This window comes from Cupriavidus sp. C1SS-2L, from assembly GCF_057073735.1.
Map to the genome: position 1 here is coordinate 1,929,320 of NZ_CP172709.1, position 56,368 is coordinate 1,985,687.

The window sequence follows — 56,368 nt, forward strand, 5'->3', positions numbered from 1 at the left end:
GGCCCGCAGTCGTGAGGACCGCGAAACCCTGCAGGCGATGCTCGATTACGCGCGCAGCGGGCGTTGCCGCTGGATGCTGCTGCTCGAGTACTACGGCGAATCCGAGGACCTGGAACCATGCGGCATCTGCGACAGTTGCCGGCGCTTGGCGGAGGCTGCCACACATGAGGCTGACGGCGAGAAGACGGTGGCTGCCAGCGCGACAGCCGTGCCGTTCGCCGAAGGCGACACGGTAAAGGCGCGCCGGTTCGGCAAAGGCACGGTGGTGTCAGTTACCAGTGAATGGGTGGAAGTCCGCTTCCCCGATGAGAGCGTGCGCCGCTTTCTGCCGGATCGCCTGCTTCGCATGGGCAAGCGCCGTGGCGCCGCGTAGCGGCCCCCTCGCAGCCTTGGCTATCAGGCAGGCCACGCCACCTGCTTCCAATACGCATCTTTCATCTGCATCTTCCCATCTGCCACGCGAAACAAGTCCAACCCCATTGCGTCAACGGGCCGGCCATCCTCCATCGTCCCCTTGACGCGGTAGTGCAGAAGCACGGCGTCGCCGCAGATTTCCATGCGGCTGTCCGAGAAGACCACGTCGCCATGGCTCCCGGCCGCGCGCGCGAAGCGTTCGAGCAAGTAGCGGCGAACGTCTTCTTTGCCCTGCAGCACCTCGCCTTGCGGATTGCCGGTCCCTGTGGGAAGGCGCCACGTGAAGTCGTCTGCCAGGCAGGCGGCTACGCCATCGGCGTCGCCGGCACGAAAGGCACTGGCGAAGGCGGCAATCAAGGCGCGGATTTCCATGTCGGTCATGCTTGATCTCCTTGTCGGGTCGGGGATGAGGCGCGCGGCGCCCACAGTGGCCACCGGCACGTCGTTTCGAAAGCGCGCGCAGCGCGCAACACCATGGCGTCGGCGTGGCTGGGGCCGACGATTTGAAGGCCAATCGGCAGCCCGGCGCGTGTGACACCACATGGCACGCTGGCGGCGGGCTGGCCCGTCAGATTGAACGGCAGGCAATGCGGCGCGGACCAGGGCTGTCCCACTCGCGGTGGCGCCGACGCGAGCGTGGGCGTCACCAGCAGGTCATACCGCTCATGGAAGCGCCGCATCGCCACGCCCAGTTCGCGCCGGCGCTCGGTCGCGTCGAGATAGGCCAGGGCGTCCACATTGCGGCCCCGTGCGGCGGCTTCGTGCAGGAGCGGATCCATCAGCGCGAGGCGATCGGGCGTGATGTCGCGCAGAAAGCGCGCGACGCCCGCATCCCACAATACGCGGAACGTCGGGGCCGGGTTGTCGAAGCCAGGGTCCACGTCTTCGACCATGGCACCGAGCGCCATCAGGCGCCGGACGGCGGCATCGCACAATGCGCTTACCTCGGGATCGACGGGAAGGTAGCCAAGGGTGCGGCTGTAGGCGACGCGCAGGCCTGCGATGCCATCGTCGAGGCCGGTGCGCCAGTCGCGATCCTCATAAGGCAATGCGTGCCAGTCGCGGCTGTCGGGGCCGCTGATCGCGGTGAGCAGCAGTGCGGCGTCCGTGACGGTGCGCGCCATCGGCCCTACGTGGAACAGCGTGCCGGAATGCGCGGGCGGATAGCAGGGCACGCGTCCGCTGCCCGGCTTGAATCCAAACACGCCACAGGCTGCCGATGGCGCGCGGATGGAACCACCGCCGTCGGTCGCGACATGCAATGGCCCCAGCCCGAGCGCGGTGGCGGCGGCCGCGCCGCCGCTGCTGCCGCCCGGTGTGTGCGCCGTATTCCAGGGATTGCGCGTGATGCCGGCCAGCGCGCTTTCGGTGATGCCCTTCGTGCCGAACTCCGAAGTATTGGTCTTGCCCAGCAGCACGGCGCCGTGCTCGCGCAGGCGCGCTGCGGCCGGGCAATCGTCGGGCTGCGGCGTATCGGTAGTGGCAAGGCTGCCCAGACGCGTTGGCCAGCCGCGCACGTGGAGCAGGTCCTTGAACGACACCGGCACGCCGTCCAGCAAGCCGCACGGCTTACCGCGCCGCCAGCGTCGTTCCGACGCGCGCGCCTGTTCGCGCGCGTCGTCTGCATCGATGAATCGGAACGCATTGCAGGCAGGATCGCGTTCGGCCACGCGATGCAGGATGGCGTCGAGCGTCTCGACTGGCGACAGTTCGCGCCGGGCGTAAAGCGCCAGCAATGCGGTGGCGGACAGATCTGCGGGATTCGACATGATCAGGTCGTTCATCGGACGGCGTACCACGCGGCCACGGCGAGCAGGCAAAGCGATGCACTGCCGCGCAGGGCCCGTGCCGGCATCTTGCGGGCGAGGAAGCGTCCCGCCAGGGCACCGGCGGTCACCAGGGCGCCTGTCTTCAGGCCGAGGGCCAGCGGCAGATGGCCACCAAACCAGTGCGCGGCGCTTGCGGCAAGCGCAATCGGAAGCTGGATGGCCAATGCCGCCGCAAGTGCCGGCGCCGTCGCCGTGCGCCGAAGAAGCAATAGCGGCAGCAGCAGCACGGGGCCACCTGTGCCGGACAGCGCGGAACCGAGTCCGACAGCGAACCCGACTACGGCAAGCATCGCCGTAGCCGGCATCGGGCGCTCGCCCTGTGCCGCCATGAGCGATGCCAGCCCGTACAAACCAGAGACTGCCGCCAGCGCAGCCAGCCACAGGTCAGCACCGTTGGTCGGTACCACATGGACCAGCAGCGCACCGCACACGGCGCCGGACAGCGCCGTGGCATGGAGCGCCCACGGCGTGGCATGGAGCCCGGCCTGGACTCGCGCCGCACGCCAGCCAAGCAGCCCGGCCGGCACGAACGCGAGGCTAGAGGCGGCCACCGCTTCGGCCAGCGGCAAGCCCGCGATGCCGGTCAGCACCGGCACCACGAGCACGCCGCCGATCGATGTCGCGCCGATGGCCGCGCCGGCCAGAACGATCAGCCCGTCAGCCAGCCACGTCATTCGACTTTTGCGCCAGACTGGCGGATCAGCCGTTCCATGACTGGCAGCATCACATCGAAGTCCCGCCGGAATGCGGCCGAGGTCGTGCCCTGCGCATACATGCCGTAGAGCTGGAAGCGCGCCTTCATTTCCGGGGTCTGCACCGCTGCGCGCGCTTCCTGTTCAAGCCGGCTCAGGATGGCCGGCGGCAAGTTGGCAGGGCCGAGCAGCACGGCGCCGCCGACCGGCCGGTACTCCGGATCGGGGAAGCCCGCCTCTGTCATGGTCGGCACGTTGGGCAGTTCGGCTGGCCGCCGGTCCCCCATCACGGCCAGCGCGCGCAAGCGTCCGTTCTGCAGGTAGGGGGCCATCACCCCGACGGTGCCGATCGCCCAGTCGATCTGCCCGCCGATCAGGTCCTGCACCATCAGCGATTCGCCCTTGTACGGCGCGTGCGTCATGTCGAGCTTCTGGGTCTGGCTCAGATACGACCCCATCAGGTGCGCCGACGAGCCCACGCCATAGGAACCATACGTCACGGCGCCCTTGTGCTGCTGGGCCCACGCGATGAACTCCTTGACCGTTTTTGCCGGCACCTTCTGCGGATTGACCGCGAACACGAGTTGGCCCGTGCAGACCTGGGAGATGAAGCTGAGATCGCGCTTCGCGTCATACGGCAGCTTCGCGTACAGGAACGGCGCGGTCAGGATGGGCGCCGACGTCGCAAAGAGCACCGTGTAGCCGTCAGGCGCGGCGCGCGCGACGGCCTGCGTGCCGATTGTGCCACCCGCTCCCGGCCGGTTGTCGACGATGATGGGCTGGCCCATGCTCTTGCTCATCGCCTCGGCCATGGTCCGTGCCAGCGCATCCGTCGCACCGCCCGGCGGCACCGGCACGATGAACGTGATCGGCTTGCTGGGGTACGTATCGGCCCTGGCCACCAGGCTCAATGCCATGGCGGCGATACCAACGAGCAGCTTCCATTTCATATGAGTCTCCCGGTTGATGCGTTGGCTCAGAACGGACGATCGCCGATGATCGTGGCGCGCATCATTCGGCGTACGGCAGGAAAGTAGTCCTGGATAGCGTAGTGCTGGGTCGAGCGGTTGTCCCAGAATGCGATGGTGTTGGGCCGCCAGCGCAGGCGCATCTGGTACTCGAGGATGGCAGGCTGACGCAGCAGGTACTCCATCAGGTCATGCTTCTCGGACTGGCCTTCGAACGCCCCGCGCACCGCGTTGCGCGAACGGAAGTTCAAGAAGTGCGTGACGAAGGCGCCGTTCACGTAGAGGATCTTCTCGCCGCTTTCCGGATGCGTGCGCACGACGGGATGGATCGCGGGGGGAAACTGTTTGCGTTGTTCCGGCGTCATCTTGTCGCCGAATGCGGGCAGGATGTCGTGCGCGGCGAAGAGTCCCTCGATCTGCTGCTTGCGGTGCTCCGGCAACTTCTCGTAAGCAAGCGCCATGTTGACCCAGACCGTGTCGCCGCCGATCTCCGGGCATTGCACACAACGCAGCATCGACGCCATCGACGGGATCTCGCGCCACGACACGTCGCTGTGATAGCCGTTCTCCATCGCCGGCTTCTTGTCGTCGCCCCCGAGCAGCACCAGTTCCGGGAACTCCTCATGGTGCGGAAAGGCGGGATGCACTTCCAGTTCGCCGAAGCGCCGCGCCAGCGACACATGCTGTGACGGCGTGATGTCCTGATCGCGGAACACCAGGACCTTATGCTCGACCAGTGCGCGCCGCAGGGCCGCGATGGTGTCGTCGTCGAGCGGTACGTTGAGGTCGATATTGCCGACTTCGGCACCCAGTGCCGGTGAAATGCGCGTCAGCGTGAAGGCGGACTGCAGGGCGCTGCGGGACACCACGGCCGGGGCTGTGATCGTCCCGTCTGCTGCGTGAATCGTTTTCATGCCTTGTCTCCAATTTATATTAGCGAGTATATTTTTGGCTGACGATGCACCGAGGCGCAACCAATGCGTTGGGTGGCTAGGGAAAACCATGTCGAAACTTATGCCTCAGGACCCACTTGCCGCGCTGGAAGGCCAGCAAGGCTTCAAGCCGCCCCGGTACGGCCGTGCCGGCCGTACCACCGAAGCGCTTCTTCAGGCCGGCCGCGAATTGCTGCGCGAGCGCGCGCTCGACAGCATCACCAACCAGGAAATCTGCGCCGCCGCCCACGTCACAACGGGCGCCTTTTACGGCCGGTTCCAGAGCAAACAGGCCTTTTTCGAGGCCTTGCAGGCCGTGATGGCGGAAGATATCGACACCCGGATGGGGGCGTGCCTGGCCGTGGTAGAAGCGTCCGATGGCGATCTGCAGACCGGGGTTCGAGCGCTGCTGTCGGAAGTGCGGCGCGGCGCGCTCCGTCACCAGGGCGTCCTGCGCGCGACGATCATGGAGATCAACGGGAAAGCGTGGCAGGGCGTCAAGCAGCGGCGCGCGGGATTTGTCGAGCGCGCTGTGCCCGTGCTCGAAGCCCTGTATGCCGAGGGGCAGGGCGATCCCGACGCATTGCGGCGGCGGATCCGCATCGCGTTTCAGTTCGCCATCGGCAGCATCATCAATGCGATCCTGAACAACCCTGGACCGCTGCGCCTGTCGAGCGCGGAATTCGACGAGGAACTGACCCGGGCCTTTTGCGCGTACCTGAGGGCCTGATCCAGTTCGATCAGACCCGCAGTCATACGCGATGAAGCTACGGCTGAAACCAGACCAGCATGCCGTAGAACAGCACGGCGAGGAACACCGTCTCCAGCACCATCAGCACGATGGGCTTCCAGCCCACCGTGAGGACTTCCCTCAGGTGCGTCTTCATGCCGATCGCGGCCATGGCCATGACCAGGCACCACTGAGACGCCGTCTGACCGGCCTTCACGACCACCGGCGGCAGCCAGCCGGTGCTGTTGATCGCCACCAGCACGGCGAACGCCACGGCGAACCAGGGCAGCAGCGGGGGGCGCGGACCGGTGCTGGTTTCGCCTTGCGCGCGCTGGTGGCGCTGCGAAAGCCACGCGGCGAGCGCAATGACGGGCAACAGCATGGCGACGCGCATCAGCTTGATCAGCGTGGCCGCGTCGCCGGCTTCATGCGAGATGCTGTAGCCGGCGCCCACCACCTGCGCCACGTCGTGAATCGTTCCGCCGAGAAAGGCGCCGGCCTGCACGGAGTTCAGCGCCAGAAAATTGGCGAGCATCGGGTAGAGCACCATCGCCAGCGTGGAAAGCGTGCTCACACCGATCACCGTGAACAGGGTCGCCCGCTCCTTCATCGGGTGCTGCGGCATGGCAGCCGACAAGGCCAGCGCCGCGGAAGCGCCGCAGATGGCCACGGCGCCGCCGGTCAGCAAGCCGAAGAACATCTGGAAGCCCATCAGCCGTGCCAGCAGGATGCCGCAGACGATCGTCAGCGCGACCGCCAGCACGATCATGGCTACGGATTGCCACCCGAGCGCCACGACCTGCGCGCCGGTGATGCGCAGCCCGAGCAGGGCCACGCCGAGGCGCAGCACCTGCTTGGCACTGAATTCGATGCCGATCGCGCTCGAGGCTTCCTGCGACAGGAAGTTGAGGGCCATGCCAAGCAGCAGCGCGAACAGCATCACGGGGGCATGGTAGTGATCGGCGAGAGACATCGCCGCCACAGTCACCACCGCGCTGATAAGCACGCCCGGCAGATACGGACGCACTGCGGGCCAACTCATGGGCTTGCGGATAAGCACGGCCATGGCGATCTCCGGTGGATCAATGCTGCGCTGCGATGGGTATCTGGCTGATGCGGGCAGTCCGAGTCCAAGTATCGGCGAGACGCCCCGGATTGCAAGAAGCGTTGGAACGCGGCAACTTGTCCAGCTAACCTGCCGCGGAATCCCTGCGCCGCTGCAGCAGTCCCAGCAGGGCATCGAGGTCGACGGGCTTGACCAGGTGGGCGTCGAAGCCCGCTTCGTCGGACCTGCGGCGGTCTTCTTCCTGCCCCCATCCGCTCACGGCAATCAGTACGATGTCCACGCCCCACGATTCGGCGCGGATCCGGCGCGCGGCTTCGTGGCCGGTGATGGTGGGCAGGCCGATATCCATGAGGATCACATCGGGACGGTATTGTTCGGCCGTTGCAATCGCCTCGAAGCCATCGTGGGCGGTTTGGACCCGATGGCCGCACGTGTCGAGCAGCGCCGCCAGCGACCAGGCTGAGTCCTGGTCATCGTCGACGACCAGTATCTGCAATGCCGCGGTGGCGGCCGCGTTCGCGGCAGGCGGATGGATCACCGTTGCGCCGCCGACGGCGCCGACCGGCATTGGCAGCCGCACCACGAACTCGCTGCCGCGCGACGGGCCGTCACTGAAGCCTTCGACCTGCCCGCCGTGCATGTCGACCAGGCGCTTGACGAGCGCGAGGCCGATGCCCAGTCCGCCGCGTGCCCGGTTCAGCGATGAGCGAACCTGCATGAAAAGGTCGAAGATCGACGGCAGGGCGGCGGCAGGGATGCCGACGCCATCGTCCTTCACGCGCAACAGCACTTCGTCGCCGCGCGGTTCGACGCTGAGCCACACGTGTCCGCCATGCTCCGTGTACTTGTACGCGTTGCTGAGCAGATTGCCGATTACCTGCGCAAGGCGCACCGGATCCGCATCGAGCCAGATGGATTCCGCGGGGACGTCGAGCGTCACCTCGCGCTCGAGTTCTTCGGCCAGCGGCCTGCACGTCTCGATCGCGTCGCGAATGGCGGCCTGCAGTTCCACGCGTTCGATGTGCAGTTGCAGCTTGCCCTGCGTAATGCGGTTGGTGTCGAGCAGATCGTCGACCAGGCGCACGAGATGCCGCAGTTGCCGCTCGATCCTCTTCTGCGCATCGCGCGCCAGTTCGGTGTCCGTGCGGGACTGCCCGAGGATATGCGCGGTATTGCTGATGGTCGCCAGCGGCCCGCGCAACTCGTGCGCGAGGATGTTCAGGAACTCATCCTTGCGCCGGTCTGCCTCGCGCAATGCCTTGCCGCGATGGCGCAGCGCCTCCAGCGCTTCGCGGCGGAAGCGCGCCATCTTCACGTGCGTGCCGACTCTAGCGAGCAGCTCGCGCGCACTGAACGGCTTGGTCAGGTAATCATCGGCACCGGCTTCGACGCCCTCCGCCAGGCTTTCTTCTCCAGCTCGCGCCGACAGCATGATGATGGGCAGGTCGGCGGTTTTGGGATCCGTGCGCAGGGCGTGCAAGAGGCCAAGGCCATCCAGGCCCGGCATCATCACGTCGGTGAGAAGCAGTTCGACACTGCGAGCGTGGATGCGCGCCAGGGCGTCCTGCCCGTCGTTGGCCAGTTCGACCTCGTAGTCCTTGGAGAGCAGGCGAGCCAGATATTGCCGCATGTCGGCGTTGTCGTCGGCCACCAGGATACGCGGGCGGCCCGCGCCGGGCGCGTGCGGCAGGGCCTCCGGGGCCCTGTCGGCAGCCGGCGCATGGGCCGGGGCTGTGGCAGGCGCACCGTGCGGCAACCAGCGCAGGGCTTCCTCGACGAACGGCCGCGGGTCGGTCGACGTCCCGATGGCGTCGTCATGGGCGCCGATGCGGTCGGCCGGCAGGTGCGCCTTGCCCATCGGAATCTCGACAATGAATGTGGTGCCGGCACCAGGGGTGCTGTCGGCGCGTATCGTGCCGCCGTGGAGTTTGATAAGCTCCAGCGTCAGCGCCAGCCCGATCCCGGCGCCTTCGTGCGTGCGGCCGTGGGTGCCTTGCACGCGATGGAACCGTTCGAAGATGCGTGGCAGTTCGTCCGCCGGGATGCCCGTGCCCGTATCGGCAACGCGCAGTTCCGCCTTGTCGCCAATGGTCCGCAGGCTGACCGCGATGCGGCCTGCCTGCGTGAACTTGAACGCGTTCGACAGCAGGTTCAGTACGATCTTTTCCCACATTGCGCGGTCGACGAAGGCCGGTTCGGGCAAGGTGTCGCAATCCACGGTCAGTGTCAGCCCGGCACGCTCGCATGCCGACCGGAACAGGCTGGCGAGTTCCTCCGTGAAGCGTGCGAGGTCAGTCGGTTCGTACGTGGCCTGCATGCGGCCTGCCTCGATGCGCGAGAAATCGAGCAATGAGTTGACCAGCCGCAGCAGCCGCAAACCGTTGCGGCCGACAACAGCAAGATCCTCCTTCGCCGCTGCGGAAAGCTCATCGCTCCTGCGCATCAGCAGGTCTTCGACCGGCCCGAGCATGAGCGTCAGCGGGGTGCGGAACTCATGGCTCACGTTGGAAAAGAACGTCGTCTTGGCCCGGTCGAGTTCGGCCAGCTTTTCGGCCCGCTGCTTTTCTTCCTCGTAGGCGCGCGCATTGTTGATGGCGGAAGCGATCTGGGCTTTCGCCAGTTCCAGGAAGTCCTGATAGTGCCGGTCCCATTTCAGTCGCGCACTGAGGCCCGCCACCATGAAACCCGCGGGCTCCCTGAGCCGGCTCGCGGGAATCGTGGTGACAAACGCGGAATCCGGCGGATCGTCCCACGGTCCCGCCGGCACGGCTGCGAAGCTGGTGCGCAGATCCGTGAAGACCACGGCACCGTCACGCATTGCCTCGCGAAGCGGCCAGCCTCCCGGTAGTGCGTTGCGCAGGTCAACAGTCAGCGGCGAAATATCCTTGCCTGGTTCGATTCCCGTCGCGCCCGCGAGCGTGGCGACGTGCGTGGCAGGATCGGTCAGGTACAGCAGCACGAAGGGCACGTCCTTGTCGTGCGCGGCGAAAACCTCGGCCGCGATCGCACAAGCGTCGTCGGCTGTCCTTGCGTCGGCCATGCGCGCGCCCAGATCGCGCAGCACGGTGAGCCGCCGTTCTCCAATGACCTTTTCGGTGATCTCGTGAACCGTCGCGAGCACGCCGCCGATGCCGCTGGCCACCGTGTCGTCGGGAACAGGGCTGTACGCGATCGTGAAGTGGCTCTCCTCGCGGAAGCCATGGCGATTGACTTCCAGGAAGATGTCGTCGTCCCAGGTCGCGGGGCCACCATGGAACGGACGGTCGATGAGCGGCTTGATGACGTGCCAGATCTCCGGCCAGCACTCGCTGGCGGCTATGCCCAGCGCGCGTTCCGGGTGCTTGGTACCGGGAATCGGACGATAGGCGTCGTTGTAGAACTGGATGTAGGAGGGGCCCCACCAAAGGATATGGGGAAAGCGGTTGGCCAGCATGATGCGAATCATGGACCGCAAGGTCGGCGACCATGACTCGATGGCGCCGAGCGGTGTCGCAGACCAGTCGAACGTGCGGATGCGCTCGGCCATTTCGCCTGACGCCCAGTCTGCACCCGAAGACGGGCCGCCGAGGTTCGTATCGATCATTCGTTCTCCGCGAATGGAAGCGGCCTGCGCGATGAGCGGCTGCAGCGGTCGCACGCTTGCGCTCGCTATCGGCGCAGGAGCGAGGTGTGCTGATTTTAGCGTACCTTGGCTGACTCGACCGTCAACGGAGTTCGGGCCACATCGGGCGTGGGACCCGTTCCGGATGACTGCGGCACCACATCCCTGTTTTCAGGGAAGAGAAGTGATGTGCACCTCGAGCCTTGCGCGCTCGGCAACGTGGCACATGGCGAGCGCAGCCGGCGTCGGCCGACGCCGGCGCGTATGTGCCAATGCCTTAGGGGTTTGTCGCCAGCGCGGCAGCTTCTGCGGCACAGTCCCGGTTCGGCGGCAGTCCTTGGGCGTGCACCTTGGCCAACTCATCGCGCGCGGCTGACAGGTCGGCCTCGAATACCGGGTCGGCATGCATACGCGCTACCGTGGCCGCCGCGATCATGCGGCCTTCGTTCACGTCGCTCTGCCAGTGCACGTTGCAGGCGATGCGGCTTTGCCCGAAGGCACGCCCGCGCATCAGGATGGCGTCGGCGCGATCGGGAGCGATTTCCGTCAGCACGAGGGCCCATGCCCATCCGGCGGCGCTATGTCCCGAAGGGTAGGAACCGTCCTTGGCCAGCTTGGCTTCATCAGCGGGCGTGCACGATGACGTGCTCGTCGCCACGAACGGGCGCGTGCGGTTGTAGCGGTCCTTCGCGCGGTAGGTCGCCAGGCCTGCGTCGACCAGCGTGCGCCGCAGCATCATGTACAAGCGCGGCGTCTGCGTCTCGCTGATGGGCGCGTTCACTGCGCAGGAAAAGGCGCCTGCTGCGGCCGGGAAGCTAAGATCCGCGTCGAGTTGCGCCTGCTTCCAGCGCGCCGAGCCGGACTTCGCCCACTGGGTCTGGGCCAGCTTTGCCGTGTCCTTGTCCAGCGCGAAGGCCGCCGACTCGGCCGCCGGCGGCTGCGGCACCAGCGCCAGGCTGTCGGGGCGGGCATCCGGCGCCAGGTAGCCTGCGGGAATGCCGGGGCGTAGTTCGGGCACCTTGGCCGACTGGCCGGGCAGATTGGCTGCGCAGGCGGAGAGCAGGCCGGCCGTGGCCGAAATCGTCAGAGCAAGCAAGGCAGGGCGTGATGAGCGCGGTGACTTCATGGGACGGGAACGGCCGGGCATTGGGATCTTCTCCTGTGTGGTGTGCCAAGAGGGCAGGCTACTGCTGGCGCGGATGTCCGGGAATCGGGTACCTCCCCAATGCACATTGAGATGGTTTTTCGTAGGATTGGGGAATCAGTTATCGCATCTCGGCAGATGCGGCTGTTTCGCCGGCGTAGTCGGTGGAAGCTTCTGGTCGGGGGCCAGGTTATCGCTCTTGGCGGGCGCTGCGGCCCAGCCGCTTTCACCAGGGCGGGGGATGACGCGGCGCTTCATGCAAGCGCCGCGCGCCATCACGCCATCTCCAACACCAGGTTGCGAAAGATCTCCCGCGCACCATCCAGCTGTTCAAGCGCGATTGATTCATCGATGGTGTGCGCATCCTCTTCACACCCCGGACCGAGTCCGATGGTCGGAATCCGGCGCCGCCCCGCAGACTCGGACCCGTTCGTGCAGAACGCCCAGGTGCCGACTTGCGGGGAGCGGCCGGCTTGCGTGACGGCTCGCGTGGCGGCCTGCACGAGCGGCGTGCTGTCCGGTTGCTGCCACGCGGGCAGCCAGCGCGTCGGCCGCGCCAATTCGCCGGTGAACGTCCGCACCTCGTCATCCGACACGGCCAGCGTGAAATCGTGCAGGCCCGCTGTGCGCAGGCAGGCGTCGATCTGCCCAAGCACGTCCTCGCGCGTCTCGCCATCGAGCGTGCGGCGATCGAAGCGGATCGTGGTCGAAGTCGGGATCATCGAGATCGAAGGATAGGGCGCCGAGACGATATCGGTCGGCACGAGCAGTGCGGCGCCGAGCACGCGGTCGGTCGGCAGATTCAGCCCTTCGAGCGCCGTCAATGCGCGCGCGGCAGCCTGAAGCGGATTCACGCCAAGGTGGGGCGTCGCCGCATGGGCGGGTTTGCCGTGGAACGTCAGCAGGATCTCAAGCCGGCCCTTCTGCCCGCGCTTGATCTGCAGCTTCGACGGCTCGCAGATCACCACGGCCGCCGGCTGGCAACGGTCGAGTACCGATGCCAGCGCGTGCCCCTCGATGATCTCCTCGAGCACACTGGCGGACACGGCGATGCGGCGGCGCAGCGGCCGTTCACGCGCGGCGGCCGCCACGCCGCAGATGGCCGCGGCGATGCCGCCTTTCATGTCGGTGGTGCCGCGCCCGTACAGCCGGCCGTCATGGATCGTGCCGCCGAACGGGTCGAAGCGCCACTGTCCTGTGACGGGGACGACGTCCATGTGGCCGTCGAAGAGCAGGGCCACCTCGGCGTCCTCCGGGCCGATCAGCCCGAGCACGCTGCCGTTGCCGTCTGTCGTGACCGATGTGAAGCCGGCTTCGGTCATGCGGCGCGCCAGAAGCGCGGCCACGTCGCCTTCGCGGCCGGAGAGGCTCGGAATGCGCACCATCTCGCGCGTCAGCGCAATGACGTCGCTGAGATTGTCTGTCTGGTTGTTCATCGTGGTACGTCCTGTGCAATCAGCGGTTGACCAGCGTTGCCGGCACGCGCAGCACCAGCAGCGCGCCGATCACGGTGAAGGAGGCGAGGAAGTACATGCCCCAGTCGGTGGAGCCGGTCAGGTCCTTGATCCAGCCGATCGCGTAGGGGCTGGCGAAGGCGGCCAGACCGGCGAACGAGTTGATCGCGGCGATGCCGGCAGCGGCGCTGCGGCCTTCGAGGAATGCGGTCGGCAGGCTCCAGAACAGCGGCGAGCAGACCATGCAGCCAGCGGCCGCGACGGACAGCATCGCCACCGCGAACGTGGGGTTGTGGCTGAACAGCGTGCTGAGCGTCAGGCCGGCGCCCCCGACCAGGAACGGGATGACCATGTGCCAGCGGCGCTCTCGAGTGCGGTCAGAGTGCCGGCATACCAGGATCATCGACACGACCGCACAGGCGTTCGGGATCGCCGTCAGCAGCCCCACGTCCAGCAACGACACCACGCCCGTCGAGCGGATCACCGACGGAATCCAGAAGGCCAGGCCCGACATGGCTCGATACCGTGCAGTAGCAGATCAGCGCCATGTGGATCACGCGGCGGTCACGGAACAGCGTCAGCAGCGATACGTGATCGACCTTGGTCGTCTTCTCCGCCGCAATGTTGTGTGCGAGCCGGTTCTTCTCGGCGGTGTCGAGCCAGCGCGCGTCGGTGATGCGGTCGTCGAGATACCAGAGCACGGCCAGGCCCAGCACGATCGACGGAATCGCTTCGATCAGGAACATCCACTGCCAGCCGGCGAAGCCATGGTGGTCGTGCAGGCTCTCCATGATCCAGCCCGACAGCGGGCCGCCGAGGATGCCGGCGAACGGCACGGCTGTCATGAAGACTGCGATGACCTGCCCGCGGCGGTGCGACGGGAACCAGTACGTCAGGTACAGGATGATGCCGGGATAGAAGCCGGCCTCGGCCGCGCCCAGCAGGAAGCGCAGGATGTAGAACTGAGTCGGCGTCTTGGTCAGCGCCATGCAGGCCGAGATGCAGGCCCAGAGGATCATGATGCGCGCGAGCGTCTTTTTCGCGCCGATGCGGTGCATCAGCACATTGCTCGGGACTTCGAACAGGAAGTAGCCGATGAAGAAGATGCCGGCGCCAAGGCCGTATATCGTGTCGCTGAACTTGAGCTGGTCCAGCATCTGGAGCTTGGCGAAGCCGACGTTGACGCGGTCCAGGAAGGCCGCGATGTAGCAGGCCATCAGGAATGGCAGCAGTCTCCATGCCACCTTTCGATAGAGCGCGTTGTCGTACGCCTGCATCGTGTCCGTCGTCGCAGTGTTCGTTGCGGGATTGCGCAGGGTCTGCGCGGAATGCATTGAATCGCTCACTATGTTCCTCCTTTGGATTTGGTGAGACAAAAACGCCCCCCTGCGGGCGCCCGGAGGCGCCTGCATCGTGTTCTTCTTTCTAGATTTGGAGAGGGGCGACTAGCGCGTGCGGCTATGCGGCCACGGGCTGCGGCGGCGTGGCGCCGCGCTGGCTCGTGATGCGGCCGTAGGCCTCGGGGCGGCGGTGCCGGTCGAAGTTGAAGGTCGTGCTCTTGTACGACTGGCACAGGTCCAGGTCGCAGCGGGCGATTGCCAGTTCATCGCCCTTGGTCGAGCAAGCCGCGACGATCTCGCCGGACGGCGCGATGATGCTGGTGCCGCCGATCATCTCGCAGCCTTCTTCCTTGCCGGCCTTTGCCACGCCGACCACCCATGTGCCGTTCTGGTACGCGCCGGCTTGCATGACCAGGTGGTTGTGGAACATCGACAGGTCGTCGTGCTCGGGCGCCGGCGGGTTGTGAACCGGTGTGTTGTAGCCGAGCAGGATCATTTCCGCGCCTTGCAGGCCCATCACGCGATAGGTCTCGGACCAGCGGCGGTCGTTGCACAGCGCCATGCCCATCACGCCGCCGAAGGCCTGCCAGACGCCGAAGTCGTCGCCGGGCTCGAAGTAGCGCTTTTCCAGGTGCTGGAAGGCGCGCCACGGTTCGTGCTGGTCATGGCCGGGCAGATGCACCTTGCGGTACTTGCCGACGATCTTGCCGTCGCGGCCGACCAGGATCGCGGTGTTGTAGCGGCGCTCGACGCCTTGCTCGACCGCGAGTTCCGCGTAGCCGAGATAGAAGCCGATGCCGAGCCGTGCTGCCGTGTCGAACAGGATGCGGGTTTCCGGGCCGGGCATTTCGCGCTCGTAGAACGCATTCAGTTCCTCGGGATCATCCATGTACCAGCGCGGAAAGAAGGTGGTCAGCGCCAGTTCGGGAAAGACCACCAGATGGCAGCCCATCTCATGGGCGTGGTGCAGGTGGGCCAGCAGGCGGGCGACGACATCGCGGCGCGAATCGCTGCGCTGGATGGGGCCGAGCTGCGCTGCGGCGACGTGGACAAAGCGGGACATGGTGGGTTGTCTCCTGTTATGCGGTGAATGTCAGGTGGCCAGTTCGAGCATCAGGTCGAGCAGCACGTCGGCGCCCGCCTGGATGTCGTGGTCGTGGGTCAGTTCGGCGACGTTGTGCGAGAGGCCAGCCGCGCTCGGCACGAAGACCATGCCGGCGGGGCACATGCGGGCAAGGATCTGGGCGTCATGCCCGGCGCCGCTCGGCATGCGCCGCACGCTGTGGCCGTGGCGGCGCGCGATGGATTCGACGCTGGCGACCACGCCTTGGTCGAACGCCACCGGGGCAAAGTCGGCCAGCGTTCGGTGGGACACCTGCACGCCTTCGGCCTTTGCCACGTCCAGCGCGTAAGCGAGCGTGCGCTGTACTGCGTCGGCCAGTACGGTGCCATCGGTATTGCGCAAGTCCACCGTGAACACGGCGCGATTGGGTATCACGTTCACGAGATTCGGGAAGAACTTCACCTGGCCCACGGTCGCGAGCTGCGCGCCACCGAGTTCGCGCGTCAGGTCGCGCACGAAGCATGCGATGCGCGCGGCGACGATGCCCGCGTCGTGGCGCAGCCGCATTGGCGTCGTGCCCGCGTGGTTCGATGTGCCTTCGACGGTGAACTCGGTCCAGTGGATGCCCTGCACGCCGGTGACCGCGCCAATGGTGACGTCTTCGTGCTCCAGCACCGGGCCCTGTTCCACGTGCAGTTCGACAAATGCATGCACACGGTTTTGACCCACCGGCGCGGGTCCGGCATAGCCGATGCGGGCAAGGTTCTCGCCGACCGTGGTGCCGTCGATGCCGCGCGTGTCCAGCGCCTGTTGCAGCGGGAGATCGCCCTGGAAGACGAGGCTGCCCATCATGTCGGGTGCGAAGCGTGCGCCTTCTTCGTTGGTGAAGAAGGCCACCGCTAGCGGGCGGCGCGTGACGATGCCGGCGTCGTCGAGCGCGGCCATCACCTCCAGGCCGGCAAGCACGCCGAGGTTGCCGTCATAGCGCCCGCCGGTACGCACGGTGTCGATGTGCGAGCCAGTCATGACGGGCGGCAGGTCTTCCTGCCCGGCGCGCACGCCGACCACGTTGCCGATGCCGTCAATGCTGACCGACAGGCCGATTTCGCGCATCCACGACACCACGAGATCGCGCCCCATGCGGTCTTCGTCGGTCAGCGCGAGCCGGCAGACACCACCGCCGTCGATGGCGCCGACTTCGGCGAGCGCGGCGATCCGGCGCAGCAGGCGCGGCAGGTCGATCCGTGCGGGTCGCTGGAGAGTGTGATCTGGCTTCACGCCGCTTTCCTCACGTCTTCAGGCAGGCGGCCGACGATGCGCTCGTAGAGGGCCACGTCGGTGGCGCCTTCGCTGCCGAACACCAGGATGCGGCTGTCGGCATTCAGGCCGAGCGCGTCGCGCACTGCAGGGGCGGCCAGCGCGCCGAGACTGCCAGCCAGTCCTGCCACAGCGGATTCGCCTGCGACGACGGGCGCATCACCATAGGGACTGTCGGCGAGCAGACGCACGCAGTCGAGTGCCGATTCGTCGTCGATGGTCAGGAACGCGTGGGCGCCGGGATGCAGGATCTCCCACGCGAGCAGCGAGACCTCGCCGCAGGCGAGGCCAGCCATCACCGTGTCGAGGTCGCCATGGACTGCCACCGGCTTGCCAGCACGTGCGCTCTCGTACAGGCAGGCCGCCTTGTCCGGCTCCACCACGATGAAGCGCGGACGCGCGTTGCCGAGCACTTCCCAGAAGTGCGCCGACACCGCTGCGGCAAGGCCGCCTACGCCGCCCTGAAGGAACACGTGGGTCGGAAGCTCGCCCTGAGGCATCTGCTGAAGCGCTTCATCGGCCATCACCGCGTAGCCTTGCATGACGTCCTTTGGCACTTCCATATAGCCTTCGTAGGAAGTGTCGGACACCACGAAGCGGCCGAGCCGTGCCGCGTCTTCCGCCGCCTGGCGCACGGAATCGTCGTAGTTTCCGGCGGTGCGGATCACCTGCGCGCCGTATTGTTCGATGGCCGTCTTGCGGCCCTCGCTGACCGTGGCGTGGATATAGATCACGCACTGGCAGCCAAAGCGCTGCGCGCCCCAGGCGACCGAGCGGCCGTGGTTGCCGTCGGTCGCGCACGTCACGGTGATGTCGCGCACCACGTCGGCGTAGCGGCCCGCGAGCATGTCATCGACCGATACGTTGCTGACGCCGAGCCGGCTTTCGATCTCGCGCAACAGCAGGCGGCTGACCGCGTAGGCGCCCCCGAGTGCCTTGAAGCTGCCCAGCCCGAAGCGGCCGCCTTCGTCCTTGTAGAGGATGCTGGCAACGCCGGCGGCGCGTGCCAGGCCGTCGAGCGCAACCAGCGGCGTCGGCGTATAGCCGGGCCAGCGGCGGATCTGCGTGGCTGCGCGGGCAAAGGCTTCGCCGCCGAGTACGGCTCGCTGGCGGGTGCCGTATGGCGCGCCGGGCGTGGCCGCCGGGTTCAGCGCGCACTGCAGCTTCAGGTTGGGGAGCGGGTGGTTCAAGACAGTCTCCTTGATCAGGTTTCGTTCACTAGCGATGAAGGTCGCCGTAGTGGTCGTGTAACGACTCGATTTCTTCGAGCCGCTCGCGCGCCGTGTCGCCAAGGACCAGCGCTAGGTTCGTACAAAGGTGGTTGATCAGGCTGACGGCGGCGACATAGGAGTCGAACACCGCCGCGCCGTGGTTGACGCAGCGAAGTACCACGTCGGAGCGCGCCGGCAGGTCCGTCGCGCTCGGATCGGTCAGGATCACGACCTTGGCGCCGACGCGGTTGGCATGGGCGACCATCGGCCACAGCAGCGTCACGCGGCGGCGGAAGTCCATGACCAGCAGCACGTCGCCGGCGCCGAGGTCGGCCAGGTCTTCGGCCAGGTTCAGGCCGGCGCCCGGCACCAATGTCACGCCCGGCCGCAGTTGCGTCAGCAGCGCCCACGCGTATTGCGCGAGCACGCGGCCGTTGCGGAAGCCCGCGATGAACACGCGCTTCGTGTCGGCAAACAGAGCAACAGCACGTTCCACGTCGGCCGGGTTCAGCCTGTCGAAGGTCTGCGCCAGGTTCTGCAAATCGTTGGCGAGGTGGCGCGCCAGCGGCGTCTGGTTCTCGGTGGGTGCCTGGACGCCAGCCAGTTCATACAGCGGCGAGCCGCGGTCTGCTTCGTCGCGCACCAGCGCCCGGACCTCATTGAAGTTCTCATAGCCGAGCCGGCGGAAGAAGCGGCCGGCCGTCGCTTTGGAAACGCCAGCTTTCTGCGCGAGCTCGGTCGCCGAGTAAGCGGCCAGGTTGCCGATGCACTCCAGGGTGACGGCAGCCAGGCGGCGCTCGCTTTCGGTGAGCTGGTCGTTCAGGGCGAGGATCTTGTCTTGCAACGATGCGGTCATGATTGGATCCGAATGAAACTTCGGTTTCAGAAATATAGGTGAATGAAACTTTGGTGTCAAACATTGAGGAGAATGAAACCAAAGTTTCATCATATGCGCTTTTGTCCACGCGACGCAGGAGCGCGGCTTTTGGAGACACTTCCTCGGCCGTATCGAGCATCCGGGTTGCGCTCTCAATCTCCTTCGATTACATTAACCAAAACGTTTTGGCTAATAAAAAACGTGCGGATTGACGCCAACAGCGCACAGACGCAGGGCCCCTCCGCGAGGTCACCGGTGCAACGACTGACCCACCAATCGAGGAGCAACGACATGTCCCAACCCGCCCCCGCCCCGGTGGATGAACGCCTGCCATGGCGGCAGCTGTTCGTCTTCGGCCTCCAGCACGTGCTGGTCATGGCGGCATCGCCCATTGCGGCGGTGTTCCTGATGAGCAAGGCCCTGAATCTTCCGTCCGCGCTGTCGGTGCAGTTGTTGAGCGCGACTTTCGTGGTCTGCGGGCTTGGCACGTTGCTGCAGTCGCTTGGCCGTCGCGGCATTGGTGCGCGGCTGCCATTCGTGATGCTTCCTGGCGGCGCACCCATCGTGCTGTTCATCCTGATCGCCCAGCAGACCAGCGTGCAGACCGCGGCCGGGGCGGTAATCATCACTGGCCTGTTCTACTTCTGTGCGCTGCCGGTGTTCCGGCGCTGCCTGCGCTATTTCCCGCCGGTGGTGGTCGGAACCATGCTGCTGCTGGTGGCGATCAACCTTGCGCAGGTTTCGGGGCGGCTGATTGCCGGACATCCTGCGGCAGGGGCATCGGTCGATCCGATGAACCTGTTGCTGGCCTTCGTGACCATCGCCTGCACCGTGGCGGCGTCTCGGTGGTTCGGCGGCACGCTGGCACGGCTGGCGATCCTGATCGGACTCGTTGGCGGTGCGTTGTCGGCCATGGCGCTCGGCGTATTTCATGCCGGGCAGGTGTCGGCATCGCCGTTGCTGGCCTTGCCAACGCCTTTCCCATTTGGCTGGCCGCAGTTCGATGTCGTGGCCGCCATTCCGCTGGTGGTGTTTGCCGTGATCTCGATGGTCGAGGCCACCGGCCAGACCCTCGCCATCAGCGATGCCGTGGGACGGCCGGTCGACGGCGAGCGCGATGTGCCGCGCACCATCCGCGCCGATGCGCTGGCGTCGCTGCTTGGCGGCGTGTTCGGGACATCGCTGATTATCACCAGCGGGGAGAACATCGGCATCGTGCGCGCCACCGGCGTGCGTTCCCGCTATGTCACCGCGGTATCGGGTCTCATCCTTGTGGCGTTCGGCCTGCTGGTACCGGTGTCGTCACTAATCAGCGCGATCCCGGAAGCGGTGGTCGGCGGCACGGGTCTCGTGGTGTTCTGCATCGTGGGCACCATGGGCATTGACGTGCTGCGCCGTGTCGACCTGCGCGACCACGCCAATATGTATGTGGTGGCCGTGGCGCTCGCGGCCGGACTGCTGCCGATCCTCGTTCCCGGCATCTACGGCGCACTGCCGCCCAACCTGCGCATCCTGCTGGGCAATGGCGTGGCGATGGGCGCCTTCACTGCCGCCTTGCTCAACTTCCTGTTCTTCCACACGGGCGCCAGGCGCGTCGCCGACGTGGCGCCTGTTACGCACTGAAACCGTATCCGGAAATCCGAATGACACATCGATCCGCATTCCAGCCAGCGTGGCCTGGCGATCTGGCGCCGCCCCTGGACCCGGCACGCCTTGCCGAACCCCATATCCTCCAGCCCGAATGGACGCTGTTGCGCCACGGTGCCGTGCGCGATCACGCGGTGGTGGTCGAGGGCGGCCGCTTCACGGCGGTAGGCCCGGTCGACGACGTTGCCGCGCAGTTTCCGTCGCTGAAGCGGCTTTCCCTGCCAGGCATGCTGCTGATGCCCGGCATGATCGACACCCATCACCACCTGACCCAGTCGTTCGGCAAGTCGCTGGTGTTCGGCGAGCCCTCAGAGATTTTCCGTCGCGTATGGGTCCCGCTGGAAGGCAGTCTCAACGCCGAGCATCTCTACCTGTCGTCAAAACTCGCGGCGCTGGAGGCGCTGCGCGGCGGCTTCACGACCGTCGTGGATGCGGGCACGCGCAGCGACGCGGGGCTCGACGCCATTGCGCGGGCCGTGTCCGATGCCGGCGTGCGGTGCGTGCTGGGGCTGATCTGCAACGACCGCCCGGGCGCCGAGACGCTCGATGCCGCTCCCATCCAGCGCCGCGCATCCGAGCATCTTGGCCGCTACGATCACCACGCACTGGTCACGCCATCGCTGGCGATCTCGATTCCCGAAGTCGCCAGCGATGCGATGCTGCATTACGTACATCGCATGTGTGCCGAAGCGGGTCGAATTTTCCAGACGCATGCCAACGAGCACCTGGTCGCGGTGGAGCGTTCGCTCAACGCCTGCGGCCGCCGGCCGATCGAACATCTGGCAGCCGTAGGAGCGCTTGGCCCCGCGGCGCTGCTGGCGCATGCCACGCTGGTCACGCCGCATGAGATCCGCCTGCTGGCCGACACTGGCGCGGCCGTTGCCTACAACCCGGTGGCCAGTGCATGGAAGGGCAATGCCGTGGCACCGGCTGAAACCATGGCCACCTTCGGCGTTCGGCTCGGATTGGGCACCGACGGTACGCGCAGCGACGGCTTCCGTCTGCTCGACTATGCCGAAGCGGCGCAGCGTTTTGCGTTCGGCATCGGCGTGGGCGACTCATCGTGCGGGGCCGGCTGGCGCTGGCTCGACATGGCGACGCATGATGCTGCCGACGTGGCCGGTCTTGGTGCGGTGACCGGCGAGATTGCCGCGGGCAAGCGTGCGGATTTCCTGCTGGTCGATCTCGACGTGCCGGAGCTGACGCCTTCGTGGGACGTGACGTGGGAGCTCGTGCGTCTTGCCAATCGCGACCAGATCCGCGCTGTGTTTGTCGATGGCAAGTTACGGCTGTGGGAAGGATGGCCGCCGGACTGGGATGCACGTGCGCTGATGCGTGATATCCGCGCGATGGCCGCCGACACGATTGCCGGCGCGCCGATCCGCAAACTGCACGACTACGCCGATGCACATCGCGCGCGGCACGCGCAAACGGTGCCGCACGCCGGCACGCCTGGAGCATGACGATGGATCTGACGGTTTTCAGTGTCTGCGCCGCGGTGTTCACCGGTGCGCTGATCCAGGGCGCGACCGGCATGGGTTTTGCGCTGATCGTCGTGCCGGTGCTGGCGCTTGCGGCGCCGGCAATGTTGCCCGGCGCGCTGCTGCTGGCCATGCTGCCGCTCAATGCCTATGTAGCGTGGCGCGAGCGGCATGCGATCGACATGCACGGTGCCGGCTGGATCAGCGCGGGACGCGTCGCTGGCACGTTCGGCGGCCTCTGGGTGCTGGTGGCGATGCCGATGGCGTGGCTCAACATGATCGTAGGCGGAAGCACCATCGCGGCGGCGCTTGTGTCGCTGCTGGCGCCGGCTTTTACACCGGGGCGGCTGACGTTCGCGTCGACCGGGCTGATCACCGGCGTGACGGAAACGGCCACCGGGGTCGGCGGGCCGCCGCTGGCGCTCGCCTACCAGCATGCGCCCGTGGCCACGCTGCGAGCCACGGTGGCGCTGTGCTTCCTGGTGGGCGAAGTCATCTCGCTCGTGGTGCTGGCAGCGAGCGACCGGCTCGGCATGACGCAGATCGTCTATGCGATGGGTCTGGTGCCGGTGCTGGTGGCCGGCATGGTGGCGAGCCACCTCGTCCATCGGCGCATCAACCAGCGCATGCTGCGCGTGGGCGTGCTGGCGTTCGCGCTGGTTTCGGGCGCGGTCGTCCTGCTGCGCGGTTAGGCTGACGATGCGCGCACAATGAGCTCCGGCGCCGGGCCCACCACGGTTTGCCGGCTGCGATCGCCGGACAGGTGCGCAAACAGCAGATCCACGGCCAGCGCGGCGACGCGCTCGAGGTGCAGATTGACGGCGGTGAGCGGCGGGTGCGCGGTACGCGCGCGGATGCCGTCGTAGCGTGTCACGACCTGCACATCGTCCGGCACGCGCTTGCCGGACTTGTTCAGATGCTCCATCGCGCCCACGGCGAAGGCGTCCACGGGCGCGCACAGTGCATCGAGACTGGGCAGCTGTGCCAGCAACTGCGCGCAGGCCTCGGCACCGGCAGCTTCGCCTTGCGCCTCGGGCGCCTTGACCAGTGTGCAGGGCAGCCCGTTCGCTTGCGTGAATTCGCGGTAGACGCGCTCGGTTTCCACATATGATTGCCTCGCAGCGTCGCCGATCATCAGGCCAATCTGCTTACGGCCGTGCGTATGCAAGTGTTCCAGCAGCATGCGCGCGGTGTCTGCCGATTGCAGGTCCACGTAGGGCACCGGGCTGTCGGTAAGCGGTTCGCGGCCGATCGACACGATGCTCACACCGCGCTCGCGCAGGCGTGCGATATGCGGGTCGCCGGCCAGTGGCTCGATCACGATCGCACCATCGATGTCGAGCGTTTCCAGCAAGCCCCCGGCGCCTTCCAGCGGCGGCACCAGCACGACGCCGAGCCCGCGCGCCATGGCGGCTTCCGCGGCAATGGCTGCGACTTCCATCATGAATCCGAGCCGCGACGTGCCGCCTGCCACCGCGAACGGCATCGATGACAGCAGCGCAATGCAGTTCGCGCGGCCGGACTGCAGGCGCTGCGCACGCACGCTGGGCCGGTAGCCGAGTTCTGCCGCGATGCGCTTTACACGCGCCCGCGTGGCGGGATCTACGACGCCACGGTCATTCAGTGAATGCGATACGGTCGTCAGCGACACCCCGGCCGCGCGTGCCACGTCATGAATGGTGATGCGGCGCGGTTTGCCGGTGCGTTCGGATGGAGGGGGGCGGATGGAGTCGGACATGCCATTTCGGGAAGCAGTGCCGGGAGGATACAACAGGGGCAGAATCCCGGCACAGGGCCGCGTGATAACATTCGCGTGCGAATGAAATGACGGCCCTGACCAGATCCGACATGGAACATCGACTCGTCTATCTATTGAATGTCGGCCAGCGCCGCCTGCAACGGTGGTCGCAAGCGCGCACGGCCCTGGGCGGTGCGACGGCAGCCCAGTCGGGGTTGCTGTTTTTCCTGGGCGAGAACGACGGTGCACTGATGAGTGAGGCCGCCGCAGCGCTGGACCTCGGCGCCCCGGGAATGAGCGGCCTTGCCGATCGGTCGGAAAAGGCAGGCCTTGTCGAGCGCCGGCCGGATGAATCCGACCGCCGCATATGGCGCCTGTGGCTGACCGACGAGGGGCGCGCGGCGCGCCGGCGTTCGAAGGCCGGCTTGAAGGATCTGAATGCCCGGCTGACCGAAGGTTTCAGTGAAGCGGAGATCGACGTGGTGGCAAGGTGGCTCACCAGCCTGCAGACGAAGTTCCCCGCTACTGACGAGGGCGAGGTCTAGTCAGTTCACTGGGACTTATTGCTGGGCGATCTTGACGAAGTCCGGCTTGCGCTTCTCGGCGAACGCGGAGAATGCCTCGCGCGCTTCGGCGCTGGCCAGCCGTGCTTCGAATTGGGCGCTTTCGCTGGTCATCTGCGCGACCAGTTTTTCTGCGTCGCGCATGAGTGTCTTCATGGCGCTCAGTGAACCGGCGGGTTTGCTGGCAAGCTTCTCGGCCATTCGCCGCGCGTCTGCACGCAACTCGCCGCTGGCGCTGACCTTGTTGGCAATGCCCCATGCCACGGCGGTTTGCGCATCAAGCGGCTCGCCCAGCGCGAACATCTGGAACGCCCGTGCGTGGCCGATGCGCAGCGGCAGCAGGTAGCTCGAAGCCGCTTCGGGAACCAGCGCGAGGTTGACGAACGGCGTGACCAGTCTGGCATCTTCGCCAAGCACGACGTAGTCGCAATGCAGCAGCATGGTGGTGCCCACGCCCACGGCATTGCCGTGCACCGCGGCCACGACCGGCACGGTCGAATTGGCCAGGGCGCGCAGAAAGCGATGGACATGACGTTCGCTCGGGCCCTTGCCGGCAGCAATCGCCGCGAACTCGCCCAAATCGTTGCCCGCCGTGAAGCTGTCCCCATCAGCCTGCAGCAGCAATACCCGGATATTGCGGTCCTGCTGTGCGCGCTCGATCGTATCGGCGAGTGTGCCGTACATGTCGTTCGTGAGAGCGTTCATCTTGTCCGGGCGGGAAAGCGTAATCGTCTGGATGCCGTGGTCGAGTTCGGTGCGGATTTCGGAAGACATGGTTGTTCTCCAAGGGGATGTGCGATGCCAGGCGGCGTCAAGATTAATTTCGTGTGCGAAGTATATAGATAATTCGCGTGCGAAGTAAACCGGGGCTCGGACGAGAAATCGGGTACGGGCGGCATTGCGGCTTGATCACATTCCATCTCCCCCTTGCACAACCGCGAATACTGTATAAATATACAGTTATCGTAAAAACCTTATTCGCCCCTTCGGCGAGACTCAAACCTCACATGACCGCACCCGCAGCCTCCGCCGCGGAGGCCTTCGCTTTCTCTTCGCTTGCCCAGCAACTTCCACCAACCCGGGAGGAGGCTGTGGCTGCGCTCGAACATCGCTACCCGGGCCTGTGGCGCGCCGGACAGCTTGGCCGCGCGGGCACCCAGCCGGTGTGGCCCGCCGGCTATGCCGAACTGGCGGCCGAACTGCCCAGTGGCGGCTGGCCTGTTGGCGGGGTGACGGAGCTGCTGACCACGCAGGGCGGGGCGGGCGAGTTGCGCCTGCTGCTACCGGCGCTGCGCGCGCTGGCAGCGGCGGGGCGGCGCATCGGGCTGGTGGGGCCGCCTTACCTCCCCAATGCGATGGGGCTGGCCGCGGCGGGTTTGCCGGCGCGGCAGCTTTACTGGGTGCGCGCGGCCGCTGGTGCCGGCAAGAACGCGCAGCAGGCCGATGTGCTGTGGGCGGCCGAGCAGATGCTGCGCAGCCAGGCGTTCGGGGCGGTGCTGGTGTGGCTGCCGGCCGCGCGACCCGAGGCGGTACGCCGCCTGCAGGTGCTGGCGCAGGCCGGCGATGCCGCGGTGTGGGCCATGCGCCCCGCCGCGGCACTGCGCGAGTCGTCGCCGGCGGTGCTGCGGTTGCTGTTGTCGCCGCTGCCGGGCAATGAATTGTCGATCGTCTTTCACAAGCGGCGCGGGCCGGTGCGCGAGGCGCCGCTGCTGCTGCGGCTGGAGGGCATGGACGCCGCCAGGCGCAGCAGTGGCCATGCAGCGCCTGCGCCGGCTGTTTCACCTGTATCTGTTGTCGCGGGAGGTTCCGCCCATGTCGTACTGGATCGCGGTGCATCTGCCGCGCCTGTCGCTGGACGCGCTGCAGCCGAACTGGCCTGAACTGGTTCCGGCAATTTCCTCCCCGGCATCTTCTGCCATCGGCACGCTGCACCACGCGGTGCCAGTGGCGGTGATGGAGCGCGAACGTGTGATTCTCGCCAATACACCGGCCATGGCGCTGGGCGTGCGCTTCGGCATGCGGCGCGGCGGCGTGCAGGCGCTGTCGGCCGAGGTGGTGCAGCTTGAGCGTGACCCGGTCGCAGAGGCTGAATTGCTGCATGCGGCGGCGCTGGCGCTGCTCCGTTTCACGCCGCTGGTGACGCTGGATGAAGACCCGGAAGCAGCCACGCTGATGCTCGACGTCACCGCCAGCCTGCGCCTGTTCGGCGGCTATCGCGCACTGTGCCGCTCGGTACGCCTGTGCGTGCGGCAGCTCGGCACGTTTGCGCAGGTGGGCAGTGGCGTCACGGCCCATGGCGCGGCATGGCTTGCGCGCCAGCCCATGCGGCGCACCCGGCGCGGCATTGTGCGGCCGGCGCGGCGGGCGGTGCAGGGCGAGCGCATGGGCCGGCTGCTGGACCGCTTGCCGGTCGAGGTGCTGCACCTGCTTGCGGATCCGGCGTGGCTCGACGGCATCGGCTGCCGCACGCTGGGCGAGGTGCGGCGCCTGCCGCGCGCGGGCCTGGCGCGCCGGCTGGGCCCCGGATTACTGGCACGGCTGGATCAAGCCTATGGCGATGCGCCGGCCAGCTTCACCTGGTTTGCCGCACCGCCCGCGTTCGCGCAGCGCATGGACCTGCCGGGCCGCATCGAATCGGCCGAAGGCGTGCTGGCCGGCGCGCAGCGGCTGCTGCTGGCGCTGGCCGGCTGGCTGTCGGTGCAGCAGGCCGGCGTCACGCGCTGCGTGCTCGTGCTCGAACATGAGCGCTACCGGCTCGGCGTCGATACCGTGGGCACGCCCGTGACCGTGGGGCTGGCCCAGCCGAGCCGTGATCCCGCGCATTTGTCTCGACTGCTGCGCGAGAAGCTCGACAAGCTCAATTTCCACGCCCCAGTCACGGGTCTGGCGCTGCGCGTGGAGGCCATGGCCGAACACCTGCCGCACAGCGACGCGCTGTTCCCCGAGCCCGGCGGCACGCCGGCCGAGCTGGGGCGCGTGCTCGATACGCTGGTGGCCCGACTGGGCCGCGATAACGTGCTGCAGCCGCAGCCGCTGGCGGATCACCGGCCCGAATGTGCCAACCGCTGGTGTCCGCTCGACGAGGCCACGGGCAAGGCGTCCGGCGCGCCGCTGCCGCCAATGCCCGAGCGCCCGCTGTGGCTGTTGCCGCAGCCGCTGCCCCTGCCGGTACGCAACCATCGCCCGAACCACGGCGGAGCACTGAGCATGCTGACCCGGCCGGAACGCATCGAGGCCGGCTGGTGGGACGGCGCGCTGGCCACGCGCGACTATTTCATCGCCGAGCGCACCGATGGCCTGCGTTGCTGGGTCTACCGCGAACGCCCCGGCCATCCGGGGCGCGACGGGCACGAGGACGACGGCGAATACCGCTGGTTCCTGCATGGGTTGTTTGCATGAACCCGTCTGATTTGTCAGGGCTGTCCGCGTGGCTGCCCACGCTGCCCGACTACGCGGAGCTGCACTGCATCTCCAACTTCACGTTCCTGACCGGCGCGTCGCATCCGGTCGAGCTGATCGAGCGTGCTTTCCAGCTTGGCTATCGTGGCATCGCGCTGACCGACGAGTGCTCGGTGGCCGGCACCGCGCGCGCGCACGATGCCATCAAGACCTTGCGCCAGCGCCTGACGGATGCGGTGAAACGCTGCGAGGCGGATGCCACCGAGGCGCAGGACGAGGGCGAACTCAATGTGCTGAAGGCCCATGCCGCGGCTGCCGATGCCTTCAGGCTGCTCATCGGCAGCCGCTTCAGCCTGACTGTGCAGGGCGTGGAGGAGCGGCCGCCGCTGCGGCTGATCCTGATCGCGCAGCACCGTGAAGGCTTCGGCAACCTGTGCGAGCTGATCACGCTGGGCCGCATGCGTGCGCAGAAGGGCAGTTACCAGTTGCATCCCGAAGACCTGTCTGCGCCCGAGGAAGAGCAGAAGCACTTGCGCGGCATGCCGGGTTGCCTGGCGTTGCTGGTGCCCGATTACTGTCCCGATCCGGCGCAGTTGCTGGAACAGGCGCAGTGGTGCCGCGAGGCCTTCGGCGAACGCGCATGGATCGCGCTCGAGCAGTTGCAGGGCCACGCCGATGCGCTGCACCGCGCTCGGCTCGAAAGCGTATCGGCGCAGGCCGGCGTGCCGCTGGTGGCGGCGGGCGCGGTGACCATGCACGTGCGCTCGCGCAAGCCGTTGTCCGATGTGCTGACCGCGATCCGGCTCGGCAAGCCGCTGCCCGAATGCGGCATGGCGCTGGCGCCCAATGCCGAGCAGCACCTGCGCATGCGCCAGGTACTGTCGCGCCTGTATCCGCGCGAGGCGCTGGCGCAGACCTTGAAGATTGCCGGGCTGTGCGATTTCTCGCTCGATACGCTGCGCTACGAGTATCCCGAGGAGCTTGTGCCGAAAGGCGAGACGCCGATCAGCTACCTGCGCAAGGAAGTGGAGGCAGGCAAGCGCATGCGTTTTCCCCACGGGCTGAAGCCGGAATGGGAGAAGCAGCTCGAAGGCGAACTGGAACTGATCGAGGAAAAGCAGTACGAGCATTTTTTCCTGACCGTGCACGACATCGTGCGCTTTGCACGCCAGGAAGGCATCCTGTGCCAGGGCCGTGGCTCCGCGGCCAATTCGCTGGTCTGCTACTGCCTCTACGTCACCGAAGTCAGTCCCGAGCAGGCCAACCTGCTGTTCGGGCGCTTCCTCTCGCGCGAGCGTGACGAGCCCCCCGATATCGATGTCGACTTCGAACACCAGCGGCGCGAGGAAGTCATCCAGTACATCTACCGCAAGTACGGCCGCGACCGTACCGCGCTGGCCGCCTCGCTGATCACCTACCGCTCGCGCAGCGCGCTGCGTGACGTGGGCCGCGCGCTGGGCATCGACGCCAGCGTGGTGGAGCAGGTGGTGAAGGGGCAGGCGTGGTGGGAGAGCGGGCAGGGCTTCCTGGACCGTATCGGCCGCTACGGGCTCGACCGCGAATCGCCGGCGGTGCAGCAGTGGGCCAGCCTGACGACGCAGTTGCATGGCTTTCCGCGCCACCTCTCGCAGCACGTGGGCGGCTTCGTGATGGCGCGCGGCAAGCTGTCGCGGCTGGTGCCGATCGAAAACGCGGCCATGGCCGACCGCAGCGTGATCCAGTGGGACAAGGACGATCTGGAATCGCTGGGCCTGCTCAAAGTCGACGTGCTGGCGCTCGGGATGCTGTCGGCCATCCGCCGAGCGCTCGCGATGATCCCGAATCCGGACGAGAGTCTGGCCGAGGCCGGCGTGCCGGCGCGCATGGAAGACGTCCCGAAGGAGGACAAGGCAACCTACGCGATGATCTGCCGCGCAGACACTATCGGCGTGTTCCAGATCGAATCGCGCGCGCAGCAGTCGATGCTGCCGCGCCTGCAGCCGCGCGTCTATTACGACCTCGTGGTAGAGGTGGCCATCGTGCGGCCGGGGCCGATCCAGGGCGGCATGGTCCACCCGTACCTGAAGCGGCGCGAAGCGTTCCGGCGCACCGGCAAGCCGCCGGTCTATTTCAACGACGTGATCAAAAAGGTGTTGGGCCGCACGCTCGGCGTGCCCATTTTCCAGGAACAGGTCATGCAGCTTGCCATCGACGCGGCCGGCTTCACGGCGGGGCAGGCCGACAAGCTGCGCCGCTCGATGGCGGCCTGGCGGCGGCGCGGCGACTTGCGCCAGCATCAGGAAGCGCTGATCCGGGCGCTGACCGAGCGCAAGTATCCGGAATCGTTCGCGCTGGCCATCTGCAAGCAGATCGAGGGCTTCGGCGAATATGGCTTCCCCGAAAGCCACGCGGCCAGTTTTGCCAAGCTGGTCTATATCAGCGCCTGGCTCAAGTGCCACCATCCGTCGGCCTTCCTGTGCGCGCTGCTGAACAGCCAGCCGATGGGTTTCTATTCGCCGTCGCAACTCGTGCAGGATGCGCAGCGCCATGGCGTGGTGGTCTTGCCCGTCGATGTCACGGTCAGCAACTGGGACAGCACGCTGGAGCCTGCGCCCGGCCAGACTGGCGCCGGCAAGCCGCCGGTGCGCATGGGGCTGGGCCGCGTCAAGGGCATGCGTGAAGCGGCCGCGTTGCGCATCGAAGCCGCGCGTGCGCAGCGTCCGTTCGACAGCGTGGAAGACCTGGCCTTGCGCGCCAGCCTGGATCGGCACGATATCGACGTGCTGGCGGCCGCCGACGCGCTGGCGGCACTCGCCGGCAACCGGCGCCAGGCGCGCTGGCAGGCCAGCGCCGCCGCGCTGCAGGTCGCGCACCGGGACCTGCTCCACGAAGCGCCGCTCATCGAACGCCAGTTGACGTTGCCGGCACCGCGCCTCGGCGAAGAGGTGGCGGCCGACTACGCCAGCACGGGGCTGTCGCTCAAGTCCCATCCGCTCGCGCTGCTGCGCGCGAAGCTTGAGGCCATGGACTACGCCACCGCCGAACAGCTTTCCCGTTGCCGCAATGGCCGGCGCGTGCGCACCTGCGGCATCGTCACGGTACGCCAGCGGCCGGCCACCGCGAGCGGCACCATCTTCGCGACCATCGAAGATGAAACCGGCACTGTCAACCTGATCTTCTGGCCCGACCTGATCGAGCGGCAACGCAAGGAGGTTCTCGGTGCGACGCTGCTTGGCGTGGTTGGCACCTGGCAACGGCAGGGCGAGGTGCGCCATCTGGTGGCGCAGGAACTGATCGACCTGAGTCCGATGATGGGCCGGCTGATGGTGGGCAGCCGGGATTTTCACTGAAGCTACGGCCACGCGGCATACACGGCTACACTGAAAGACTTCCCCCCGCAAGCCCGTCCAACTTCACTTTGCCCGCCAAGCGCCGCTCCCCGCTCGACATCCTCCTCAACGACATCACCGCCTGCCGTGCCTGCGACCTCCCATACGGACCGCGGCCGGTCGTCCGGGCCGCGCCTACCGCCCGCCTGCTGATTGTGGGCCAGGCGCCCGGCCGGCGCGTGCATGACACCGGCATCCCGTGGAACGATCCGTCCGGAGACCAGCTTCGCGCCTGGCTGCAGATGACGCCCGACGAGTTCTACGACACCAGCCGGATCGCCATCGTGCCGATGGGGTTCTGCTACCCCGGCAAGGGTGCGAGCGGTGACCTGCCGCCGCGAACCGAGTGCGCGCCACTTTGGCATGCGCAGCTGCTTGCCACCATGCCGCATATCCGGCTTACGCTGCTGATCGGCCGCTACGCGCAAGGGTATTACCTCCAAGGGCGGCTCAAGCCGACGCTGACCGACACGGTGGCCGCGTATGCCGATTACCTCCCTCAGTTCCTGCCGCTGCCGCATCCGAGCCCGCGCAACCGCCTGTGGCTGCGCCGCAATCCCTGGTTCGAAGCAGATGTGGTGCCCTTGCTGCGCCAGCAGGTGGCCATGGCGCTAAGCGGTTAATGATTCGCCGGCACCCGTGACCGGTGTAAACCCGCAAACTGGCGCTTTCGGTCTTGTCTCGTAAATTCATAGTGATAAACTTAAATTCATGCACATGAATAGCGGCCGATTCGGCTGTTCGAAGAAATGCCCCAATCCCCTGTCTATTTCGTTTCCACCAAAGACACCCCGGGCTACCACCCCGCCAACCACACCGGCACCCTGAACCGCCGGCTGATCTCCCCCGAAACCGTCGGCGCCCGCCACCTTGAAGTGCTGCACGGCACGATCGAGAAGGGCAAGGGCGCGCTGCCGCATGCGCATCCGGGTATCGAGCAGGTTTGCTATGTGCTTGAAGGCCGCGCCATTGCTGAAGTAGGTGGCCAGAGCAAGGAACTGGGTCCCGGCGATTGCTGCTTCTTCCCGCCGGACACCATGCACGTGTTCACCGTCGTGAGCGACGAGCCGGCCAAGATCCTCGTCATCTATTCCCCGCCTTACGAAGAATCGCCGGAACGTGTCGTGCGGCCCGCATAGCGCGGCCGTACACGCTTCCGATCCCCCGTCAAGACAGCCGGCGCCGCAGACCGGCAATGACACGCTGAAACTGGAGACCAGCATCGTGAAGTTCGCAAAACAGGCTTTGCTCACCGTGGCGGTGGGCTGTGGTGCCATGATGGCCATGATTTCCCCGGCAGGCGCGGCGGATCCGTATCCGACCAAGCCGCTTCGCCTCGTGGTGCCGTTTGCCGCGGGCAGCGGTACCGACGCCGTGGCACGGCTGACGGCCAAGTACCTCGGTGAATCGCTCAAGCAGCCGGTCGTGGTCGACAACCGGCCCGGCGCCAACGGCACCATTGCCGCCGAGTTCGTCGCCAAGGCGCCGGCCGATGGCTATACGCTGTTCATGACGACCAACACCACGCATTCGGCCAATCCGTCGCTGATGAAGCAACTGCGCTATGACCCGGTGAAGGACTTCACGCCGGTCTCGCGCATGGGCAACCTGCCGTTCATGCTGGTGGTCAGCCCGACGCTGCCGGTCAAGACGCTGCCGGAGTTTGTCGCGTATGCCAAGGCGCATCCGGGCATGTCCTATGCGAGCGGCAACAGCACCGGCATCGTGGCCGGCGCGACGATGTCGAAGATGGCGGGGCTCAAGATGCTGCACGTGCCGTACAAGAGCACGCCCCCGGCCATGACCGATGTGATCGGCGGCCAGGTGCAGGTGATGTTCGTCGACTTCGCAGCGGGCATCGCCAACGTCAAGGCCGGCAAGCTGCGCGCGCTGGCCGTGACCACCGCGCAGCGCAGCGCGCTGCTGCCAGACCTGCCGCCACTGGCAAGTGAGCCCGAGTTCAAGGGCTTCGATATCACGTCCTGGAATGGCGTGTTCGCGCCGGCAGGCACGCCCGCGCCGGTGGTCGAGCACCTGAATCACGAGCTGGTCGCCATTGCCTCCAACAAGCAATACGCGCCGCAGTTTCATGCCTTCGGCTTCGAGCCGTTCGGCAGCACGCCGGCCGAGCTGGGCCAGTTTGTCACGGCGGAACTGCAGAAGTGGTCGCGTCTGGTGAAGGATGCGGGAATCCAGCCGGAATAAGAAAGCACAAGGAACACCGATATGAATTTCGATCTCTCCGCCGAACAGCAGTCGATCGTTGAAGCCGTGCAGCAGGTCTGCGGCCAGTTCGACATGGAATACTGGAACAAGCTGGACGTCTCCCACACCTATCCGCACGAGTTCTACAAGACGCTGTGCGAAGGCGGCTGGCTCGGCGTTGCCATGCCGGAACAGTATGGCGGTGCGGGTCTGGGCATCCTGGAAGCAGCCCTCGTTATGCAGACCATCTCGGAGTCCGGCGCGGGCATGAGCGGCGCTTCGGCGGTGCACATGAACGTGTTCGGCCTGAACCCGGTGGTGGTGTTCGGCACCGACGAGCAAAAGGCGCGCTTCCTGCCGCCGCTGATCGCCGGCAAGGAGAAGGCCTGCTTTGGCGTGACCGAGCCCGACGCGGGCCTCGACACCACCAAGCTCAAGACCTTCGCGCGCAAGGTGGAGGGCGGCTATTCGGTGACGGGACGCAAGATCTGGATCTCCACCGCTCAGGTCGCGGACCGCATGCTGCTGCTGGCGCGCACCACGCCGCTCGAATCGGTGAAGAAGCCGACCGAAGGCCTGTCGCTGTTCTATACGAAGGTCGACCGCAGCAAGATCGAAATCCGCGAGATCGACAAGATGGGCCGCTCGGCCGTCGATACCAATATGCTGTTCATCGACGACCTGTTCATCCCCGAGGAAGACCGTATCGGCGAGGAAGGGCGTGGCTTCGAGTACATCCTGCACGGCCTGAACCCCGAGCGCATCCTGATCGCCGCCGAGGCCATTGGCCTGGGCCGCGCGGCGCTGGCCATTGCTACGCAGTATGCAAAGGAGCGCGTGGTGTTCGGCCGGCCTATCGGCATGAACCAGGGCGTGCAGCACCCGCTCGCACAGGCGTGGATGCAGCTTGAAGCGGCCAACCTGATGATGTTGAAGGCTGCCGCGCGCTACGACGCGGGCGAGTCCTGCGGCGCCGAGGCCAACACTGCCAAATACCTCGCAGCCGAAGCTGGCCACAATGCTTGCCAGACTGCCATCCTGACGCTTGGCGGCATGGGCTATTCGCGCGAATACCGCGTGGAGCGGTTGCTGCGCGAGTCGTATATCCCGCGCATCGCGCCGGTGAGCCCGCAGCTCATCATGTGCTTTATCGCCGAGCGCGTGCTGGGCTTGCCGAAGTCGTACTGAGCGAGGGATAGCGATGACGATGCCGAACGCGGGCACAACGCCCAAGGCCACCGGACCGCTCGCGGGCGTGCGCGTGGTCGATATGACCTCGGTCGGTATGGGGCCGTACGCGACGCAGATCCTTGGCGATATGGGCGCCGAGGTGATCAAGGTGGAGGCGCCCGCAGGGGATGTCTTCCGCCACGCCGAACCTGCGCTGCATCCCGGCATGGGCGCCACGTTCCTGAACCTGAACCGCAACAAGCAGTTCATGGTGCTCGACGTGAAGCGCGCGGAAGACCTGGCCCGGCTCAAGGACCTGATCGCGGGCGCGGATGTGTTCATCTCGAACGTGCGGCCGCAATCGCTGCGCAAGCTCGGGCTCGATTATGAATCGCTGCGGACGTCGAATCCGCGGTTGATCTACTGCGGTGCCTACGGCTACTCGGAAACCGGTCCTTACGCCGGCATGCCCGCGTTCGACGACATCATCCAGGCGCGCAGTGGCCTGGCGCAGTTCCAGGGCGCGAACAGCAGCGATGGTCCGCAGTACGTCAACACCATCCTGGCCGACAAGGTCGCCGGCCTGACGGTGGCCTATGCGATTCCGATGGCGCTGTACGAGCGCGAGCGTTCGGGGCAGGGACAGGCCATCGAGGTGCCGATGTTCGAGACGCTGGTGTCGTTCCTCGCCCCGGAACAGCTTGCCGGACACACGTTCGTGCCGGAGCAGGGTGCATGCGGGTATCCGCGCGTGATGTCGCCACACCGCAAGCCCTACCGCACGCTGGACGGCCATATCGCGCTGCTGCCGTACACCACGCCGCAGTGGGCGCGCTTCTTCGCGCTGTCCGGCCACCCGGAGCTGGCGGAGGATCCACGCTATATCGACCCGGCCGCGCGCAGCGCCAATATCAACGAGCTGTACGCAACGCTGGCCGACATCGTCAGCCGCAAGACCACCGCGGAATGGCTCGCGCTGCTGGCCGACGCCGATATCCCGCACAGCGAGGTGCCGGCGCTCGAAGACGTGGTGCAGGACCCGCACCTGCGCGCGACCGGCATGGTGTTCGAGTACGAGCATCCGACCGAGGGACAGCTGCGCGGTATCGGCATCCCGACGCGTTTCTCGCGCACGCCAGGCAATATCCGATCGTGGGCGCAAGGGCTGCCGTCGTCGGACGAGGCTTGAAGACGCGTACAATCCGCGCACGGCAAGGCTGACAGGAACAGGAGATGGCGGAATCCGAGACGGGCGACAAGGCAGGGCAGGCCAGCGTGAAGACGGCGCTGCGCGTGATCGAGATCATGGAGATCTACGCGCGCGAAGGGCGCTCGCTCACACTGACGGAACTCGCGAAGCTGCTCGGCGCGCCGATGTCGAGCTGCCTCGGCCTGATCCGCACGCTCGCATCGCTCGGCTATCTCTACGAGACCGGACGGCGGCAGGGCTACTATCCGACCAGCCGGCTGCTCAATATCGCCCAGCGCATCTCGCGCAACGACCCGCTGCTCGAACGCGTGCAGCCCGTGCTCGAAACCCTGCGCGACGCGACCGGAGAAACCGTGATCTTCGGCAAGCTGCAGGACGACGGGCGCGTGCTGTACCTGGAAGTGCGTGAATCACAGAACCCGGTGCGCTATACCGCGACGCCGGGTGAATTGCGCGACGTGCATATCAATTCGATCGGCCGCGCAATCCTTGGTGCCATGACGGACGCCGCGCGCGATGCCGCGTTGGCGAAGGTCTCGTTCCAACCCCGCACCGGGCGCACCGTGGCCTCACGCGAGGCGCTGGAGCGCGAGATTGCAATGTGGCAGCAGCAGGGCTGGTATCCGAACTTCGGTGAATCATTCCCGGACCTGGGGGCGATTGCTGTGCCTGTTGAAATCGGGGGCGCTGTGTACGGGATGTCGGTGGCCGGGCCGATTCACCGGGTGGAGTCCAGTGTGGACCCCATTGTCGCCGCCTTGCTGCGCGGGCAAGACGCCTTGCGGACATAGCTCTCCGTATTCCTGAATATTCCAGTTGAGAGGCGGTCACCCGCCGCACTTGGTTTGCCGATAATTTCCCGTTGACACCGGAGAATGATCGTTCTACCATTGTTTCTATCGGAGAACGATCGTTCTCCTTGGAGTTGCCACTATGTCCGACGAATCCTCCATCGAAGCCCGACTGCTCGAAGCCACCGAGCAACTTATCTATTCCGGCGGTATCCACGCCACCGGCATGGACGCCATCGTCAAAGCGTCGGGTGTGGCCCGCAAAAGCATCTACCGGCTCTATCCCGCCAAGGAAGCGCTGGTCGCGGCAGCGTTGCTGCACCGCGATGCGCGCTGGATGGCATGGTTCATCCGTTCGACGCCGCCCACGGACGATCCATTTGAGCGCGTGATGTCGATCTTCCCGACGCTGCGGCAATGGTTCGAATCAGAGGGGTTCCACGGCTGCGCCTTCATCAATGCGGCAGGCGAGACGGAAGATCCGGACAGCGAGATCCGCGCCGTGTCGCGGTTCCACAAGCAGCGGTTACTGGACTACCTGAACGAACTCACACAGGCGTGCGGCCTGCCCGATTCGAAGGAAACCGCGCGGCAACTGCTTGTATTGATCGACGGCGCCACTGCCGTCGCGCTGGTCAGCGGCGATGTCAGTGCCGCCGACAGTGCCGGCAGGGCCGCGGCCCTGCTGCTCGAAGCTTCCCGGTCCGCCAACGGGCCATCTTCCTCCCACCACTGAGGTGCTCCCATGTCTTCCAACGCCGAAACCCGTCCGCCACTTCCGCCGTTCACACGCGAATCCGCCATCGAGAAGGTCCGTCTTGCCGAAGATGGCTGGAACACGCGCGATGCCGCGAAGGTGTCTCTTGCCTACAGTCTCGACACGCGCTGGCGCAACCGCGCCGAGTTCGCCAATGGCCGCGACGAGGCGCGCGCGTTCCTGGAGCGCAAGTGGAAGAAGGAACTCGACTACCGGCTCATCAAGGAACTGTGGGCCTTCGGCGGCAATCGCATCGCGGTGCGCTATGCCTATGAATGGCACGATGATTCGGGCAACTGGTTTCGCTCGTATGGCAACGAGAACTGGGAATTCAGTGACGATGGCCTGATGGTTAATCGCTACGCCTGCATCAACGACATGCCCATCAAGGAGTCGGAGCGCAAGTTCCGCTGGCCGCTCGGCCGCCGTCCGGATGATCATCCGGGGCTGTCGGATCTGGGGCTCTGAGGGGGGTTCCTGCTCAGTACCCGGCCGAGCGAGGCGGCGGACAGAAATCAGTTTCAGGCAACATAGGGAAACCCGGTATTGAGAATGGTTCCCGTTTCAGGTTACGATTAGTCCGTCGCCGCCCATACCGGGCGCCTATGCCGGAGATTTCCATGTTCAAGATCCTTGCTTTCGCCGTGGCCGCCGCGTTTTCCACCGGTGCGCTCGCCAGTGCCAAATGCGTAGCGCATCCCAAGGCCGAGTGGATGAAGGAAGCCGACGCGCGCGCCAAGATCGAGGCGCAGGGCTATGTCATCAAGAAGTTCAAGGTCGATGGCAACTGCTACGAGATTTACGGCACCACCAAGGAAGGCAAGAAGGCAGAGATCTACTTCGATACCAAGAGCCTGGAGATCGTGAAGTCGGAGATCGAGAAGTAACAGTAACGGTTCCGTCGTTTCCGGTACCGCCATGCAGGACCACGAGTCGGTCCGCGTCTGGGACGTGGCCGTGCGCATCACGCACTGGAGCGTGGCGGCCATCGTCTTCTGGAACCTGATCGACGATTCCGGCGGCCGTCTGCACCGCATGCTCGGCTATGTGGCTGCTGGTCTCGTGGTGTTACGCATCGTGTGGGGGTTTGTCGGCAGCGAACATGCGCGTTTCCGCGCATGGGTACCACGGCCGGCCGGCGTGCTCGCCTACGCGAAGGCGCTCGCGCAGCGCCGCGCGCCACGCTTCCTGAGCCACACGCCGCTCGGCGCCGTCATAATGCTGCTGATGTGGGCGCTGATCCTCGCGCTTGCCGTCACGGGCTGGATGTCGCGGCTCGATGCACTCTGGGGCGAAGACTGGCCAGTCGATATCCACGCCGTGCTTGCCGATATGCTGACGGCGCTGATCGTGCTGCACGTGCTGGCCGCCATCGTGTTCAGCGTGGCGGGCAAGGAGAACCTTGTGCTGGCCATGGTGACGGGGCGCAAGCGGCGGGGCCCTGACGCCTAGCCGCTGGCCGCCTCCGTGGCTTACCCCACTTTTTCCATCGATTCCTGCGCTGCCTCGTACTGTCCCTGACACGCCTGGCCGTTAAGAAGCGACCTTTGCAGCAGCGCCTGCTGCGCCTTCCCGACATTTGCGGCCTGCCCGCGCCATGCCGCCAGCGGCGGCTCCTGCAGCGCGCGCCCGTAGGAAAAGCTCAGCGGCCACGGCAGCGGACCCAGCCGGTTCATGGCATCCAGGTTTGCTGTCGCCTGTTCCGGTGTCTGTCCGCCGGACAGGAAGAAGATGCCGGGTACCGCGCCGGGGACCGTGCGCTTCAGCACGCGCACCGTTTCGGTCGCGACGTCTTGCACGGATGTTTGCTGCGCGCTTTTCTTGCCTGCGATGACCATGCTCGGCTTGAGCACCATGTGTTCGAGCACGACCCCATAGCGATGCAACGCGTGAAACACCGCATGGAGCACGCGCTCCGTCACCGCAGCGGAGCGCGCCAGCCCATGATCGCCATCCATCAGCACCTCGGGTTCCACGATCGGCACGATGCCTGACGCCTGGCAGATTGCCGCATACGCGGCGAGCACCTGCGCATTGGCCTGCACCGCCAGCGCGCTCGGCAGCGTGTCCGACACGTTGAACACCGCGCGCCACTTTGCAAAGCGCGCGCCTTGCTGGCGGTAGGCCTCCAGTCGCTTTGGCAGTCCGTCCAGACCTTCGGTGATCTCGTCACCGGGCGCATTCACGAGTGGAACCTTTCCCTTGTCCACCTTGATGCCGGGCACGATGCCCTGGCGCGCGCAAAGCTCGGGCAGCGGCGTGCCGTCGTCGGCGCGCTGGCCCAGCGTTTCCTCATACAGGATCACACCGCTGATATGCGCGCCAAGCCCTGGTGTGGACAGCAACAGGCTGCGCCACGCGCGGCGGTTCTCTTCGTTCGATTCCACGCCGATCGTGGTGAAGCGCTTGGCGATGGTCGGGCCGCTCTCATCGGCGGCGAGCAATCCCTTGCCCGGCTGCACCATTGTCCGGATCGTGGCCTGCAATTCGCTTGCGGTATCCATGGATTCTCCTCTCTGCGGTCACGCGGTGCGGCCGAACGCCTCGCGCAGCTTGCCCTTGGCGCGCTGCAACGTGGCGCGCTGCGTCTTGGACAGGTTGCGGCCCGCGCGGTTGATGTAGAAGTTGAGCATCGACATCGCCGACTGGTACGCCGTGCCTTTGCGCCGGCGGCTGTGTTCGGCCGAGCGCTTCAGCGAAGCGGCAATCTCTTTCGGGTCGGTGTGCTTGAATATGTCAGGTTCGAGGTCGAGCGAGTCACTGCGTTCGCTTACCTGCTTTGACCAGCGGCGCACATGGCGGCCGTGGCGGCGATGCTTGCTGGTTTGTCGTGCGGATCGGGCGGCTGCCACTGTTCATCCCCGGGATAAGTGCCTGTTTTTCAGACTAGGCGATTTCGGAAACGGTGGCGGTGGCGGACCGCACCTTTGTCCAAGAGCGGTCACATCCGAGAGCCTGCGATGCAGGTTAAACGCTGGCAATCAGTGCGGCGAGGCGATGGGTCAGCCCATCACCAGGCTGCCCACCACCTTCTTCTCGTCGCTGGTGAACTTGCGCGTGGCCTGAGCAAGGTCGGCGCCGACCTTGTTCATGGCAGCCGTCAGCGCGCCGACTTCGGCGCGCAGCGCTTCCATCCGCATGCGGCGCTGCTCGGGACTGCCGGCCGTGCTGTGGCTGAGCTCCTGCAGTTCCTGCGCTTTCTGCTCCAGCTTCTCGCGCAGCTCGCGCATGCGCTTGATCAGCTTCTTGACGTTGTCGGGCAGGTTGCTGTTGTCGATGTCGCTGTCCTTGGAGGCAGTCTCCTTAGCGCCGCGCGTGCCAGACAGGGCGTTGCCCGACATCGAGATATGGACTTCGGAGCTTGGTCGCGCGGCGGCGATGCCCGGCATGCCGGTGGCATCGCTGCTGGTGGCTGCCGCCACGTCATCGGCGCTCGCGGGGAGGGTGGCATCCTGGGTGAGCGGGATAAGCGGGCTTGCCGTAGTGGCTTCGATCGTACTCATGGTGGTTCTCCGGTTGACGGATTAACTAGCGGATTGCCGCACGTCACGGGGGGCCACGTTCGTACGATTCTTGAATATCGGGATGCTTCCTTTATCGGCAGGGCGCTGCGAGCTTTAAGTCACATTGACTTAGATTTGCGGCATCGCAATCTTGATATCTGGCAGAAATAATCGGTTACACAGTCCCACGCGGGACGCGTCAACAGCGCGTGCGCGCCCCGCGTTTTTACAGGCAACGCGCAATATCGCGCGTCCTTCCGGGAGACCGACAATGAAGAAAGTACTTGCCATCCTGACCCTGGGCCTGTTCGCCGCTGGAGCGTATGCGCAAGCGCCTGCCGCCGCGCCAGAGTCGAAGGAACCCGCCAAGGTGCAGAAGAGCGCCCACAAGGACAAGACGCACGCGCAGAAGCACACCAAGAAGGCAATGCCTGACAAGGCCGCAGCACAGTAAGCGTCGCCAGGATGGGCTATCGCGCGGCACCGCCTCGATGGGAGGCCGTGCCGCGTCTTTTTTATCGGTCTGTGGCTCAGAACTGATAGTTGACCGACACGTCGAACACGCCGTTTGTCGAGCTCTGCGTGAGCGGGCTGCGCTTCGCGTCACCAACCAGTTGCATGACGGCCACGTCGGTCGTGGCAAACCAGTGCTTGTCGAAGAACCAGACCGCGCTGACGCCGAATCCATAGGAGCGTACGCCGCCAGACGGGCTGAATTGCGGCCGTCCCGGTCGCGCCTGCGAGGCGCTCACGCCGTACCACGCATTCATGTACCGCGAGTCGGCGAGTGTCATCGTCGGGCCCGCGAACCAGAAGAACTTCTCGGAGCTGCCCGGCATGGGCATGTAGGCGCCAATGTCGCCGATCCAGCCGTCGGAGCCGCCCAGGCTGCGGCGCGCGTCGACACGCATCACCAGCGGGAATTCCTTCGACACCGCATATTCAGCGAACAGCTTCGCTTCGGGCGCCGGATTGATGTTCTCCATGCCATCGAGCAGCGGCGACGTCTCCTTGGCGCGCCTGCCGAGGTTATAGGAGAGCGCAATGCCTGCACGCCAGTTCTTGCCGCGCAGCACATTGACGCCGAGACCTTCGCCGATCGAGGCAAACGCAATATCGCGATAGCGGATATCGATGCTGGGGCCGCCCACCACGATGTAGTTTGATGAACCGTCGTAGCGCGGCCGCACCATGGCCGCGCCACCGAGGCGGACTTCCCAGTCCGGAATGGTGTCCTCGAACAGCTTTTCGAGCGGTATGCCGGCCGAAAACTGCCATTCGGCCAGCGGCGCCGGCGTTTGCGCCCAGGCCGGCGCTGCTGCAAGCGCGCACAGCCCGAACAGCCATGGCTTTGCGCGGCGTGTGCGCAAGCGGCCCGTAGGACTGAAGGTTTGCGGCTCTGACAATGGGTTCTCCCGTTTCTTCGTTGTTCATTTTGGCTACTGCGGGCTACTGCTGGCTATTGCGCTTCAGGCGACCAGCTTGTCGACCGTCAGCGGCAAATCGCGGATGCGTTTTCCCGTTGCGTGATACACCGCGTTGGCCAGCGCCGCGGCCACGCCGACAATGCCGATCTCGCCGATGCCCTTGGTGCCAAGCACGTTGATATGCGGATCATCCTCGTCCAGCACCGCAATGTCGATAGCGCCGACATCAGCGTTGACCGGCACATGATATTCGGCCAGGTTGCCATTGGCGATACGGCCGCTAACCAGATCCAGTTCGGACTGCTCGTGCAGCGCCATGCTCAGGCCCCATACGATACCTCCCATGAGCTGGCTGTGGGCCGTCTTGCGGTTCAGCAGCCGCCCCACGCCATAGCTGGCCACGATGCGCTGCATGCGGATCTCGCCCAGGTGCGGGTCGACGTGGACTTCCGCGAACACCGCGCCAAAGCTGTGCATCGAGAATTTTTTGCGCTCGTCGCCAGGCCGCGCACTCATGCGCGCTTCGACAGGCTGGCCGCCGCGCCGCGCAATGGGCGCCGCCACGGGTTCGCGGCGCGATGGCTCGGACCGCCGCTGCAGCCAGCCGTCGACGACATCGACATCCTCGGGCGGCGCGCCGGATAGCGGCGAGGCCGCGTCCGCAACGGCCAGCTTCACCAGCGCCAGCCGCGCCGCCATGCATGCCGCCTGCACCGCAGGGGCGACGCTGGCGACCGATTGCGATCCACCCGATACCGGGGCTTCGGGGAAATTGGTGTCGCCGAGCTCGAAGCGGACCTTGTCCGGTGGCAGGCCCAGGGCGTCGGCAGCAACCTGCGTCATCACGGTGAAGGTGCCTGTTCCCAGATCTTGCGAGCCCGACTGCACCAGCGCCGTGCCGTCAGGCAGGATGCGCGCCAGTGCGCTGGCGGCCGAGCGGTTGGCAGGATAGGTCGTCGTGGCCATGCCCATGCCGACGAGCCGGCCATCTTCAGTTCGCATGGAACGCGGTGCCGGATTGCGCTGCGCCCAGCCAAAGCGCGCGGCAGCGTCGCGGTAGCACTCCCGCAGCGACTTGCTCGAGAATGGCAGTTCCTTGCCGGGATCCGCGTCGGCGTAGTTGCACAACCGCAGCGCAACCGGGTCCATGCCAAGCTTGTACGCCAGCTCATCCATCGCGCATTCGAGCGCAAAGCTGCCCGACGCCTCGCCAGGCGCGCGCATGAAGGTCGGCGTACCGATGTTCAGCTTGAGCAGGCGGTGGCTGGTCTGCTGGTTCGGTACGGCATACAGCATGCGCGTGAGTAGCGCACACGGTTCCAGCCAGTCTTCCATGAACGAGGTGCAGGCCGTCACCTCGTGGCGCATGCTGGTAAGCGTGCCGTCGGCGCGCGCGGCCAGTACGACATGTTGCTCGGTGCGTGGCCGTCCGCCCACGGGGCCGAACATCTGCGGGCGGTCCAGCACCAGCTTGACCGGATGCCCGGCTTCGCGCGCGGCCATGGCGGCGAGCACCACGTGCGACCACGTCGAGCCCTTGCAGCCAAAGCCACCGCCAACGAAGGGGCAGACCACCCGCACGTTCGATGGCTGCACGCCCAGGGTTTGCGCGACGGTCTTGCGCACGCCGCTCACGTACTGCGTGGCATCGTACAGCGTGAGCATGTCGCCTTGCCAGGCCGCAACCGTGGCGTGCGGCTCCATCGGGTTGTGGGTTTCAAGTGGCGTGGAGTAGGTGGCGTCGAGGCGCGCCGCCGCGCCGTCGGTGGCGGACATGTCGCCGCGCGAGCTGTCCGCCGGCTCATCCTTGGCTTCCTTGGGCTTGTACGCGCTCGCGCGGGCCGCGGCGAAGTCGAGCACCGGCGTCTTCGTCCTGTAGCGGATGACGATATGCGCAGCGGCGTCGCGCGCCTGTTCCAGCGTATCGGCAACGACCACGGCCAACGGCTGGTTGTTGTAGTGGACTTCCGTCTCCTGCAGCAGGTTCAGTACGCGCCCGGCCGGTGGCTTGCCCGCTGCGGCCTTGCCGGCCTGCGGCAGCCGCGGCGCGTTGAACGGCGTCATCACCTTGCGTACGCCGGGCATGCGCTCGGCTACGGCAGTATCCATGGACGCGATATCACCGCTGGCAACGGTGCTGGTCACCAGTACCGCGTGCAATAGTCCGGGCAGCGGATTGTCCGCGGCATAGCGTGCGCGGCCGGTGACCTTGAGGGCACCGTCGGTGCGGTCTAGCGGGGCGCCGATCACGTTCATGCCAGGCCTCCGGCTGCGATGCCCAGCGCGCGCACCACGGCATGCTGCGCCAGGGTGAGCTTGTAGGCGTTATTGGGAAGCGGCCGCGCGCCGTCCAGCAGCAGGCGTGCCGCTTCGCTGGCGGCTGGGGTGCTGAGCGGGCGTCCCACCAGGACTTGCTCGGCCGCCGGCACGCGCCATGGCTTGTGTGCGACACCGCCCAGCGCCAGTCTTGCGCTGCGTACGTTCCTGCCATCGAGTTCCAGCGCCGCGGCCACGGACACCAGTGCAAACGCATAGCTCGCGCGGTCACGGACCTTGAGGTAATGGCAATGTCCTGCCAGCCGCGACGGCGGCAGGTCTACCGCGACGATCATTTCGCCGGGCCGCAGCACCGTGTCGAACTGCGGCGTGTTGCCCGGCAGGCGGTGGAAGTCAGCGATCGCGATGCGGCGTTCGCCGCCATCGCTGCGCACCACGACAACGGCTTCCAGCGCGGCCAGTGCCACGCTCATGTCGGAAGGGTTGACGGCGATGCAATGCTCGCTCGCGCCAAGGATGGCATGCATGCGATGCACGCCCTGCAGCGCCCCGCACCCCGATCCCGGCGCACGCTTGTTGCACGCGCTGAAGCCGGTGTCGTAGAAATAGTGGCAGCGCGTGCGCTGCATCAGGTTGCCGGCTACTGTCGCCATATTGCGCAGCTGGCCGGAAGCCCCGGCAAGCAGCGCCTGCGACAACAGCGGGTAGCGCTCGCGGATCAGCGCGTGGTTGGCGGTGTCGGTATTGCTGGCCGTGGCGCCGATGCGCACGCCGCCATCGGAAAGCGATTCGATCGTGGCAAGCGGCAGCCATCCGACATCGACGAGATGTATTGGGTGCTCCACGCCTGCCTTGGCGAGATCGAGCAGGTTGGTGCCGCCGCCGATATAGCGGGTGCCGGGCTGGCGGCCCAGCTGCAGCGCTTCCTCCACGGTAGTGGCACGGTGATAAGTGAACGGGGTCATCGTTGCGCCTCAGCTGCGGCGCATCGCGCCAGTGGCATCGCGCACCGCGGCCACGATATTCTGGTAGGCGCCGCAGCGGCAGATATTGCCGCTCATGCGCTCGCGGATCTCTGCGTCGCTGAGCGACTGCGGCAACGCAGCAGGTGGAGGTTGCACGGTGCTGGCAGCGCCGGCCCGTGCTTCCGCGAGCATCCCGACCGCCGAGCAGATCTGGCCCGGCGTGCAGAAGCCGCACTGCAGTGCGTCGCGTGCGACAAACGCGGCCTGCATGGGATGCAGGGTTTCGCCATCGGCGAGCCCTTCGATCGTGGTGATGTGGCGGCCTTCCTGCATGACTGCAAGCGTCAGGCAGGCATTGATGCGCCGGCCATCGCTGAGTACGGTGCATGCGCCGCACTGGCCATGGTCACAGCCTTTCTTGGCGCCGGTCAGGCCGACCACCTCGCGCAGCGCGTCGAGCAGCGTCACGCGCGGTTCCAGCGACAGGGCGTATTCCTTGCCGTTGATATGCAACCGGACTGGCCTGGCGGGCACGGGCGGCGGCACCTGAGCCGGGGCGGACGCGGCGGGTTGCTCGGCCGCATAGGCAGCGGGCAGCGCGGCCGCCGACGCTGTCAGCGCGGCGGATTGCAGGAAGCGGCGCCGGGTCGGGCGGTCCGGGCCGTCTGGATGGTGATGGGGCATGCGCGATCCTTTCGCGGCGCACTGCCACGACGGCTTGCGCCTGCGCTGTTGCGCCAGAGCGAGCAAGATCGGTGCCGATGGCGCGGGAGCACCCGCGCCACGCACATGCTACGTTGCGTGCCTCAAATTTTCAGCACACATGTAGAAATTACGACAGCTTCGTTCATGCGATTACGCGATGGTGTCGACCACGCCGCCATCGACGCGCAGCGCGGCGCCCGTGGTCGCGGATGCCTGCTTCGAGCACACATAGACGACCATATTGGCCACCTCGTCGACGGTCGCCGCACGCTGGATGATGGATGTGCTGCGATGGGTCCTGACGAAATCGGCGGCCACTTCCTCCACGGGCTTGCCGGTGCGCCTGACTTCGTCAGCAAGCATTTCCTCGACGCCTTCGGACAGCGTCGGCCCGGGCAGTACGGCGTTCACTGTCACGCCGGTGCCAGCCAGCCGTTTAGCCAGCCCGCGCGAGACCGCGAGTTGCGCGGTCTTGGAGAAACCGTAGTGGATCATCTCGACCGGAATGTTGAGCCCCGATTCGGAGGAGATGAACACGATGCGGCCCCACTTGCGCTGCACCATGCCCGGCGCATAGGCGCGGGACAGGCGCACCCCTGACATCACATTGGTTTCGAAGAACCGCGTCCATTCGCTGTCGCGCGTTTCGAAGAAGTCCTGCGGATTGAAGATGCCGAGGTTGTTGACCAGAATATCGACCGCCGGTACCTGCGCGAGCAGCGCATCCACGCCTTGCTGCGTGGCCAGATCGCCCGCGAAGGGAATCAGGTCCGCGTCCAGCGCCTCTGCGCGCAGCGTGTCCGCCGCCTTCGCCAGTGCATCCGCCTTGCGGCCGTTGAGGACGACGCGCGCGCCGGCTTGTGCGAGGCCGCGCGCGGTGGCGAAGCCGATACCTGCAGTGGAGCCCGAAACCAGGGCGGTCTTGCCCGACAGATCAATGTTCATGGCGATACCCTTCAGGATGGTTTGCCTGCATCAGGGGCAGGCACTTCACGGAATGGCGTAGCCGGCACGCGACGTGCCACTGCCCGCCGACCCTGCGTTTGTACTACGAACGGGCGACGTGTGCAGAAGCGGTGGCGAAGGGAGCGCGCTGAACCGCGCAGAGGAAGGGAAGGGACGGGCGAAAGAAAAGCGCGGTCCGGGGGAGTGCCCGGACCGCGTTGTGGCGCGCGGCTTACCTGCCGCCGAGCACCGCGGCGATGGCCTTGGCCACCACGGTCACATTGCGTTCATTGAGACCGGCGACGCACATGCGGCCCGAGCGCAACAGGTACACGCCGTGGTCTTCGCGCAGGCGGTCGGCCTGCTCCGCGGTGAGGCCGGTGTACGTGAACATACCGCGCTGGGTCAGGTAGCGCGACAGCGCTTCGCCGCTGACGTGGTCGCGCAGGTGGTGGTGGATGGCCTCGCGCATGCGGGTGATGCGGTTGCACATCGCGGCCAGTTCCTGCTGCCACAGCGTGCGCAGTTCGGGCGTGGTCAGCACCTTGGCCACCACGCGCGCGCCGTGCGTCGGCGGGTTGCTGTAGTTGGCGCGCACGGCACCGGTCAGCTGGCCCAGCACATTGGCCGCTTCGGCCGCGCTGTTGCACACCACGCTCAGGCCGCCGCAACGCTCGCCATACAGCGAGAAGTTCTTCGAGAACGAGTTCGCGACCAGGCACGGCACGCCCTGGCGGTCCAGCTCGCGGATGGCGAACGCGTCTTCGTCCAGGCCTTCGCCAAAGCCCTGGTAGGCCATGTCGACGAACGGCAGCAGTTCCTTGGCCTTCAGCACGCCGATCAGCTGGCGCCACTGGTCCTGGTTCAGGTCCACGCCGGTCGGGTTGTGGCAACACGCGTGCAGCAGGACGATGCTCTGCTTGGGCAGCTTGCTGATCGCATGGACCATGGCGTCGAACTTCAGGCCGCCGGTGGCATCGTCGTAGTACGGATACGTGTTGACGGTGAAGCCCGCGCGCTCGAACACCACGCGGTGGTTTTCCCAGCTCGGGTCGCTGATCCACACCTGCGACTGCGGGAAGTAGCGCTTCAGAAAATCGGCACCCACGCGCAGCGCGCCCGAGCCGCCCAGCGTCTGCAGCGTGGCGACGCGGCCGGTCGCGCGGGCCGCGCTGTCCTCGCCGAACACCAGCGCCTGCACGGCATTGCGGTAGGCCACCAGGCCCGACATCGGCAGGTAGGGGCGCGGGCCCATGTCGGCCAGCAGCGCGGCCTCGGCCTTTTCGACAGCTTCCATGACCGGCAGCCGGCCTTCGTCGTCGAAATAGATGCCGATGCTCAGGTTGACCTTGTCGGTGCGCGGGTCCTTCTGGAAGTCTTCGTTGAGCGAAAGGATCGGGTCGCCAGGAAAGGCCTCGATATGTGCAAACATGGGATTCTCAGGATTCTGGAGTCGGGGCTGGGAGCGCGCCGCAGGCCTTGCACCGGGCGCACAGACTGAAGTGTAACCGGCGGCGCGCCATGAAGCGTCGTGAACGCGCCGCCGGGAGGCTTACTGGGCCGAGACGCTGCCCTGCAGGGCCGGCACGGCATTCTTCTGCCGCAGGCGGTAGCTGATGCCCAGAACCGCCAGCCACACCGGGATCAGGTACACCGAGATGCGCAGGCCATCGGTCAGGTACATCACGACCAGGATGCCGCCCAGGAAAGCCAGGCACAGGTAGTTCGTGAGCGGGTAGCCGAAGCTCTTGAAGCGCGTTTCCTGACCAGCCTTGCGCTTGTCGGCGCGGAACTTCAGGTGAATGATGCTGATCATGGCCCAGTTGATGATCAGGGCCGAAACCACCAGGCCCATCAGCAGTTCAAACGCCTTGCCCGGCATGAAGTAGTTGATCAGCACACACAGGCCGGTGGCCGCCGCCGACACGCCCAGCGCCGTCAGCGGAATGCCGCGCTTGCTGACCTTGAGCAGCGACTTCGGCGCATTGCCCTGCTGGGCCAAGCCGAACAGCATGCGGCTGTTGCAGTACACGCCGCTGTTATAGACCGACAGCGCGGCCGTCAGCACGACAACGTTCAGCACATTGGCGACCCAGTTGCTGTTCAGCGCATGGAAGATCAGCACGAACGGGCTGCCGCCGGTCACGACGTTTTCCCACGGGTACAGCGACAGCAGCACGGCCAGCGCGCCAACGTAGAAAATCAGGATACGGTAGATGACCTGGTTGGTCGCCTTCGGGATGCTCTTTTCCGGTTGATCTGCTTCCGCCGCCGTGATGCCGACAAGCTCCAGTCCGCCGAACGAGAACATGATCACCGCCATGGCCATGACCAGGCCGCCCAGGCCGTTCGGGAAGAAGCCGCCGTGCTGCCACAGGTTCGTGATGCTGGCCTGCGGACCGGCATTACCGGACATCAGCAGGTAGCCGCCGAAGCCGATCATGCCGATGATGGCGACGACCTTGACGATCGAGAACCAGAACTCCATCTCGCCGAAGGACTTCACGCTCGACAGGTTGATCGCGTTGATGATCAGGAAGAACGCCAGCGCCGAGATCCAGGTCGGGATGCCGGGCCACCAGTACTGTACGTAGATACCGACCGCCGACAGCTCGGCCATGCTGACCAGGATGTACAGCACCCAGTAGTTCCAGCCCGACATGAAGCCGGCGAAGTGGCCACAGTACTTGTTGGCGAAGTAGCTGAACGAGCCCGCCACGGGTTCATCGACGACCATCTCGCCGAGCTGGCGCATGATGAAGAACGCCACGATGCCCGCTACCGCGTAGCCGAGCAGCACCGAGGGGCCGGCCATCTTGATGGTCTGGGCGATGCCCAGGAACAGCCCGGTGCCGATCGCGCCGCCGAGCGCGATCAGCTGGATGTGCCGGTTCTTGAGGCCACGCTTCAGCGTGCCGTCATTATTGCTTTCAACCATGAATTGTTTCCTCTACCCACTCTTATGGAATGGCATGCGGAGCCTGGCGTCTCTTAATGTGAGGAGGGTGGGACGCCTGGGCCTTGAAGACCGCCGGGAACGGGGTACCGCGCCCGGCGACGGTGACGGTCAGAGCCGGATCAGGCTTCGACCTTGAGGGTGCCGCGCTCGATCTGGTCGCGTTCCAGCGACTCGAACAGCGCCTTGAAGTTGCCTTCGCCGAAGCCGTCGTCGCCGCTGCGCTGGATGTATTCGAAGAACACCGGGCCGAGCACGGTCTTCGAAAAGATCTGCAGCAGCAGGCGCGGCTTGCCGCCTTCGGTGGTGCCGTCCAGCAGGATGCCGCGGGCCTTGAGCTGGTCCACCGGCTGGCCGTGGCCCGGCAGGCGATTTTCCAGGGCCTGGTAGTAGTAGTCGTTCGGCGCGGTCATCAGTTCGACGCCGGCGAGCTGCAGGTTGTCGATGACTTCGATCAGGTTGTCCGTCAGGAAGGCGATGTGCTGGATGCCCTCGCCGTTGAAGGCCATCAGGAATTCCTCGATCTGGCCCGCGCCCTTCGACGACTCTTCGTTCAGCGGAATGCGGATCTTGCCATCCGGCGCGGTCATGGCCTTGGAGGTCAGGCCGGTGTATTCGCCCTTGATGTCGAAGTAGCGGATTTCCCGGAAGTTGAACAGCTTCTCGTAGAAGTTGGCCCAGTAGGCCATGCGGCCACGGTAGACGTTGTGCGTCAGGTGGTCGACCAGCTTCAGGCCGTGGCCCACGGGGTGGCGGTCCACGCCTTCGATGAATTCGAAGTCGATGTCATAGATCGACTTGCCTTCCTCGAAGCGGTCGATCAGGTACAGCGGCGCGCCGCCGATGCCCTTGATCGCGGGCAGGCGCAGTTCCATCGGCCCGGTCGGGATTTCAACCGGCTGCGCGCCCAGTTCCAGCGCGCGGGCATAGGCCTTGTGCGAATCCTTCACGCGGAACGCCATGCCGCAGGCGCTCGGGCCGTGCTCGGCGGCGAAGTAGGCGGCGTGGCTGTGGGGCTCGCGGTTGACGATGAAGTTGACCTCGCCCTGGCGATACAGCAGCACGTCCTTGGAACGGTGGCGGGCGACCAGCGTGAAACCCATCTTCTCGAACAGCGGCTCGAGCACATTGGGGGTGGGCGAGGCGAATTCGACGAATTCGAAGCCCATCAGTTGCATCGGGTTGTCAAAGAGGTCGGCCATGGTGTGTCTCACAGGGGAAGGTAAGTATTTCGATCTCACGCGCCGCGCGGAGTGCCGCGTGGCGGCGTGGAATCAGGGAAGGCGGGCAAGCGCCGGGAGCAGCGGCCGGGCGTCGTGTCGGCAGACGTCGCTTTGGCGATCGGCAGGCAGCGGAGACGGCAGGCAGGTGGTCATGGGGCGCTTGCTGTACCGGCCGGGTGGCCGGGAAATAATATTGCGAACCGTGCGCCGCGATCCTGACCTGCGGCGCGCTCTGGCAACCGCTGGAAGTCTCTGCGGGTCCTCATCGGCATTGCCAATCTGGGATGCAGTGTATATTCTGGCCGACAAAATTGGATTTCATTAATGACGCAGGGAAACCCTGAATTACGAAATCGGATTGTGCAAAAACTTGCTTAGGGGAAACAAAAGTGCAAGCCATTGAGCTGGACCGTACGGATCGGCGCCTGCTGGGCGTTTTGCAGGAGCAAGGCAGGGCTTCCAACCTGGAACTGGCCGAAGCGATTGCGCTGTCGCCGGCACAGACTTTGCGACGCCACCGCCGCCTGGAGGAGAGCGGCATCATCAAGCGCTACGAGGCGCGGCTCGATGCCGCGGCGCTCGGCCTTGGCGTGGTGGCCTTTATCCACGTGACCATGGAACGCGGCCATATCCGCGACCTGTCGAACTTCAAGAGCCTGGTGGCGGAACTCGCGCAGATCCAGGAGTGCTTCTCTGTGACGGGCGATATCGACTACGTGCTGAAGGTCGTCGCCAAGGACCTGAAGTCGCTGTCGGACTTCCTGCTCGACACGCTGATGCGCATTCCGGGCGTGAGCGGCGTGAAGTCAAGCGTGTGCCTGGACGAGATCAAGTGCACCAGCGCCGTGCCGCTCGATATGTAAGGCGGGGCTATTGCCGGTACTGGAATACACTCGGAAGCAATGCCCCTACGTGGCCCCCGGCCGCCGCCCAAGATGTCAAAGCCCCACATCCTGACCTACATCGATGCCGGCGCGTCCGACTGGACCGCCTGCCTGATGCGCACCATCGGGCAGCAACTGCAGTCCGGCACATATGAGATGCGTGCGGTCATGGCATCGGATATCCGGCATGACCCGACGCTGTTCGACGACGCGGTCATGTTCGTCATGCCCGGCGGCGCCGACCTGCCATACTGCGCGAAACTCAATGGCGCGCCCAATGCGCGCATCCGGCGTTTTGTCGAAGAGGGCGGCGTCTACCTGGGGATCTGTGCGGGCGCCTACTACGCGTGCCGGGAGCTGGCGTTCCACGCCGGCACGCGCGGTGCGATCTGCGGTTCGCGCGAGCTGAGCTTCGTCGACGCTGTCGCGGTGGGCTCGCTGCCCGAACTGACCGGCGGGCGGCTCTATGACGGGACGCCGCGCACGGCCGCGGCGGTCGAATTGCGTACCACGGGCCAACTGGCGGGTGCGCCGATCTCGGCCTACACGCATTACCACGGCGGCTGCCGCTTCGATTTCGGTAAGGCGCCCGGTGCCGGTACGGAAGTACTGGCCGTCTACGCGGATATCGAAGACGCGCCGCCAGCCATCGTCAGTTCGCGTGTCGGCCGGGGCCGCGCGATCCTGACCGGTGTTCACCTCGAAATCTCCGAGCAGGAATTCGAGGAGGTGCTGCGCGGGCACAGCGACATGGAGCAGCATATGCACGTGTGCCGGAAGCTGGCCGAGACGGGCGATGCGCGGCTGGAAGTGTTTCGGCAAGTGCTGGCGCATGGCGGACTGACGCTGGCATAGCGCTTCCGCCATGCAGGGGGCGGCCACAACGTGCCTATGCCACGGTGGCGTATTCGAGAGTCTTCGGCGTCTTGACGATCACTTCCGGCCTCTCTCCGACGATGACGGTGTCATCGAGCCGGAATCCACCTAGCCCGTAGACATACAGCCCCGGTTCCGATGAGTAGACTTCGCCCGCCAGCAGCGGCCGGGTATTGAAGGCCATGTCCTCGGGATACTCGTGCAGCATCAGCCCGACCGCGTGGCCGGTCCGGTGGAAGACATACTGCCCGCAGCCGGCGGCTTCGATCACGGCCTGCGCCGCGGCGTCCATGTCGCACACGCGCTTGCCAACAACTGCAGCGGCCACCGCAGCGTCGGTCGCTTGTGCCGCGACCTGGTAAAGCCGCGACTGCTCGCTGTCGGGCCGGCCGCAGAACCATGTACGTTCGTTCTCGACATGGAGGCCATTGAGGCGCGGCAGGATCAGGTTGACGATGGTATCGCCGCGCGCAATGCGCGACCCGCAGGCGGCACCGTCGCCGTGCGGCGAGGCTGACGCGGCGCCCGCCAGCGTCCAGCATTTCAGGATGTCGAAGTCCTCGCCGGGGAAGCGGTTCGCTGCTTCTTCCACCATCAGCGCGGCCATCGCGTGATCGAGTTCCTGCACGAGCCGGCCGGGGCGGATGTTTTCGCGGTAGCGGTCCTGCACCCAGTCGGTCAGCGACGCGAGGTCGCGCATGACCTGATGCTCCTCGGCATGCTTGACCCAGCGCAGGCTACGCATTTCCGCAAGCGACGGGCGCAAGGTCAGTTCGGGCAGGTAGCGCTGCGCGCCGACCAGAATCGGGTGCTGCGTGTCGACCGCGATGCGCGACATGCCCAGCCCCTTGGCGCTGAGCAGCGCGGCGACGACCTCGGGCAGTTGCGCGGGCAACGGCAGCCGATTCGACACGCGCGGGTGCTCGGCGTAGAACGTGACGTCGGTCATCCACACAGTGTCCTTGCTGGTGGCGAAGCGCAGGTGGTTCGTCGACAGCTCGTTCATGACCGCGAAGGTTTCGCCGTTGCGCGGCACGATAACGAATACAGGCCGCTCCCACGGCCAGACATCGAGCTGGTAATTAGTCGCGTACTGGAAGAAGTCGGGCGTGCCGAAGACCAGCGCATCGACGCTCAGGCGGTCCATCAGCCGGTGCATGGCCGACAGGCGATAGTCGTGTACTGCCTTGCTAAGGTGTGCCATATCAATCTCGATACTCAGAGGGAAATGTTCAGGCGCCGGATGATCGGGCCCCAGGCGTCGGCATCGCGCTTCATGTAGCGCTCGACTTCGGTCGGCGGCCCCTTGATCGGGTCAAGGAACTGGTAGCCGAGCTTTTCGCGGAAGCCGGGATCGTCGAGGACCTGGTTGATATCGGCATTGACCTTCTGGACCACGCTCGCTGGCGTGCCCGCGCGCGCCACGATGGCGTACCAGCCGGGCACCTGCACGTCATAGCCGAGTTCCTTGAAGGTGGGCACCGTTGGGAGTGCCGGCAAACGCTTGTCGCCGGTCACGGCCAGCGGGACCAGCTTCTTGCTCGCGAAGAAGGGCTGCACGCCGGCAATCACGTTCATCATCACCGGCGTCTGCCCGCTCATCAGGCTCGTGGAACCGCCGGTGCCGTTGAACGGCACATGCTGCATGCGGATGCCGGTGCGCTCGGCCACCAGTTCCATGGCCAGATGCGTAGAGTTGCCGATGCCGCCCGACGCAAAGCTGATCTCGCCCGGACGCGCCTTCGCCATGCGCACGAAGTCCTGGAACGTGCTCACGTTCAGCGACGGGGCCGCAACGAACACGAACGGCGAATTGGCAAGCATTGCGACACCGGTGAGGTCGCGGGTCGGGTTATACGGCAGCTTGGGATAGAGGAACGGGTTGAAGGCCAGGTTGGAGACACCGGCAAAGAACAGCGTATGCCCGTCCGCCGGCTGTCCCAGCACGTAGCCGATTGCCAGAGTGCCGTTGGCGCCCGGCTTGTTCTCGACGACGACAGGCTGCTTCCACGCCTGCGCGAGCTTTTCCGCGAGGGCACGGGCCAGCACGTCATTGCCGGTGCCGCCGGCTTGCGGCACCACGAGCCGCACGGGTTTGGAGGGAAAAGTCTGCGCCTGCACGATACCCGGCAGCGTCATCGCTACCGCAGTACCAGCCGCCCAGGCAAGTAGTTGTCGCCGGTCCATATTCCACCTTGATTCATTGCGAGAGACACCCTGACAACCAGGGTGTAGGACGCAATGTACCATGTGGTACATCGGTGGGCGGAATCGGGGTTTACGAGCAGAACATCAGTAAAAAGGAGGCTTAGACGGAGGGTTTGCCGGAGGCGGGACTCAGCGCCATCTTGCCGGCGAAATATTTCAGGGCCGCCGTAGTGCCTTCGCGATCACCGGTAGTGACAAGATCGAGCAACAACCCCCGCATCATGGCGACCTCAACACGCGCTCTCAGGCGTGCCTCGGCCTCATCCAGTCCCATGCTTTCCCGGAAGCGCTCGGCGAGCATTGTGGCCCAGCTTCCGATCACGTCGTCGAGAAAGCCGCTGAAGCGTTCGCGGTCATGGATTGCCTTGCCGTAGATCTCGAACAGCAGTTGCATGATCGGCAGGTAGGCAGGCGCCGAGTAGCGTTCCCACGCGGCTTCCATCGCGGCTTGCGGATCCATGCCATCGACGATTACGCGTTGCCGCGCATCCTGTTCCGCATGGCGGATTCGGTGCAGCAGCGCCTGCCAGAAGCCATCGGCGGAGCCGAAGTAGTAGATGAGCATCCGGTGGCTGGTGCCGAGCGCATCGGCCATGTTCCGGAGAGACAGGTCGCCGAGGCCATTGGCAAGGACTTCGGCGGTGGCGGCATCGAGCAATTGCAGCGCTTGCTCGCTGGTGGACCGGTCAATGGTGGCTTTGGGTGTTGGCATGGCAGGCGGGCAATCATGCCCTGGCACGAAAGCGGGCAGGGCGGCAGCCCGGAATTCTACGTGATCGAATCCCGACGCCGCACCCGCAGACTTTCACCCTGCCAGTTCGGTGTGCAGCGCCAGATACTCCTGCGACAGCTTGTGGCGCGGATCCAGGTGGATCATCGGCGTGGCATGCTGGTGCGATTCGCGGATCTTCACAGACGACGACAGCCGCGATGCGAGCACCGGCAGCCCTTCGCTGACCAGTTCCTCAACGAGCTTGACAGGCAGGCTCGCGCGCGGCTGGAACTGGTTGATCACAATGCCTTCGACCTGCAGCGCTTCGTTGTGGTCCTGCTGGATTTCCTTCACGTTGTCGAGCAGCGTATAGAGCGCGCGGCGCGAGAAGTCGTCGCAGTCGAACGGAATCAAGCAGCGCTCCACCGCGATCAGCGCGGAACGCGTGTAGAAGTTCAGCGCCGGCGGCGTGTCGATGTAGATCGCGTCATAGACCGATTCCAGTTCGATCAGCGCGTCGCGCAGCTTGTAGATCTTGTAGCGCGATTCCAGCTTGCTATGCAGGGAGTCCAGGTCAGGGTGCGCCGGCATCACATCGAGATTCTCGAACGGCGTCGTGTGGATGAACTCGCTCAGGTCCACCGGCTTGAAGCTGTAGGTCAGCGACGACTCGAAGAAATGCGCCGCCGTCGGCGTGGCTTCGGCTGCCTGCGCGCCCAT

General features: G+C 65.9%; 52 protein-coding genes and 1 pseudogene (2 of these 53 cut by a window edge). 22 read left to right on the plus strand and 31 right to left on the minus strand.

Annotated elements, in window-relative coordinates; all coding sequences use genetic code 11:
* Window positions 1-373, plus strand: the 3' end of a protein-coding gene (locus ACIGJG_RS26555) for a RecQ family ATP-dependent DNA helicase (RefSeq protein WP_220630227.1). Its footprint begins 1,298 nt before the window's first position; 373 of the gene's 1,671 nt are visible here — the last part of the coding sequence; its start codon lies off the left edge, out of view; it ends in the stop codon at window positions 371-373.
* Window positions 374-396: 23 nt separating this feature from the next.
* Here ACIGJG_RS26555 and ACIGJG_RS26560 read toward each other — a convergent pair whose 3' ends face one another.
* From ACIGJG_RS26560 to ACIGJG_RS26580, 5 genes are read right to left on the minus strand one after another with little or no spacing between them, the layout of a single operon-like run.
* Complete coding sequence (locus ACIGJG_RS26560; protein WP_011300662.1) at window positions 397-795, minus strand: nuclear transport factor 2 family protein; 399 nt, start codon at window positions 793-795, stop codon at window positions 397-399.
* Window positions 792-2,183, minus strand: coding sequence for an amidase (locus ACIGJG_RS26565; protein ID WP_245001806.1), 1,392 nt, complete (start codon window positions 2,181-2,183; stop codon window positions 792-794). The genes ACIGJG_RS26560 and ACIGJG_RS26565 overlap by 4 nt, the downstream gene beginning before the upstream one ends.
* An 11-nt stretch (window positions 2,184-2,194) precedes the next feature.
* On the minus strand, window positions 2,195-2,917 hold the full coding sequence (locus tag ACIGJG_RS26570; RefSeq protein ID WP_140948882.1) for a sulfite exporter TauE/SafE family protein: 723 nt from the start codon (window positions 2,915-2,917) through the stop codon (window positions 2,195-2,197).
* Window positions 2,914-3,885 carry a Bug family tripartite tricarboxylate transporter substrate binding protein gene (locus tag ACIGJG_RS26575; protein ID WP_011300659.1) on the minus strand — a complete coding sequence of 324 codons (972 nt, stop codon included), beginning with the start codon at window positions 3,883-3,885 and terminating at the stop codon, window positions 2,914-2,916. The genes ACIGJG_RS26570 and ACIGJG_RS26575 overlap by 4 nt, the downstream gene beginning before the upstream one ends.
* 26 nt (window positions 3,886-3,911) lie before the next feature.
* Window positions 3,912-4,817 (minus strand): TauD/TfdA dioxygenase family protein, encoded by a 906-nt coding sequence (locus tag ACIGJG_RS26580; RefSeq protein ID WP_011300658.1) that lies wholly within the window; start codon window positions 4,815-4,817, stop codon window positions 3,912-3,914.
* Between the two features lie 34 nt (window positions 4,818-4,851).
* Here ACIGJG_RS26580 and ACIGJG_RS26585 point away from each other — a divergent pair, with 34 nt between their 5' ends.
* Window positions 4,852-5,565, plus strand: a complete 714-nt coding sequence (locus ACIGJG_RS26585) for a TetR/AcrR family transcriptional regulator (RefSeq protein ID WP_483673338.1) — start codon at window positions 4,852-4,854, stop codon at window positions 5,563-5,565.
* Between the two features lie 37 nt (window positions 5,566-5,602).
* Here the strand turns inward: ACIGJG_RS26585 and ACIGJG_RS26590 are convergent, their stop codons facing one another.
* The 9 genes and pseudogenes from ACIGJG_RS26590 to ACIGJG_RS26630 form a co-directional block, all read right to left on the minus strand.
* Window positions 5,603-6,631 (minus strand): YeiH family protein, encoded by a 1,029-nt coding sequence (locus ACIGJG_RS26590; protein ID WP_140948880.1) that lies wholly within the window; start codon window positions 6,629-6,631, stop codon window positions 5,603-5,605.
* 124 nt (window positions 6,632-6,755) lie between these two features.
* Window positions 6,756-10,214, minus strand: a complete 3,459-nt coding sequence (locus tag ACIGJG_RS26595) for an ATP-binding protein (protein ID WP_140948879.1) — start codon at window positions 10,212-10,214, stop codon at window positions 6,756-6,758.
* A 295-nt stretch (window positions 10,215-10,509) separates the two neighbouring features.
* Window positions 10,510-11,379: an acid phosphatase gene (locus ACIGJG_RS26600; RefSeq protein ID WP_011300654.1), complete on the minus strand. Its 870-nt coding sequence runs from the start codon at window positions 11,377-11,379 to the stop codon at window positions 10,510-10,512.
* Between the two features lie 272 nt (window positions 11,380-11,651).
* The gene (locus ACIGJG_RS26605; RefSeq protein WP_483673340.1) at window positions 11,652-12,812 is read right to left on the minus strand and encodes a YgeY family selenium metabolism-linked hydrolase; all 1,161 of its coding nucleotides are present in this window, start codon (window positions 12,810-12,812) and stop codon (window positions 11,652-11,654) included.
* Window positions 12,813-12,831: 19 nt separating this feature from the next.
* Window positions 12,832-14,107 (minus strand): annotated as a pseudogene (locus ACIGJG_RS26610) (MFS transporter).
* A gap of 181 nt (window positions 14,108-14,288) precedes the next feature.
* Entirely contained in the window at window positions 14,289-15,233 is a 945-nt protein-coding gene (locus tag ACIGJG_RS26615) for an N-carbamoyl-D-amino-acid hydrolase (protein WP_011300651.1), read from the minus strand.
* A 30-nt stretch (window positions 15,234-15,263) separates the two neighbouring features.
* Window positions 15,264-16,511, minus strand: coding sequence for a M20 family metallo-hydrolase (locus tag ACIGJG_RS26620; RefSeq protein WP_483673341.1), 1,248 nt, complete (start codon window positions 16,509-16,511; stop codon window positions 15,264-15,266).
* A complete protein-coding gene (locus ACIGJG_RS26625) occupies window positions 16,508-17,740 on the minus strand; it encodes a diaminopropionate ammonia-lyase (protein ID WP_011300649.1) in 1,233 nt (410 codons plus the stop codon). The genes ACIGJG_RS26620 and ACIGJG_RS26625 overlap by 4 nt, the downstream gene beginning before the upstream one ends.
* A gap of 28 nt (window positions 17,741-17,768) precedes the next feature.
* A complete protein-coding gene (locus ACIGJG_RS26630; protein ID WP_041680234.1) occupies window positions 17,769-18,617 on the minus strand; it encodes a MurR/RpiR family transcriptional regulator in 849 nt (282 codons plus the stop codon).
* 312 nt (window positions 18,618-18,929) lie between these two features.
* Here ACIGJG_RS26630 and ACIGJG_RS26635 point away from each other — a divergent pair, with 312 nt between their 5' ends.
* The 3 genes from ACIGJG_RS26635 to ACIGJG_RS26645 are packed head-to-tail and all read left to right on the plus strand — an operon-like array spanning window position 18,930 to window position 22,458.
* Window positions 18,930-20,261, plus strand: a complete 1,332-nt coding sequence (locus ACIGJG_RS26635; RefSeq protein WP_011300647.1) for a uracil-xanthine permease family protein — start codon at window positions 18,930-18,932, stop codon at window positions 20,259-20,261.
* Between the two features lie 20 nt (window positions 20,262-20,281).
* Window positions 20,282-21,748, plus strand: coding sequence for an amidohydrolase family protein (locus tag ACIGJG_RS26640; protein ID WP_011300646.1), 1,467 nt, complete (start codon window positions 20,282-20,284; stop codon window positions 21,746-21,748).
* A 2-nt stretch (window positions 21,749-21,750) separates the two neighbouring features.
* Window positions 21,751-22,458 carry a sulfite exporter TauE/SafE family protein gene (locus ACIGJG_RS26645; protein WP_011300645.1) on the plus strand — a complete coding sequence of 236 codons (708 nt, stop codon included), beginning with the start codon at window positions 21,751-21,753 and terminating at the stop codon, window positions 22,456-22,458.
* Here ACIGJG_RS26645 and ACIGJG_RS26650 read toward each other — a convergent pair.
* Window positions 22,455-23,504, minus strand: a complete 1,050-nt coding sequence (locus ACIGJG_RS26650) for a LacI family DNA-binding transcriptional regulator (protein ID WP_049796499.1) — start codon at window positions 23,502-23,504, stop codon at window positions 22,455-22,457. The genes ACIGJG_RS26645 and ACIGJG_RS26650 overlap by 4 nt on opposite strands.
* 110 nt (window positions 23,505-23,614) lie before the next feature.
* On the opposite strand from ACIGJG_RS26650, the gene ACIGJG_RS26655 reads away from it, so the two are divergent.
* Window positions 23,615-24,049 (plus strand): MarR family winged helix-turn-helix transcriptional regulator, encoded by a 435-nt coding sequence (locus tag ACIGJG_RS26655; RefSeq protein WP_041680233.1) that lies wholly within the window; start codon window positions 23,615-23,617, stop codon window positions 24,047-24,049.
* 15 nt (window positions 24,050-24,064) lie between these two features.
* Here the strand turns inward: ACIGJG_RS26655 and ACIGJG_RS26660 are convergent, their stop codons facing one another.
* On the minus strand, window positions 24,065-24,841 hold the full coding sequence (locus ACIGJG_RS26660) for an enoyl-CoA hydratase (RefSeq protein ID WP_140950638.1): 777 nt from the start codon (window positions 24,839-24,841) through the stop codon (window positions 24,065-24,067).
* 233 nt (window positions 24,842-25,074) lie between these two features.
* Here ACIGJG_RS26660 and imuA point away from each other — a divergent pair, with 233 nt between their 5' ends.
* The 13 genes from imuA (at window position 25,075) to ACIGJG_RS26725 (ending at window position 38,419) form a co-directional block, all read left to right on the plus strand.
* Window positions 25,075-25,947 (plus strand): translesion DNA synthesis-associated protein ImuA, encoded by an 873-nt coding sequence (imuA, locus tag ACIGJG_RS26665; protein WP_041680232.1) that lies wholly within the window; start codon window positions 25,075-25,077, stop codon window positions 25,945-25,947.
* Window positions 25,880-27,466 (plus strand): Y-family DNA polymerase, encoded by a 1,587-nt coding sequence (locus ACIGJG_RS26670; RefSeq protein ID WP_011300640.1) that lies wholly within the window; start codon window positions 25,880-25,882, stop codon window positions 27,464-27,466. Before imuA ends, ACIGJG_RS26670 begins: the two co-directional genes overlap by 68 nt.
* Window positions 27,463-30,795, plus strand: coding sequence for an error-prone DNA polymerase (locus ACIGJG_RS26675; protein WP_483673342.1), 3,333 nt, complete (start codon window positions 27,463-27,465; stop codon window positions 30,793-30,795). The genes ACIGJG_RS26670 and ACIGJG_RS26675 overlap by 4 nt, the downstream gene beginning before the upstream one ends.
* Window positions 30,796-30,863: 68 nt before the next feature.
* Window positions 30,864-31,457, plus strand: a complete 594-nt coding sequence (locus tag ACIGJG_RS26680; RefSeq protein ID WP_011300638.1) for a uracil-DNA glycosylase family protein — start codon at window positions 30,864-30,866, stop codon at window positions 31,455-31,457.
* Window positions 31,458-31,583: 126 nt separating this feature from the next.
* Complete coding sequence (locus tag ACIGJG_RS26685) at window positions 31,584-31,973, plus strand: cupin domain-containing protein (RefSeq protein WP_011300637.1); 390 nt, start codon at window positions 31,584-31,586, stop codon at window positions 31,971-31,973.
* Window positions 31,974-32,058: 85 nt separating this feature from the next.
* Window positions 32,059-33,039: a Bug family tripartite tricarboxylate transporter substrate binding protein gene (locus ACIGJG_RS26690; RefSeq protein ID WP_011300636.1), complete on the plus strand. Its 981-nt coding sequence runs from the start codon at window positions 32,059-32,061 to the stop codon at window positions 33,037-33,039.
* Between the two features lie 21 nt (window positions 33,040-33,060).
* The gene (locus ACIGJG_RS26695) at window positions 33,061-34,227 is read left to right on the plus strand and encodes an acyl-CoA dehydrogenase family protein (RefSeq protein WP_011300635.1); all 1,167 of its coding nucleotides are present in this window, start codon (window positions 33,061-33,063) and stop codon (window positions 34,225-34,227) included.
* A 13-nt stretch (window positions 34,228-34,240) separates the two neighbouring features.
* On the plus strand, window positions 34,241-35,398 hold the full coding sequence (locus tag ACIGJG_RS26700) for a CaiB/BaiF CoA transferase family protein (protein WP_011300634.1): 1,158 nt from the start codon (window positions 34,241-34,243) through the stop codon (window positions 35,396-35,398).
* Window positions 35,399-35,442: 44 nt separating this feature from the next.
* The gene (locus ACIGJG_RS26705; RefSeq protein WP_011300633.1) at window positions 35,443-36,210 is read left to right on the plus strand and encodes an IclR family transcriptional regulator; all 768 of its coding nucleotides are present in this window, start codon (window positions 35,443-35,445) and stop codon (window positions 36,208-36,210) included.
* Between the two features lie 142 nt (window positions 36,211-36,352).
* Entirely contained in the window at window positions 36,353-36,946 is a 594-nt protein-coding gene (locus tag ACIGJG_RS26710; protein ID WP_483673343.1) for a TetR/AcrR family transcriptional regulator, read from the plus strand.
* A 9-nt stretch (window positions 36,947-36,955) separates the two neighbouring features.
* Window positions 36,956-37,435 (plus strand): nuclear transport factor 2 family protein, encoded by a 480-nt coding sequence (locus ACIGJG_RS26715; RefSeq protein WP_140950634.1) that lies wholly within the window; start codon window positions 36,956-36,958, stop codon window positions 37,433-37,435.
* A gap of 152 nt (window positions 37,436-37,587) precedes the next feature.
* Window positions 37,588-37,854: a PepSY domain-containing protein gene (locus tag ACIGJG_RS26720; protein ID WP_011300630.1), complete on the plus strand. Its 267-nt coding sequence runs from the start codon at window positions 37,588-37,590 to the stop codon at window positions 37,852-37,854.
* 31 nt (window positions 37,855-37,885) lie between these two features.
* Entirely contained in the window at window positions 37,886-38,419 is a 534-nt protein-coding gene (locus tag ACIGJG_RS26725; RefSeq protein ID WP_220630234.1) for a cytochrome b/b6 domain-containing protein, read from the plus strand.
* Between the two features lie 20 nt (window positions 38,420-38,439).
* Here ACIGJG_RS26725 and ACIGJG_RS26730 read toward each other — a convergent pair whose 3' ends face one another.
* The 3 genes from ACIGJG_RS26730 to ACIGJG_RS26740 all read right to left on the minus strand — a co-directional run bounded on the left by ACIGJG_RS26730 (window position 38,440) and on the right by ACIGJG_RS26740 (window position 40,470).
* Window positions 38,440-39,471 (minus strand): class I fructose-bisphosphate aldolase, encoded by a 1,032-nt coding sequence (locus ACIGJG_RS26730; RefSeq protein ID WP_220630235.1) that lies wholly within the window; start codon window positions 39,469-39,471, stop codon window positions 38,440-38,442.
* An 18-nt stretch (window positions 39,472-39,489) separates the two neighbouring features.
* Complete coding sequence (locus ACIGJG_RS26735) at window positions 39,490-39,819, minus strand: DUF3175 domain-containing protein (protein ID WP_011300627.1); 330 nt, start codon at window positions 39,817-39,819, stop codon at window positions 39,490-39,492.
* A gap of 150 nt (window positions 39,820-39,969) precedes the next feature.
* Window positions 39,970-40,470: a hypothetical protein gene (locus ACIGJG_RS26740; protein ID WP_483673344.1), complete on the minus strand. Its 501-nt coding sequence runs from the start codon at window positions 40,468-40,470 to the stop codon at window positions 39,970-39,972.
* A 271-nt stretch (window positions 40,471-40,741) separates the two neighbouring features.
* Here ACIGJG_RS26740 and ACIGJG_RS26745 point away from each other — a divergent pair, with 271 nt between their 5' ends.
* On the plus strand, window positions 40,742-40,924 hold the full coding sequence (locus ACIGJG_RS26745; RefSeq protein WP_011300625.1) for a hypothetical protein: 183 nt from the start codon (window positions 40,742-40,744) through the stop codon (window positions 40,922-40,924).
* A gap of 76 nt (window positions 40,925-41,000) precedes the next feature.
* Here the strand turns inward: ACIGJG_RS26745 and ACIGJG_RS26750 are convergent, their stop codons facing one another.
* From ACIGJG_RS26750 to hppD, 8 genes are all read right to left on the minus strand, one after another.
* On the minus strand, window positions 41,001-41,840 hold the full coding sequence (locus ACIGJG_RS26750; RefSeq protein WP_041680231.1) for a MipA/OmpV family protein: 840 nt from the start codon (window positions 41,838-41,840) through the stop codon (window positions 41,001-41,003).
* Between the two features lie 99 nt (window positions 41,841-41,939).
* Window positions 41,940-44,153 carry a xanthine dehydrogenase family protein molybdopterin-binding subunit gene (locus ACIGJG_RS26755; protein WP_483673345.1) on the minus strand — a complete coding sequence of 738 codons (2,214 nt, stop codon included), beginning with the start codon at window positions 44,151-44,153 and terminating at the stop codon, window positions 41,940-41,942.
* The gene (locus tag ACIGJG_RS26760; RefSeq protein WP_220630240.1) at window positions 44,150-45,139 is read right to left on the minus strand and encodes an FAD binding domain-containing protein; all 990 of its coding nucleotides are present in this window, start codon (window positions 45,137-45,139) and stop codon (window positions 44,150-44,152) included. The genes ACIGJG_RS26755 and ACIGJG_RS26760 overlap by 4 nt, the downstream gene beginning before the upstream one ends.
* A 9-nt stretch (window positions 45,140-45,148) precedes the next feature.
* Window positions 45,149-45,823, minus strand: a complete 675-nt coding sequence (locus tag ACIGJG_RS26765) for a (2Fe-2S)-binding protein (protein ID WP_011300621.1) — start codon at window positions 45,821-45,823, stop codon at window positions 45,149-45,151.
* Between the two features lie 171 nt (window positions 45,824-45,994).
* Window positions 45,995-46,789, minus strand: coding sequence for an SDR family NAD(P)-dependent oxidoreductase (locus ACIGJG_RS26770; protein WP_483673346.1), 795 nt, complete (start codon window positions 46,787-46,789; stop codon window positions 45,995-45,997).
* Window positions 46,790-47,021: 232 nt separating this feature from the next.
* Complete coding sequence (locus tag ACIGJG_RS26775) at window positions 47,022-48,221, minus strand: amino acid aminotransferase (RefSeq protein ID WP_483673347.1); 1,200 nt, start codon at window positions 48,219-48,221, stop codon at window positions 47,022-47,024.
* Between the two features lie 120 nt (window positions 48,222-48,341).
* A complete protein-coding gene (locus ACIGJG_RS26780) occupies window positions 48,342-49,727 on the minus strand; it encodes an amino acid permease (RefSeq protein ID WP_140950630.1) in 1,386 nt (461 codons plus the stop codon).
* A 140-nt stretch (window positions 49,728-49,867) separates the two neighbouring features.
* Complete coding sequence (gene hppD / locus ACIGJG_RS26785; RefSeq protein WP_011300617.1) at window positions 49,868-50,947, minus strand: 4-hydroxyphenylpyruvate dioxygenase; 1,080 nt, start codon at window positions 50,945-50,947, stop codon at window positions 49,868-49,870.
* A 410-nt stretch (window positions 50,948-51,357) separates the two neighbouring features.
* On the opposite strand from hppD, the gene ACIGJG_RS26790 reads away from it, so the two are divergent.
* Both ACIGJG_RS26790 and ACIGJG_RS26795 read left to right on the plus strand, forming a co-directional pair.
* The gene (locus ACIGJG_RS26790; RefSeq protein ID WP_220630241.1) at window positions 51,358-51,831 is read left to right on the plus strand and encodes an Lrp/AsnC family transcriptional regulator; all 474 of its coding nucleotides are present in this window, start codon (window positions 51,358-51,360) and stop codon (window positions 51,829-51,831) included.
* 72 nt (window positions 51,832-51,903) lie between these two features.
* The gene (locus ACIGJG_RS26795) at window positions 51,904-52,707 is read left to right on the plus strand and encodes a BPL-N domain-containing protein (protein WP_140950629.1); all 804 of its coding nucleotides are present in this window, start codon (window positions 51,904-51,906) and stop codon (window positions 52,705-52,707) included.
* Window positions 52,708-52,741: 34 nt separating this feature from the next.
* On the opposite strand, the gene ACIGJG_RS26800 is transcribed toward ACIGJG_RS26795, so the two are convergent.
* The 4 genes from ACIGJG_RS26800 to ACIGJG_RS26815 form a co-directional block, all read right to left on the minus strand.
* Window positions 52,742-53,932: a M24 family metallopeptidase gene (locus ACIGJG_RS26800; RefSeq protein ID WP_140950628.1), complete on the minus strand. Its 1,191-nt coding sequence runs from the start codon at window positions 53,930-53,932 to the stop codon at window positions 52,742-52,744.
* A gap of 14 nt (window positions 53,933-53,946) precedes the next feature.
* Complete coding sequence (locus tag ACIGJG_RS26805; protein WP_011300613.1) at window positions 53,947-54,915, minus strand: Bug family tripartite tricarboxylate transporter substrate binding protein; 969 nt, start codon at window positions 54,913-54,915, stop codon at window positions 53,947-53,949.
* Between the two features lie 121 nt (window positions 54,916-55,036).
* Complete coding sequence (locus ACIGJG_RS26810) at window positions 55,037-55,648, minus strand: TetR/AcrR family transcriptional regulator (RefSeq protein WP_011300612.1); 612 nt, start codon at window positions 55,646-55,648, stop codon at window positions 55,037-55,039.
* Window positions 55,649-55,741: 93 nt separating this feature from the next.
* A protein-coding gene (locus ACIGJG_RS26815; protein ID WP_011300611.1) for a ParA family protein crosses the window boundary here: on the minus strand, window positions 55,742-56,368 show its 3' portion. It continues 141 nt past the right edge of the window; only the last 627 of its 768 coding nucleotides appear in the window; the start codon falls outside the window, past its right edge; its stop codon occupies window positions 55,742-55,744.

Coding starts and splice junctions, on each gene's coding strand:
- ACIGJG_RS26685 (WP_011300637.1), top strand. CDS start 31,584: ATGCCCCAATCCCCTGTCTATTTCGTTTCCACCAAAGACACCCCGGGC.
- ACIGJG_RS26600 (WP_011300654.1), bottom strand. CDS start 11,379: ATGCCCGGCCGTTCCCGTCCCATGAAGTCACCGCGCTCATCACGCCCT.
- ACIGJG_RS26640 (WP_011300646.1), top strand. CDS start 20,282: ATGACACATCGATCCGCATTCCAGCCAGCGTGGCCTGGCGATCTGGCG.
- ACIGJG_RS26650 (WP_049796499.1), bottom strand. CDS start 23,504: ATGTCCGACTCCATCCGCCCCCCTCCATCCGAACGCACCGGCAAACCG.
- ACIGJG_RS26770 (WP_483673346.1), bottom strand. CDS start 46,789: ATGAACATTGATCTGTCGGGCAAGACCGCCCTGGTTTCGGGCTCCACT.
- ACIGJG_RS26775 (WP_483673347.1), bottom strand. CDS start 48,221: ATGTTTGCACATATCGAGGCCTTTCCTGGCGACCCGATCCTTTCGCTC.
- ACIGJG_RS26795 (WP_140950629.1), top strand. CDS start 51,904: ATGTCAAAGCCCCACATCCTGACCTACATCGATGCCGGCGCGTCCGAC.
- ACIGJG_RS26605 (WP_483673340.1), bottom strand. CDS start 12,812: ATGAACAACCAGACAGACAATCTCAGCGACGTCATTGCGCTGACGCGC.
- ACIGJG_RS26630 (WP_041680234.1), bottom strand. CDS start 18,617: ATGACCGCATCGTTGCAAGACAAGATCCTCGCCCTGAACGACCAGCTC.
- ACIGJG_RS26740 (WP_483673344.1), bottom strand. CDS start 40,470: ATGAGTACGATCGAAGCCACTACGGCAAGCCCGCTTATCCCGCTCACC.
- ACIGJG_RS26645 (WP_011300645.1), top strand. CDS start 21,751: ATGGATCTGACGGTTTTCAGTGTCTGCGCCGCGGTGTTCACCGGTGCG.
- ACIGJG_RS26755 (WP_483673345.1), bottom strand. CDS start 44,153: ATGAACGTGATCGGCGCCCCGCTAGACCGCACCGACGGTGCCCTCAAG.
- ACIGJG_RS26765 (WP_011300621.1), bottom strand. CDS start 45,823: ATGCCCCATCACCATCCAGACGGCCCGGACCGCCCGACCCGGCGCCGC.
- ACIGJG_RS26590 (WP_140948880.1), bottom strand. CDS start 6,631: ATGGCCGTGCTTATCCGCAAGCCCATGAGTTGGCCCGCAGTGCGTCCG.
- ACIGJG_RS26800 (WP_140950628.1), bottom strand. CDS start 53,932: ATGGCACACCTTAGCAAGGCAGTACACGACTATCGCCTGTCGGCCATG.
- ACIGJG_RS26675 (WP_483673342.1), top strand. CDS start 27,463: ATGAACCCGTCTGATTTGTCAGGGCTGTCCGCGTGGCTGCCCACGCTG.
- ACIGJG_RS26720 (WP_011300630.1), top strand. CDS start 37,588: ATGTTCAAGATCCTTGCTTTCGCCGTGGCCGCCGCGTTTTCCACCGGT.
- ACIGJG_RS26695 (WP_011300635.1), top strand. CDS start 33,061: ATGAATTTCGATCTCTCCGCCGAACAGCAGTCGATCGTTGAAGCCGTG.
- ACIGJG_RS26670 (WP_011300640.1), top strand. CDS start 25,880: ATGTCGTACTGGATCGCGGTGCATCTGCCGCGCCTGTCGCTGGACGCG.
- ACIGJG_RS26635 (WP_011300647.1), top strand. CDS start 18,930: ATGTCCCAACCCGCCCCCGCCCCGGTGGATGAACGCCTGCCATGGCGG.
- ACIGJG_RS26570 (WP_140948882.1), bottom strand. CDS start 2,917: ATGACGTGGCTGGCTGACGGGCTGATCGTTCTGGCCGGCGCGGCCATC.
- ACIGJG_RS26655 (WP_041680233.1), top strand. CDS start 23,615: ATGGAACATCGACTCGTCTATCTATTGAATGTCGGCCAGCGCCGCCTG.
- ACIGJG_RS26615 (WP_011300651.1), bottom strand. CDS start 15,233: ATGTCCCGCTTTGTCCACGTCGCCGCAGCGCAGCTCGGCCCCATCCAG.
- ACIGJG_RS26780 (WP_140950630.1), bottom strand. CDS start 49,727: ATGGTTGAAAGCAATAATGACGGCACGCTGAAGCGTGGCCTCAAGAAC.
- imuA (WP_041680232.1), top strand. CDS start 25,075: ATGACCGCACCCGCAGCCTCCGCCGCGGAGGCCTTCGCTTTCTCTTCG.
- ACIGJG_RS26580 (WP_011300658.1), bottom strand. CDS start 4,817: ATGAAAACGATTCACGCAGCAGACGGGACGATCACAGCCCCGGCCGTG.
- ACIGJG_RS26810 (WP_011300612.1), bottom strand. CDS start 55,648: ATGCCAACACCCAAAGCCACCATTGACCGGTCCACCAGCGAGCAAGCG.
- ACIGJG_RS26760 (WP_220630240.1), bottom strand. CDS start 45,139: ATGACCCCGTTCACTTATCACCGTGCCACTACCGTGGAGGAAGCGCTG.
- ACIGJG_RS26805 (WP_011300613.1), bottom strand. CDS start 54,915: ATGGACCGGCGACAACTACTTGCCTGGGCGGCTGGTACTGCGGTAGCG.
- ACIGJG_RS26730 (WP_220630235.1), bottom strand. CDS start 39,471: ATGGATACCGCAAGCGAATTGCAGGCCACGATCCGGACAATGGTGCAG.
- ACIGJG_RS26710 (WP_483673343.1), top strand. CDS start 36,353: ATGTCCGACGAATCCTCCATCGAAGCCCGACTGCTCGAAGCCACCGAG.
- ACIGJG_RS26715 (WP_140950634.1), top strand. CDS start 36,956: ATGTCTTCCAACGCCGAAACCCGTCCGCCACTTCCGCCGTTCACACGC.
- ACIGJG_RS26560 (WP_011300662.1), bottom strand. CDS start 795: ATGACCGACATGGAAATCCGCGCCTTGATTGCCGCCTTCGCCAGTGCC.
- hppD (WP_011300617.1), bottom strand. CDS start 50,947: ATGGCCGACCTCTTTGACAACCCGATGCAACTGATGGGCTTCGAATTC.
- ACIGJG_RS26575 (WP_011300659.1), bottom strand. CDS start 3,885: ATGAAATGGAAGCTGCTCGTTGGTATCGCCGCCATGGCATTGAGCCTG.
- ACIGJG_RS26745 (WP_011300625.1), top strand. CDS start 40,742: ATGAAGAAAGTACTTGCCATCCTGACCCTGGGCCTGTTCGCCGCTGGA.
- ACIGJG_RS26725 (WP_220630234.1), top strand. CDS start 37,886: ATGCAGGACCACGAGTCGGTCCGCGTCTGGGACGTGGCCGTGCGCATC.
- ACIGJG_RS26705 (WP_011300633.1), top strand. CDS start 35,443: ATGGCGGAATCCGAGACGGGCGACAAGGCAGGGCAGGCCAGCGTGAAG.
- ACIGJG_RS26660 (WP_140950638.1), bottom strand. CDS start 24,841: ATGTCTTCCGAAATCCGCACCGAACTCGACCACGGCATCCAGACGATT.
- ACIGJG_RS26595 (WP_140948879.1), bottom strand. CDS start 10,214: ATGATCGATACGAACCTCGGCGGCCCGTCTTCGGGTGCAGACTGGGCG.
- ACIGJG_RS26565 (WP_245001806.1), bottom strand. CDS start 2,183: ATGTCGAATCCCGCAGATCTGTCCGCCACCGCATTGCTGGCGCTTTAC.
- ACIGJG_RS26700 (WP_011300634.1), top strand. CDS start 34,241: ATGACGATGCCGAACGCGGGCACAACGCCCAAGGCCACCGGACCGCTC.